45 protein-coding genes (1 of these 45 running past the window's edge) are annotated in these 57671 nt (G+C 44.5%); 22 read left to right on the top strand and 23 right to left on the bottom strand.

Annotated features, from left to right (window positions below; translation table 11 throughout):
- Positions 1-1432 carry the 3' portion of a phosphoenolpyruvate carboxylase gene (ppc, locus tag IW644_RS15270; RefSeq protein WP_269918314.1) on the top strand. The gene continues 1190 nt to the left of window position 1, outside the view, so the window shows 1432 of its 2622 coding nt (coding positions 1191-2622); the start codon falls outside the window, past its left edge; its stop codon occupies positions 1430-1432.
- Positions 1433-1528: 96 nt separating this feature from the next.
- Here ppc and katG read toward each other — a convergent pair whose 3' ends face one another.
- Both katG and mdh read right to left on the bottom strand, forming a co-directional pair.
- Positions 1529-3718 (bottom strand): catalase/peroxidase HPI, encoded by a 2190-nt coding sequence (gene katG, locus IW644_RS15265; RefSeq protein ID WP_269918313.1) that lies wholly within the window; start codon positions 3716-3718, stop codon positions 1529-1531.
- Between the two features lie 809 nt (positions 3719-4527).
- On the bottom strand, positions 4528-5466 hold the full coding sequence (gene mdh / locus IW644_RS15260; RefSeq protein WP_015068149.1) for a malate dehydrogenase: 939 nt from the start codon (positions 5464-5466) through the stop codon (positions 4528-4530).
- A 237-nt stretch (positions 5467-5703) separates the two neighbouring features.
- On the opposite strand from mdh, the gene argR reads away from it, so the two are divergent.
- Positions 5704-6168 carry a transcriptional regulator ArgR gene (gene argR / locus IW644_RS15255; RefSeq protein ID WP_179984645.1) on the top strand — a complete coding sequence of 155 codons (465 nt, stop codon included), beginning with the start codon at positions 5704-5706 and terminating at the stop codon, positions 6166-6168.
- A 78-nt stretch (positions 6169-6246) separates the two neighbouring features.
- Here the strand turns inward: argR and IW644_RS15250 are convergent, their stop codons facing one another.
- The gene (locus IW644_RS15250; RefSeq protein ID WP_269918312.1) at positions 6247-6930 is read right to left on the bottom strand and encodes a type 1 glutamine amidotransferase domain-containing protein; all 684 of its coding nucleotides are present in this window, start codon (positions 6928-6930) and stop codon (positions 6247-6249) included.
- 189 nt (positions 6931-7119) lie between these two features.
- Positions 7120-10329, bottom strand: a complete 3210-nt coding sequence (locus tag IW644_RS15245) for a TonB-dependent receptor (RefSeq protein ID WP_269918311.1) — start codon at positions 10327-10329, stop codon at positions 7120-7122.
- A gap of 384 nt (positions 10330-10713) precedes the next feature.
- Here IW644_RS15245 and IW644_RS15240 point away from each other — a divergent pair, with 384 nt between their 5' ends.
- The 5 genes from IW644_RS15240 to IW644_RS15220 all read left to right on the top strand — a co-directional run bounded on the left by IW644_RS15240 (position 10714) and on the right by IW644_RS15220 (position 15605).
- Positions 10714-11607: a PhnD/SsuA/transferrin family substrate-binding protein gene (locus IW644_RS15240; RefSeq protein ID WP_442864451.1), complete on the top strand. Its 894-nt coding sequence runs from the start codon at positions 10714-10716 to the stop codon at positions 11605-11607.
- Positions 11607-12560 (top strand): hypothetical protein, encoded by a 954-nt coding sequence (locus IW644_RS15235; protein ID WP_269918309.1) that lies wholly within the window; start codon positions 11607-11609, stop codon positions 12558-12560. Before IW644_RS15240 ends, IW644_RS15235 begins: the two co-directional genes overlap by 1 nt.
- A 188-nt stretch (positions 12561-12748) precedes the next feature.
- Positions 12749-13372: a uridine kinase gene (udk, locus tag IW644_RS15230; RefSeq protein ID WP_014950808.1), complete on the top strand. Its 624-nt coding sequence runs from the start codon at positions 12749-12751 to the stop codon at positions 13370-13372.
- A gap of 12 nt (positions 13373-13384) precedes the next feature.
- The gene (locus IW644_RS15225; RefSeq protein ID WP_179984650.1) at positions 13385-14596 is read left to right on the top strand and encodes a NupC/NupG family nucleoside CNT transporter; all 1212 of its coding nucleotides are present in this window, start codon (positions 13385-13387) and stop codon (positions 14594-14596) included.
- 169 nt (positions 14597-14765) lie between these two features.
- Positions 14766-15605 (top strand): isopenicillin N synthase family dioxygenase, encoded by an 840-nt coding sequence (locus IW644_RS15220; protein ID WP_269918308.1) that lies wholly within the window; start codon positions 14766-14768, stop codon positions 15603-15605.
- Between the two features lie 54 nt (positions 15606-15659).
- On the opposite strand, the gene IW644_RS15215 is transcribed toward IW644_RS15220, so the two are convergent.
- On the bottom strand, positions 15660-16817 hold the full coding sequence (locus IW644_RS15215; protein WP_269918307.1) for a tetratricopeptide repeat protein: 1158 nt from the start codon (positions 16815-16817) through the stop codon (positions 15660-15662).
- A gap of 55 nt (positions 16818-16872) precedes the next feature.
- Here IW644_RS15215 and IW644_RS15210 point away from each other — a divergent pair, with 55 nt between their 5' ends.
- From IW644_RS15210 to IW644_RS15200, 3 genes are all read left to right on the top strand, one after another.
- Positions 16873-17103 (top strand): fasciclin domain-containing protein, encoded by a 231-nt coding sequence (locus IW644_RS15210; protein WP_333473876.1) that lies wholly within the window; start codon positions 16873-16875, stop codon positions 17101-17103.
- A gap of 224 nt (positions 17104-17327) precedes the next feature.
- Positions 17328-17747 (top strand): MAPEG family protein, encoded by a 420-nt coding sequence (locus IW644_RS15205; RefSeq protein WP_269918306.1) that lies wholly within the window; start codon positions 17328-17330, stop codon positions 17745-17747.
- 210 nt (positions 17748-17957) lie between these two features.
- Positions 17958-18941 carry a GGDEF domain-containing response regulator gene (locus IW644_RS15200; protein WP_269918305.1) on the top strand — a complete coding sequence of 328 codons (984 nt, stop codon included), beginning with the start codon at positions 17958-17960 and terminating at the stop codon, positions 18939-18941.
- Here IW644_RS15200 and IW644_RS15195 read toward each other — a convergent pair.
- From IW644_RS15195 to IW644_RS15180, 4 genes are all read right to left on the bottom strand, one after another.
- Positions 18938-19624, bottom strand: a complete 687-nt coding sequence (locus IW644_RS15195) for a 3'-5' exonuclease (RefSeq protein ID WP_269918304.1) — start codon at positions 19622-19624, stop codon at positions 18938-18940. The genes IW644_RS15200 and IW644_RS15195 overlap by 4 nt on opposite strands.
- A gap of 5 nt (positions 19625-19629) precedes the next feature.
- The gene (locus tag IW644_RS15190) at positions 19630-21459 is read right to left on the bottom strand and encodes a putative nucleotidyltransferase substrate binding domain-containing protein (RefSeq protein ID WP_269918303.1); all 1830 of its coding nucleotides are present in this window, start codon (positions 21457-21459) and stop codon (positions 19630-19632) included.
- 98 nt (positions 21460-21557) lie between these two features.
- Positions 21558-23264 (bottom strand): sodium:solute symporter family protein, encoded by a 1707-nt coding sequence (locus IW644_RS15185; RefSeq protein WP_269918302.1) that lies wholly within the window; start codon positions 23262-23264, stop codon positions 21558-21560.
- Between the two features lie 3 nt (positions 23265-23267).
- Entirely contained in the window at positions 23268-23534 is a 267-nt protein-coding gene (locus tag IW644_RS15180; protein ID WP_039216401.1) for a DUF4212 domain-containing protein, read from the bottom strand.
- Between the two features lie 257 nt (positions 23535-23791).
- Here IW644_RS15180 and IW644_RS15175 point away from each other — a divergent pair, with 257 nt between their 5' ends.
- The 5 genes from IW644_RS15175 to IW644_RS15155 all read left to right on the top strand — a co-directional run bounded on the left by IW644_RS15175 (position 23792) and on the right by IW644_RS15155 (position 30933).
- The gene (locus tag IW644_RS15175) at positions 23792-27235 is read left to right on the top strand and encodes a PAS domain-containing hybrid sensor histidine kinase/response regulator (RefSeq protein WP_269918301.1); all 3444 of its coding nucleotides are present in this window, start codon (positions 23792-23794) and stop codon (positions 27233-27235) included.
- 215 nt (positions 27236-27450) lie between these two features.
- On the top strand, positions 27451-28356 hold the full coding sequence (gene rimK / locus IW644_RS15170; RefSeq protein ID WP_269918300.1) for a 30S ribosomal protein S6--L-glutamate ligase: 906 nt from the start codon (positions 27451-27453) through the stop codon (positions 28354-28356).
- Between the two features lie 42 nt (positions 28357-28398).
- Positions 28399-29430: a succinylglutamate desuccinylase/aspartoacylase family protein gene (locus tag IW644_RS15165; protein WP_269918299.1), complete on the top strand. Its 1032-nt coding sequence runs from the start codon at positions 28399-28401 to the stop codon at positions 29428-29430.
- A 15-nt stretch (positions 29431-29445) separates the two neighbouring features.
- Positions 29446-29880: an ATP-dependent zinc protease family protein gene (locus IW644_RS15160; RefSeq protein ID WP_269918298.1), complete on the top strand. Its 435-nt coding sequence runs from the start codon at positions 29446-29448 to the stop codon at positions 29878-29880.
- An 81-nt stretch (positions 29881-29961) separates the two neighbouring features.
- The gene (locus IW644_RS15155) at positions 29962-30933 is read left to right on the top strand and encodes an amino acid ABC transporter substrate-binding protein (RefSeq protein ID WP_269918297.1); all 972 of its coding nucleotides are present in this window, start codon (positions 29962-29964) and stop codon (positions 30931-30933) included.
- On the opposite strand, the gene IW644_RS15150 is transcribed toward IW644_RS15155, so the two are convergent.
- Together IW644_RS15150 and acs are read right to left on the bottom strand one after the other, a co-directional pair.
- Complete coding sequence (locus IW644_RS15150; RefSeq protein ID WP_269918296.1) at positions 30893-31537, bottom strand: response regulator transcription factor; 645 nt, start codon at positions 31535-31537, stop codon at positions 30893-30895. The two genes, IW644_RS15155 and IW644_RS15150, sit on opposite strands and share 41 nt — an antisense overlap.
- Before the next feature lie 17 nt (positions 31538-31554).
- Positions 31555-33501 carry an acetate--CoA ligase gene (gene acs, locus IW644_RS15145; protein ID WP_269918295.1) on the bottom strand — a complete coding sequence of 649 codons (1947 nt, stop codon included), beginning with the start codon at positions 33499-33501 and terminating at the stop codon, positions 31555-31557.
- A 256-nt stretch (positions 33502-33757) separates the two neighbouring features.
- On the opposite strand from acs, the gene IW644_RS15140 reads away from it, so the two are divergent.
- Complete coding sequence (locus tag IW644_RS15140) at positions 33758-34921, top strand: DcaP family trimeric outer membrane transporter (RefSeq protein ID WP_269918294.1); 1164 nt, start codon at positions 33758-33760, stop codon at positions 34919-34921.
- A gap of 84 nt (positions 34922-35005) precedes the next feature.
- Here the strand turns inward: IW644_RS15140 and IW644_RS15135 are convergent, their stop codons facing one another.
- The 3 genes from IW644_RS15135 to IW644_RS15125 all read right to left on the bottom strand — a co-directional run bounded on the left by IW644_RS15135 (position 35006) and on the right by IW644_RS15125 (position 38533).
- A complete protein-coding gene (locus tag IW644_RS15135; protein ID WP_269918293.1) occupies positions 35006-36175 on the bottom strand; it encodes a Na/Pi symporter in 1170 nt (389 codons plus the stop codon).
- Positions 36176-36329: 154 nt separating this feature from the next.
- Entirely contained in the window at positions 36330-37382 is a 1053-nt protein-coding gene (locus IW644_RS15130; protein ID WP_269918292.1) for an aldo/keto reductase, read from the bottom strand.
- A 92-nt stretch (positions 37383-37474) separates the two neighbouring features.
- Positions 37475-38533, bottom strand: a complete 1059-nt coding sequence (locus tag IW644_RS15125) for a chemotaxis protein (RefSeq protein WP_269918291.1) — start codon at positions 38531-38533, stop codon at positions 37475-37477.
- 285 nt (positions 38534-38818) lie between these two features.
- Between IW644_RS15125 and IW644_RS15120 the strand changes: the two genes are divergently transcribed.
- The 6 genes from IW644_RS15120 (at position 38819) to IW644_RS15095 (ending at position 47837) form a co-directional block, all read left to right on the top strand.
- Positions 38819-41296 (top strand): S8 family peptidase, encoded by a 2478-nt coding sequence (locus IW644_RS15120; protein ID WP_269918290.1) that lies wholly within the window; start codon positions 38819-38821, stop codon positions 41294-41296.
- Positions 41297-41388: 92 nt separating this feature from the next.
- Positions 41389-42234: a DUF6689 family protein gene (locus tag IW644_RS15115; RefSeq protein WP_269918289.1), complete on the top strand. Its 846-nt coding sequence runs from the start codon at positions 41389-41391 to the stop codon at positions 42232-42234.
- Positions 42235-42378: 144 nt separating this feature from the next.
- Positions 42379-43221, top strand: coding sequence for a GAF domain-containing protein (locus tag IW644_RS15110; protein WP_269918288.1), 843 nt, complete (start codon positions 42379-42381; stop codon positions 43219-43221).
- A 122-nt stretch (positions 43222-43343) separates the two neighbouring features.
- A complete protein-coding gene (locus IW644_RS15105) occupies positions 43344-46529 on the top strand; it encodes a serine/threonine-protein kinase (RefSeq protein ID WP_269918287.1) in 3186 nt (1061 codons plus the stop codon).
- Complete coding sequence (locus IW644_RS15100; protein WP_269918286.1) at positions 46522-47211, top strand: sensor histidine kinase; 690 nt, start codon at positions 46522-46524, stop codon at positions 47209-47211. The genes IW644_RS15105 and IW644_RS15100 overlap by 8 nt, the downstream gene beginning before the upstream one ends.
- Complete coding sequence (locus tag IW644_RS15095) at positions 47208-47837, top strand: response regulator (RefSeq protein ID WP_179984671.1); 630 nt, start codon at positions 47208-47210, stop codon at positions 47835-47837. The genes IW644_RS15100 and IW644_RS15095 overlap by 4 nt, the downstream gene beginning before the upstream one ends.
- A gap of 478 nt (positions 47838-48315) precedes the next feature.
- Here the strand turns inward: IW644_RS15095 and IW644_RS15090 are convergent, their stop codons facing one another.
- The 9 genes from IW644_RS15090 to IW644_RS15050 all read right to left on the bottom strand — a co-directional run.
- The gene (locus IW644_RS15090) at positions 48316-50763 is read right to left on the bottom strand and encodes a S8 family serine peptidase (RefSeq protein ID WP_269918285.1); all 2448 of its coding nucleotides are present in this window, start codon (positions 50761-50763) and stop codon (positions 48316-48318) included.
- 231 nt (positions 50764-50994) lie between these two features.
- The gene (locus IW644_RS15085) at positions 50995-51549 is read right to left on the bottom strand and encodes a hypothetical protein (RefSeq protein WP_269918284.1); all 555 of its coding nucleotides are present in this window, start codon (positions 51547-51549) and stop codon (positions 50995-50997) included.
- Positions 51550-51657: 108 nt separating this feature from the next.
- The gene (locus tag IW644_RS15080; RefSeq protein ID WP_269918283.1) at positions 51658-52275 is read right to left on the bottom strand and encodes an ankyrin repeat domain-containing protein; all 618 of its coding nucleotides are present in this window, start codon (positions 52273-52275) and stop codon (positions 51658-51660) included.
- 124 nt (positions 52276-52399) lie between these two features.
- The gene (locus IW644_RS15075) at positions 52400-54016 is read right to left on the bottom strand and encodes a catalase (protein ID WP_269918282.1); all 1617 of its coding nucleotides are present in this window, start codon (positions 54014-54016) and stop codon (positions 52400-52402) included.
- The gene (locus IW644_RS15070) at positions 54013-54189 is read right to left on the bottom strand and encodes a hypothetical protein (protein ID WP_179984675.1); all 177 of its coding nucleotides are present in this window, start codon (positions 54187-54189) and stop codon (positions 54013-54015) included. Before IW644_RS15070 ends, IW644_RS15075 begins: the two co-directional genes overlap by 4 nt.
- A gap of 266 nt (positions 54190-54455) precedes the next feature.
- Positions 54456-55808 carry an alkaline phosphatase PhoX gene (locus IW644_RS15065; protein ID WP_269918281.1) on the bottom strand — a complete coding sequence of 451 codons (1353 nt, stop codon included), beginning with the start codon at positions 55806-55808 and terminating at the stop codon, positions 54456-54458.
- Between the two features lie 159 nt (positions 55809-55967).
- Positions 55968-56441 carry an RES family NAD+ phosphorylase gene (locus IW644_RS15060; protein WP_269918280.1) on the bottom strand — a complete coding sequence of 158 codons (474 nt, stop codon included), beginning with the start codon at positions 56439-56441 and terminating at the stop codon, positions 55968-55970.
- The gene (locus tag IW644_RS15055; RefSeq protein WP_269918279.1) at positions 56441-56905 is read right to left on the bottom strand and encodes an antitoxin Xre/MbcA/ParS toxin-binding domain-containing protein; all 465 of its coding nucleotides are present in this window, start codon (positions 56903-56905) and stop codon (positions 56441-56443) included. The genes IW644_RS15060 and IW644_RS15055 overlap by 1 nt, the downstream gene beginning before the upstream one ends.
- Positions 56906-57560: 655 nt before the next feature.
- The coding region (locus tag IW644_RS15050) for a hypothetical protein (RefSeq protein ID WP_269918398.1) at positions 57561-57671 on the bottom strand (111 nt) is incomplete at its 5' end.

Below are 57671 nucleotides of genomic sequence, written 5' to 3'. Positions count from 1 at the left end.
ATTTAGCGAACTCACTCGCTATTTAGGTTTAGGCGATTACGCACAGTGGAGCGAAGCCGACAAGCAAGCATTCTTATTGCGCGAGCTTGGCTCAAAACGTCCGCTATTCCCTGCTCAATGGGATGCATCTGACGATGTAAAAGAAGTACTAGAGACCTGTAAGGTCATTGCAAAACACAGTAAGCATGGCTTTGGTATCTACATTATCTCTATGGCAAGTGAGCCATCAGATGTCATGGCGGTTCAGCTGCTTCTTCAAGAAAGCGGTGTAGATTGGCCGATGCCGGTAGCACCACTATTTGAAACGCTTGACGATTTGAACAACTCACCAGATGTAATGCGCAAACTCCTGTCTATCGACTGGTATCGCGGTTACGTGAAGGGCCGTCAGTTTGTCATGATTGGTTACTCTGACTCAGCGAAAGATGCAGGCGCATTGGCTGCTGGCTGGGCACAGTATCAGTCGCAAGAAGCATTGGTTGCCATTGCAGAAGAATTCGACGTAAGCCTAACCCTGTTTCACGGACGTGGCGGTACGATTGGTCGTGGTGGATTGCCAGCACACGCTGCTATTTACTCACAGCCTCCTGGCTCACTAGAAGGCGGTTTCCGTGTAACAGAACAGGGCGAAACTATTCGCTATAAGTTCGGTATGCCAAAACTGGCTAAACGCAGCCTAGGTATTTACGCCAGCGCCATTATTGAAGCCATGTTGTTCCCACCTCCGGCACCAAAAGAAGAGTGGCGTGAGCTTATTACCGCAATGGCAGCGCAAGGTCGTGATAACTACCGTGCGACTGTACGTCACGATGAAGAGTTTGTACCTTATTTCCGCGTGGCTACACCAGAGCAAGAGTTAGGTAAACTACCTCTAGGCAGCCGCCCTGCTAAGCGTAAACCACAAGGCGGAATTGAGAGCTTACGAGCTATCCCATGGATCTTCGCTTGGGCACAAACCCGTTTAGTGCTGCCAAGCTGGTTAGGCGTTATGCGCGCTATTGATAGCGTGAAGACCCCTGAGAACGAGAAAGTGGTTAACGAAATGTTCAGCGAATGGCCGTTCTATCGCTCTCGTCTTTCGATGCTAGACATGGTGTTCCACAAAGCTGACCCACGCATTAGTGAAGCTTATGATGAGCGCCTAGTACCTAAAGAGCTTAAGCACTTTGGTGAAGCGCTGCGTAGCGAACTTAAAGAAAGTATCTCGTCACTGCTGGCAATCACAGGCGATGACGACATTATGAAGAACGACCCGCAAGGTAAAGAGTCGATGGAGATCCGCGCAGGATACCTTCAGCCACTTCATTACCTGCAAATTGAACTTCTAGATCGTATCCGTAAAGCCGGTGACGATGCGCAGAACACTAGCCTAGAACGCGCCATGATGGTAACCATTGCAGGTATTGCAATTGGGATGCGTAACACAGGTTAAGCACTTCGCTAATCAATAAGATAAAAAAGCCCGCTTCATTAAAATGAAGCGGGCTTTTTGTTGCTTACGTGTTTTTACTTACACTTAAGATAAGTACTAACAAGTAAGGTCGAAGCGGTCTGCGTACATCACCTTTGTCCACGCTGCAACAAAGTCTTTAACAAACTTCTCTTTGCTATCATCTTGCGCGTACAGCTCAGCATACGCTCGCAACACTGAATTTGAACCAAACACTAAATCAAAACGCGTAGCGGTATACACTTCGTCACCTGATGCTCTATCGACAATGGCATAGCTGTTTTTCCCAGTCGGCTTCCACATGTATTTCATGTCGGTAAGATTTACGAAGAAATCCGTGCTCAGCGTGCCCACGTTGTCGGTGAATACACCATGCTTACTTCCGCCGTAGTTAGTGCCCAGCATACGCATACCGCCTACTAGCACAGTCATTTCTTTTGCCGTTAGGCCAAGCAACTGGGTTTTGTCTAGCATCAGCTCTTCAGGCTTAACTGCAAAGTCTTTTTGAAGGTAGTTTCTGTAACCATCTGCAATTGGCTCTAGCGGATCAAACGATTCAGCATCGGTCATGTCGTCAGTAGCATCGCCGCGTCCTGGTGAGAAAGGAACAGGTACGTTGAAGCCTGCCGCCTTAATACCTTTTTCTATGCCCACGTTACCTGCTAAAACAATGGTATCTGCTAGGCTTGCACCCGCCGCGTCAGCAAGAGGAGCAAGAACCTCTAGCACTTTATTTAAACGCTCAGGCTCATTGCCTTCCCAATCTTTCTGGGGAGCTAGACGAATACGCGCACCGTTAGCGCCACCACGTAAATCTGAGCCTCTGAAAGTACGTGCGCTATCCCACGCCGTTGCCACCATTTCGCCAACAGATAGCCCTGACTCTGCAATTTTACTCTTCAATGCTTCAACGTCATATGACGTGCTGCCTTCTGGAACAGGATCCTGCCAAATTAACGTTTCTTCTGGTACATCAGGCCCTATGTAACGAACTTTTGGTCCTAGGTCGCGGTGAGTAAGTTTAAACCATGCACGAGCGAACACTTCACTAAAATATTCGTGATCGTTATAGAATTTTTCAGAAATTTTTCTGTATTCTGGATCCATTTTCATCGCCATATCGGCGTCGGTCATAATGGGGTTATAGCGTTTCGATGGGTCTTCAACATCAACAGGCTTGTCTTCTTCTTTTATATTAATTGGCTCCCACTGCTCAGCGCCCGCTGGAGACTTTTTCAGTTCCCAATCGTAATTAAGTAACAGATGGAAATAGCCGTTATCCCATTGCGTAGGATTGGTTGTCCACGCTCCCTCAATACCACTTGATACGGTATCGCGGCCAATGCTGCGGCTCTCGTGGTTCATCCAGCCAAGACCGGCTTCTTCAATGCCTGCTGCTTCAGGGTCTGGTCCTAACGCTTCTGCGCTTCCGTTACCGTGGCATTTACCGACCGTGTGACCACCGGCTGCTAATGCAACGGTTTCTTCGTCGTTCATTGCCATACGCGCAAAAGTTTCACGTACGTGGGCTGCGGTTTTAAGTGGATCTGGCTTACCGTTAACGCCTTCAGGGTTTACGTAAATAAGGCCCATTTGTACAGCGGCCAAAGGGTTTTCCATGGTTTCAGGGCTATCAACATCGTCATAGCGTTCATCACTAGGCGCTAACCATTCTTTCTCAGCCCCCCAGTAAACGTCTTTCTCTGGGTGCCAAATATCTTCACGACCGAAGGCAAAACCATAAGTCTTAAGACCCATGCTTTCATACGCAATGGTTCCGGCAAGAACAAACAAATCAGCCCAGCTTAACTTGTTGCCATACTTCTTTTTAATTGGCCAAAGCAAACGGCGAGCTTTATCTAAGTTAACGTTATCCGGCCAAGAGTTAAGCGGTGCAAAACGTTGGTTACCTGTTGAAGCGCCTCCGCGACCGTCCGCAACGCGGTACGAGCCTGCAGCATGCCACGACATACGGATCATAAGACCGCCATAGTGCCCCCAATCTGCTGGCCACCATGGCTGAGAATCTGTCATCAAATCAGTAAGATCTTTTTTAAGGGCTTGAAAGTCTAGTTTTTTAACCTCTTCACGGTAATCGAAGTCATCTCCCATTGGGTTTGTCTTCGTATCGTGCTGATGAAGAATGTCTAAGTTTAAGGCTTCAGGCCACCAGTCCATTACTGTTGTCCCCGTGGCTGTTAAACCACCATGCATGACTGGGCATTTTTTTGCCGAATCATTCACATCACCTAACTTTGCATTACTCATATTACATCCTCTTTGCCTATTCGTTAGCGTTATACAACTCACATGTTAGTTAAGTTATAGGATTGACCTATGGAGTTACGCTGTCACGTTACCATTTGATACTAAATCAGCGTTCTTCAAGCATAGTCAAAGTTTTACGCTTTGCCATAATTCAAAGCATTAACTCACAATACGAGCACTTGCCCATATAAGACCATTTGAGGAAAACGCCACCCTTTTCGTTTGTCCTGTAATAATGAGCAAAATAGCGATAATTTGTATATTGCGATAGTTCGAAAGTAATTAATTGAATATGCATTTTCTGTTCGCCTAGGTAGCAACTTTAATAGGATAAACGCCGATTTACCTAAAGGCTGAACTCATAGTTTTGTAGCTAGGTTTTGGGTAGTTTTTGAGTAGGTATGCTGGATTACTTAGGTAGATCTGAGTTAGCGCTTCTGCAGCTGAATGAAGATAAACAGACAACAAAAATTCTAGATATATAAGGTTGTAACAGATTGCTCTTTTCAAAAGAACTTAAGTGATTAGGCTATCGGGGCGTTTGGAGTTGACGGGGCTTTGATAAGTAAGCTCTCCTGTGCCAAGAATGCCGTGGCGAATCCTACAAAGACGCAACAAAAAAGGCTGGATACGTAAGGTCGTAACAGACTGCTCTTTTAAAAAAACTTAAGTGATTAGGCTATTGGGGCGTTTGGAGTTGGCGGGACTTTGATAAGTAGGCTCTCCACCGCATGGATGCGGTGGCGAAGCCTACAGGGAAGTATTCACGGCGTGCCTACGTTCAAAGGCCCGCCAATGACACTCACCGATTAGCCGTTTACGAAGTCTACGCCTAGCTTGATGTCGCCACGTAGGCCTTCAAGCATGTCGTTTTTCGCTTTTTCTTCAAACGCGCTTAGCTCACCGTATGGCAAGATTTCTTCAACACCGTTTGCGCCAAGGCGTACTGGGTGTGCGAAGAATGCTGCGTCGTCGCTGTCGTCAGTTTGTACGTAAGTGTACTCAACAACGTTCTCACCTTGCATTGCTGCAACTAGAGACAGACAGAAACGAGCTGCTGCTTGACCCATTGAAAGGGTTGCAGAGCCGCCGCCCGCTTTCGCTTCAACAACTTCAGTACCCGCATTTTGGATACGAGTAGTTAGGCTAGATACTTCTTCGTCTGTAAACTCTACGCCTTCAACTTGTGAAAGAAGAGGAAGGATAGTTGTACCAGAGTGACCACCGATTACCGGTACGTGCACAGAAGATACGTCTACATCTTTAAGTTCAGCAACAAAAGTTTCAGCACGGATAACGTCAAGTGTCGTTACACCGAAAAGCTTGTTCTTGTCGTAAACGCCTTTAGCTTTAAGCGTTTCAGCTGCAATAGCAACAGTAGTGTTAACTGGGTTAGTGATGATACCAACACACGCGTTCGGGCAGTTATCAGCTACACCTTCGATTAGGTTTTTAACAATGCCGGCGTTGATGTTGAACAGATCAGAACGATCCATACCTGGCTTACGAGGCATACCCGCTGGAATAAGAACTACGTCTGCTCCAGTAAGTGCATCAGCTAGGTCATCTTTACCGTGACCGGTTACTTTTACCGCAGTGGGGATGTGGCTCAAATCAACGGCAACACCAGGAACAACTGGCGCAACGTCGTAAAGCGCTAAATCTGAACCTGCTGGCAATTGTGTTTTCAACAACAAAGACAGCGCCTGACCAATACCACCGGCAGCACCTAACACGGCTACTTTCATACCATTTCTCCTATGGGATTACTTCACGTATTTAAACGGAACGTCACACTAATGCAACGCGGGGGAAAACTCAATCACCGGATCGTCTTATTAACGTTATTTATGGCGATTTTCATTCGATATTCATTATCATGAATGATTATGCAAAGAAATTGCGCAAAGTCTACCTGTACGGCACAATATACGCATACTAAATACAATTCCTTACGATAACACTTAAAAAAGAAAAGAGCGCTAATGGCAAACGCAAAACAAGAGCAACTCATCAAAGCTTTTAAAGAAATCCTAAAAGCAGAAAATTATGGTTCGCAGGGCGAGATTGTTGACGCTTTAAAAGCACAAGGTTTTGACAATATCAGCCAATCCAAAATCTCTAGAATGCTAAGTAAGTTTGGTGCAGTACGAACCCGAAACGCACGAGGAGACATGGTTTACTGTTTGCCTCCTGAATTAGGTATGCCTACCGCCAAAAGCCCGCTTAAACAGTTGGTATTAGATATTGTGCACAACAATGTCATGGTTATCATTAGAACTAGCCCAGGTGCAGCACAGCTTATCGCTCGTCTACTCGATTCATTGAGTAAAAAAGACGGCGTATTAGGGACTATTGCAGGTGATGACACTATTTTCATTGCCCCTGCTGACGTGACAAGAATTGAAGAATTAAGACAACGCGTTGAAGATTTATTTGAAAATGTTTAGTTAAGGCAACTAAAAGCTGATAAACAAGAAACCGCATACAAGATGCGGTTTCCAAATAGGTTATAAGCTAAGATTATCCTAAGATAGAAGCTTAATTAATGCATCTGCTGCTGGGCGTGATGACGGTGGATTCTGCCCCGTTACCAACAAACCATCTGTAAACACTTTGACGGCGAAATCGTCAGCACTTTCGTATTTACCACCCTTTTTAACTAGCTCATCTTCAACCAGATAAGGAACAACGTCAGTGAGTTCCATTGCAGCTTCTTCGCTGTTTGAGAACCCCGTTACTTGTTTGCCATCAACTAAATATTTGCCATCTGGAGTTTTAACGTCCTTAAGCACGATTGGAGCGTGGCACACTGCACCAACAGGCTTATTCGCGGCAATTGTGTCTTCGATTAACTTAATCGAGTGCGCGTTATCAGAAAGGTCCCATAGCGGGCCATGGCCACCAGGGTAAAACACGGCGTCGAACTCATCTGCACGCACGTCTTCAAGCGGTATAGTCGAGGCGATAGCACTACGCGCTAACTCATCTTTTGTATACCTTATTGCGTCGTCTGTCATCGCATCATCTGCAAGGCTATTGGGGTCAATTGGCACTTGCCCACCCATTGGTGATGCCAGCGTAATCGTATAGCCTTGGTCTTTAAATGCATAATATGGCGCTGCGAACTCTTCTAACCACATGCCAGTTTTCTTACCCGTATCACCCATAATTTCGTGAGACGTCATTACCATAAGCATACGTTTTGTCATAAGCCCTCCTTGCGAGCATTTAAAAGTTTTCTCGTCAGTTAGTTCGTGTTGTGGGGAGACTTAGATCATAAGCAAACACTGTGATCGATTAGTGGCTTATGTGTGAGATAAATCGCAGGCATAAAAAAAGTGCCACTTCCTGTTAAGGAAAGTGGCACCTAACACTACAAACTTTTTTATACTAAGTGATTAGAAGTCGTATTTAATACCGAACTGCACTTGCCATACTGATTGGTCAAGCACTTCTAGGTTTTTGATACGTGAATCACTGTTCAGGTCAAAATATTCATATTGACCATCTACTATATTTGCAGAAACGACAGCACGCTCGTATTCGTATCGAGTACGTTCAATACGGCCCCAGTCATCATTCAATAAGTTACCAAAGTTCTCAATATCAAAGAAAACCGTCAACTTATGCTCAGGGTAAAGCGCTGGTAGTTCTTGTTGAATACGCACATCAATGATTGTTGACCAGCGAGAATTGTCGCCATTACGTTCAGCAATTCCACCCTTATACTGAGCTAGCTCTGAACTATTGATATAGTCGATGAACTCTTGCTGAGCTGCTAGGTCACCACCAAATGAAGTTGCTGCAAACAATGGATCATTGATGCCATCTGGAACGTAAAGCAGGTGTCCTGCATCATCGTTACGGCTTTCACGCGCACAACGACCACCACCAACATCTAGCACACATGCGTTGTTTTCATCGAATGTGTAGCTATAAGGCTGGCCAGAGCGACGCTCGGCAAAGATTGAAACAGTCGTTTCATAGCCGTCAATTAACTCTTTCTTCCAATTGAAGCGCATTTTCCAAAGGTGCTCGGTCTGGAAGTTAGACGTGCCAGCTTGTGGTTGTTGACGATCATAAGCAGCAAAGTCGGAGTAGTTAGATGTCGCAGTTGAAGATGTACCATAGCCGATATCTTCTACGTCAGCATAAGTATAACTTGTAAAGAAGTCGAATGAGCCATAAGAGGTATCCCAGGCTTTTGAAGCAGACAAGGCGTATAATATTGAATCACCTTCATCAATTGAGCTAGTTACGATAGCTTCAGGACCTTCGCTACAGTCATAAACACCACGACCATCAGGAGCTGTGCTAACTGGGTTTTCGCAGCGTTGATCATACCAGTAAGTAGCATTTTCAAGCTTGTTGTAAAGCACATCAGCAGAGAACAACCAACCTTCAAGTTCTTCCATCTCTGGCTCGTGAGCAACACCTAAGCTTACTTTCCAAGTTGTAGGTATATCAAAGTCATCTGCCAGCGCGTTCACATCGCCATCTGGGTCAATGTTAGCAAGTTGTTCAAGAATGTTCTGTGGAATGTACTGGCCTGTAGCAGCATCTGGTGTAGTAGGAACTTGGTATGTCTGACCAGAACCAAAGTCTTGATAATTGTCAGAAATTACGCCGTCATTTGAGTAGCTGTTTGATACCCAAACGCTTGGCGCACCACCAGAGAAGCGACCAATACCACCACGTACAGTTGTATAATCAGACGCGTACCACTGGAATGACACACGAGGAAGAATTACATCCAGCCCATCAACATCGTTGGTGTTTGAGTAGCCGTAGCGGTCCACAAAGTTTTGGTTCTCGCGGATAGAGCCTTCAGCTTCATACCAGTCATAACGGATACCAGCGTCAATCGTTAACTCAGCTGTCGCTTCCCAAGAATCTTGGAAATAAAGTGAGTTGTAGTTATAACCCCAGATAGCACGAAGGTCGTTCTCGTCATTTGTAACAGCATTATTGTAAAGAAGCGCAGAAGCTTCAGCATTTGCAAGGTCTTCTAGACTATTAAATAGATATGAACCTTCAGAGTTTTGGGCAAATAGGTTATTAACATCTACTTCTTCGCGCTCATAACCAAGCTTCATGATATGGTCGCCAGTTGTGTAGATACCAACTAGTTTAATTTGGAAGAAATCCTGATCGAGAGAGTTACCGTGACGGAAGCGGTCTGGACCAATCGTCAAGTAATTTTCATCGCCATCTACTTCACGTAGGAAAACGGCAAAGTTAGGGAACTCAGAACCATTTAGTGACTCTTGACCCGTAGCTTGCGTTGTTTTCGCTACCTTGAACTGTGTAGAGAAGTCTGAAGTCCAGTCAGAGAAGACGTGTGCAATGAAACTTTCAACCTTTTCTGAGCGGTCATACCACGCAGAAGATGCGCCAAGTACTTCGTCTTGCGCTAGGAAGTTGTTACCATTTTGCTCATTGATTGAGTTACCGTCGGTAAGCATATAAGTAAACTTAGCGCGGTGATCATCGTTGATATTCCAATCGATATTTGCAAGAACTTTCTCGTCTTGTACATCGTCTTTCTGGAAGTTGCCTATGTCAAAGCCCCAAACGTCAGAAACGATTTGAGAAACTTGAGCAACATCATCTAGCGTGATATTTGGAACTTCATTAACGGCGCCTGACCCAGCAGGCCCACGATTAAGCGGTGCTACAGATTCAAATTTATCGTAAGCAACAAAGAAAAAGAGCTTATCTTTTATTAACGGACCACCTAAAGTGGCAACAAACGTTTCTTCTTCGAAATCAAGATTGAATTCTTCATCGCCATTGTTATCGCCAGCGACTGAATCGTCAGTGTAATAGTAACCAACTGAGCCGTGGAATTCGTTCGTACCTGATTTGGTTACAGCGTTGATTGTACCACCGGTAAAACCGTTATACTCAACGTCAAACGGCGCGGTCTGGATTGACAAAGATTCAATTGCATCATAAGAAATTGGAGAGCGCTGAGTAGGGTAACCGTTAGCGTTAAGACCGAAACGGTCGTTTAATGCTACACCATCCACTGTCAAAGAGTTGAACTTATTATTCGCACCCGCAATGCTAAGCTCTTTTGAACCACCGCTTTGAACGTTTACTGATGCAAAAGGGTCAAGTTGAGCTGCATCTGTAATATCACGGTCAATTGATACTACTTGCTGAAGCGCTTGAAGACCAAGACTTGTGCTAAGTGCTTCATTACTATACCCAGTGCCTGCAGAGCTACCAGTTACAGTAATAACTTCAGTGCTACGAGACGACTCAAGTTGAATTGGAAGATCCAACGCTTGGTCTAGAGAAAGATAAACGTTTTCTACTTTCGCAGGAACGAAACCATCACCTGATATAGTGATAGTATAAGGGCCACCCACGCGAAGACCGCGCGAAGAAAAAGTACCGTTTTCATTTGTGATTGCTACTGACGAAGTACCTGTAGGTTCGTGTTTAATTGTGACTGTCGCGCCAGAAAGGTCTGAGCCCGCTTCAGTGACAACATTACCTCGAATAGACGACGTTGTTGTCTGTGCCGTGGCTGTACCAGCCAAACCTGCAGCGACAGCAACAGCGATCGCTACGCGACTTAGCTTTGCTTTAAAGTTCATGTGTGTGTTTCCCTTTTTGTTTAAAATTCTTTCTTACACGGTGTAGTGTTGAGTAAAAATACCACAATCAAGCCGTGCTTAAACCCGAATGCTACAAATTGTCGTAAACCTTCGTGTCAGTTTTATTACAGTTTTACATTTTTATTTAACACCAAGCGCCCGAAGCTATTGAGTTTGCAATTTTTTTCTTGACCATATGGTCAAGTTAATTTACTTGTTATTATTATTCTCAATGTGTGACGATTAGTTGAGTCTATTCTTGACAGATACACGACTAATAAACAGCGTTTAACAAAAATCAGGTTTACCCATAAAATACTCATAAAATTCAAAAACATAACACTTTTAAATAAACTTACCTATTGCATTAAATAACCTTAACTGATGAAATCGCTATATAAATCGTTAATTCATTTGGTCGTTTTTTTGACGAATTTCAGAATTATTGCCTCCGGAAAATGGATAATTTTTATCATCGCTGCATTTATCTGCGGCTTGATAAGCTATTTCCAAAATTCGGTTTCATACGCTGACATAGCCCCACAAACTGGTCAATATCTAAGCTGCAAAACAGGACTTACTGGGAATTTTGACATTTTTTCTGTTTACGTAACTGACGGAAAGATAGCTGAACTGGCGAAAGAAAAGTTATGCAGCAATCAAACAATTCAGCGCCAGTATGGAGAGGTCAAAATAACCATCGGGCAAGGCGATTACGATACATTCCGCTACGTAAACCACGGCGTGGTTGATTTAGCATTAGTTAAAAGTAATGTGGTCAACGCTTTCGGAGCCGACCAAATATATGGTTTAACTAAAATTGCATCTCACCCTAATTACTCTGCATTTTTTATTGCTTTGAGAGAGAGACCAGCTCTCTCTAAACAATACCTGCTGGGAAAACGTATTGGTTTACTTGATTATCCAAGTAGTCGTTCCGGCCATATCGTTCCAAAGACAGTGATGCAGGAACTGGGTTTAAGCGACAATAATGTGGACATCGTATATTTCAGTTCTCATCAAGAACTAAGGCGTGCTTTGCTTGCTGGTGATGTTGATATCATATCGTCTTATTGGGCCGCAGATGATAACGAAAGGTTTTCCAAAAATTATGCCACACCGCTTTTAGAAAGCGTAAGTGGAATGCAGTGGTTTCTAAAGATGCAAACCCAAAACACTGACCTGTTTTGTGCAATGCAGTCTGTAATTCATGACATCGCAATGTCCCACCCTAGACCTTATTACAAAACTATTACATTGGAAAAGGGGTGTAACTAATGAGTAATAAAAAGGTTCATTTAAAGTCCAAGCCCATAATTGCTTTGAATGTGGTTGCATTATTGATAGCAATGCAATGTGTAGCACTCGTATCACAGTATTTCTCCTTTCAGTCTTCAATACATCAAGCGCTTGATAACGTTGAGCGAAGAATCAGTTTAGACAGTGCCTTTTTAGATGTTGGAAATAAGACGCTTAATACGCCGGTCAATCAGTTTGCTATTCAGCGCTACATGAATAGGTTAAACGACAACCTTAAAGAAAATGATTACCCGGTTATTGTCAAAGGGATTCAAGGAATAGAAACAAGTACAGAAAGTTTCGTTCAGTATCCCAGCGAAACTTCCTCACATTTCATTAACGCAGAACAAGAAATTTTCGTTGTCTTGCGCAGCAAAACACCGTTTGGCGCCTTAACTTTCAGTTGGGCCGGTTTATTAGCATCACTAGTTATTTCACCGCTATTCTTTATTTCGAATAGAACGAAAAAGGCTCGTAGAGCGCTTGAAGAAGTAATTCCGCCTACTCCAATGCTTATTATTAATTTACAGGAAAAAACCATATCAAACGGGGTTGAAGACAAAGTAGTAACCTTACAAAACAAGCCTCTTTGTTTTTACACTGCTTTGGTTAAATACTGCATAGCCAATCCCAATCAACCATTACCGCCACATAAAGATGTTCCAAATGAGTTAATGGCGCTAGCTAATAAATGCTTCGGCCGATTGATTGAGTTAGGCCATACAAAGAGAAAACGCCCCGACTTCAACGCAAACCTAGACAAAACGTTAAGTGAAATAAGAGCCGCCCTTGATGAGTTATTCTTGTCTTACAATGAAGAAAAAGAGAAGTATTACCCGCCTCGTGCTCAGGGTGAAGGTTCACGTTCAAAGCAACACTCTTATGCATTGCCACCGATAAAAGAAGAGGATATCGAAATTATTGGTAACTAATTAAAAACTGACCACTTGGAGAACTTTTTTGTATTTTATGCGAGTTTAAAAAACAGCCCGCAATACCTTGAAAATACAATAAAGTTCTAGCAAAGACCGCGCCCAAAAGTGAGAACTTGTGAATATAACATTGATTCGCGAGGCCTAAACGCGTATCTTTGCACCAACAAAACCAGCTTTATAGTACTATGCAATCGCCACTTATTATTGCCATTTCTGGAGCTTCTGGCTCTGGGAAGTCTCTTTTTACAAAAAATTTGTTTAACGGCTTCAGTGCTCAAGGCCGCCCTGTTCAAGTGCTGCGCGAAGATCATTACTATCGCGCCCAAGATCACCTTCCCATGGAACAACGTGAGAAGAATAACTACGATCATCCAAACGCATTTGAACACGAGCTATTGAAAGCGCACTTGCAAGCATTGCGTGATGGTCAGCCTATCGACTATCCGCACTATTGCTATAAAACGCACACACGTTTACCTGAAACTGAACGCCTTAACCCAGCGCCAGTTATCATCCTTGAAGGTATCATGTTGCTTGCGCGTACCGATTTATTACCTCTATATGACGTAAAAATCTTTATCGACACCCCTCTTGATATTTGTTTGATGCGCCGAATGATGCGAGACCTGAAAGAACGCGGTCGTAGTATCGAGTCGGTGGCAAAGCAGTACGAAGAAACTGTTAAGCCTATGTATCATCAATTCATCGAACCTAGCCGCTTCACTGCCGACGTAGTAGTGACGCAAGGTGGCAAAAACCAAATTGCATTAGATGTGATCAAATCACACATTCAGCAAGCGCTTCTTTAAGGGAACATTACTATGGTAAGTTTACTGGGCATTGCAGTCCTTCTGGGTATTGCTTTCGCGTTATCATCGGCGAAACGCAGTATAAATTGGCGCACCGTTGGCGGCGCATTTGCTATTCAAGCATCAGTTGGCGCATTTGTCCTGTACTCTGAACCAGGTAAAGAGGTATTGCTAAGTGCAACCAAGTTTGTTGCTAATATTATTGCTTATAGCCAAGAAGGCATTAACTTCTTGTTCGGCCCTATTGGCGACAAATCAATTGCTTTTATTTTTGCCTTTAACGTGCTTCCCGTTATTGTCTTTTTCTCTGCACTTATCGCGGTTCTCTATCACCTCAAAGTGATGGGTGTCATCATCAAAGTAATCGGTGGATTCTTACAAAAGGCGCTGGGTACCAGTCGACCTGAGTCCATGTCATCTGCCGCTAACATCTTTGTGGGTCAAACCGAAGCCCCCTTAGTAGTTCGCCCTTTCATTCCACACATGACGAGCTCCGAGCTGTTTGCCATTATGGTAGGTGGTTTGGCGTCAATTGCTGGCTCTGTCATGGCCGGGTACGCGGGAATGGGCGTAGACCTTAAGTATTTATTGGCGGCCAGCTTTATGGCTGCGCCAGGTGGCTTACTAATGGCAAAAATTATCTTGCCTGAAACCAGTAAGCCAAACGAAGATTTACATGACGTAGACGCGGAAGATACCGGCTACGCTAATGTATTTGATGCTGCCGCCAGTGGCGCAGCGTCAGGCATGCAGCTTGCGTTAAACGTAGGTGCCATGCTACTCGCTTTCATAGCTTTAATTGCCATGTTCAACGGCCTTATCGGCTGGACGGCAGCGCTATTTGGTTATGAAAACGTTACGTTTGAAGGGATCCTGGGTTATGTACTTCAACCTCTCGCATGGGCAATCGGCGTACCATGGGAGGAAGCACAACTTGCAGGTAGCTTCATTGGTCAGAAAATGGTGGTCAACGAGTTTGTTGCCTACCTTAACTTCTTAGAAAACCAATCACAGCTATCTGAAGCATCTCAGGCCATTATCACCTTTGCACTTTGTGGTTTTGCAAACTTCTCTTCTATCGCTATTTTGATGGGTGGAATTGGTGCTATGGCACCAACACGCAGAAAAGAAATTGCGCGACTGGGGTTAAAAGCTGTTATTGCTGCAACGTTATCTAACTTAATGAGTGCCGCACTAGCGGGCTTTTACCTCTCTCTTGGTTAAATTTCATTAATTCAGACCAGTTGGTCAATATTTCACTAGACTAACTGGTCAGGTTTCTGTAAATTACGCGCAAATTCCTCGCGGGGTTGATATATGTCAATTTCTGCGACTTTTTTCTGTAGCCCGTCTACCTTTATAATGCCGCAGTCAAAATATACGGGATAAAGTTATGCAATTAGTTGCTGTTGATTACCAAGCGGAAAACGCACAAGAAGAATTCGTGAAGTCACTTCGCGAGACAGGGTTCGGTGTTTTAAAAAATCACCCTATCCAACAGTCGTTAGTTCAAGGTATTTACGACAATTGGCAGGGCTTCTTCGACAGTGAAGAGAAGAACGATTACCTGTACAACAAAGGTAAACAAGACGGTTTTTTCCCTCAGAGCGTTTCTGAGGTAGCTAAAGGCTTTACGAAAAAAGATATTAAAGAGTATTACCACTTCTATCCGTGGGGTCAGTGCCCAGAAGCGCTACATCCACAAATTTCTCAGTATTATGGGGAAGCAAACACATTAGCGAAAGAGCTATTGGGTTGGATAGAAAAGCATTCTCCTTCAGAGGTGAGTGATAAGTACAGTCAACCGCTGGGTAACATGATCAAAGATTCTGATCAAACCTTGCTACGTATACTGCACTATCCACCACTAAAAGGTGATGAAGAAGTAGATGCGATTCGCGCTGCTGCTCACGAAGATATTAATTTGATTACTATCTTACCAGCAGCTAACGAGCCTGGATTGCAAGTACAAGCTAAAGACGGTAGTTGGATCGACGTTCCTTGTGATTTCGGGAACTTGATTGTGAATATTGGCGATATGCTTCAAGAAGCATCAGGCGGATATTTCCCATCAACTACGCATAGGGTTGTAAACCCAGATGGCGCTGATATGACAAAATCTCGTATTTCACTGCCACTATTTTTACACCCTAGACCAGATGTTGTTCTTTCAGAACGTCATACTGCAGGGTCATACCTGCAAGAGCGCCTTCGTGAGCTGGGCGTTATATAAATTAAGTTCCTTTTGTAGTGTTATTCTTTTGCCGCAGCTAGTCTGCGGCTTTTTTTAGTTGCTTGCCAAGGTCGCTAATTTAGAAGAATAGCGCTGTTTTTCCTGTTGGTTTGAAGAATGCTTCACGGCCCTCTCTAAAAAGCGTTGCGCTTCGCTAACATCCCCTAACTCGTGATACGCTTTGGCCATGCCGAATAAAATCTCGTGACGCGCGTTATCAAGCTTTAGTCCTTTTCTATAGTGTTTTATCGCAGCCATGATATTCCCAGACTCAAACGCTTGCTCGCCCAATATGTAATGATAAAAAGGGTTGTTTTTACGCTTTGCCTCAACCATCTGCGTAATCTGTACTGCTTCTTCATTTCTATCTTGGTGAGTATAGAGAATAGATAAATTCTCCCAAGCTGTGAGGTTTTCATCATCCAGTGATAGTGCATGCTTGTAAGTCATCTCAGCCTGCTCATAAGCGTCAACCATTCTGTATAAAACGCCAAGGTTGACCCAGCTTTGCTGTAGCTCAGGAGTTAATGTAGCAGCGGCACGAAAGTAGCTATAAGCCCTTGTGTAGCTATTCGCAACCAACGCGTCTGCTCCTTTGTTGTTGTAGTACATAGACACTATTTTGTTTTTCGATACTGGCTTTCTGGGGAAGTAGTTGCGCAACATTTGCGGGTCAAAGTCTACGTCCGCCCATGAACCTCCAATTGATGTTACGTGGTTGACTTCAGGCATTGAGACTCGCATATTGATATGCCCATTTAGCAGGCTATACCCTTCTCTTCGTGTCCAATATTCTGGAATATCTACCTCATAGAAGGTCGCGACTAAACCCACGTGTTCAGCAAGCGCATAGGTCATAATTGAAAGGGATAAACAGTTTGCCGCGCGATTGTTAAACGTAGTGTCTGCTGTGGTATTCGCACTATTGCGATAAAGCATGCCGTAATCTGAATGGTCAAAAATAGCTTTCACTAAACCCTTAACGTTTTTCTGCAAAGTGCTTTTGTTATGCACCGCTTTTTCAGCAAAAAACTGAGCGTCTTCACCTAAGTAAAAAATTTCGTCGATGGTCTCTACGGGAAACAAATGATACGACGGAAATAGGCTATCGTTTAATAAGGTAGGCGGCGATGCTACATTTTGCTCGTCGGTAGACTGGCAGGCACTTAAAAAACAACAAAGTAGCCAAATTAAAACTAGTCGAGTATTCATATCAGGCACCTATTTTAGTTACTCGATAGTTTAAAATTATAGCAGCCAAACCGGTATTTTACATTTTATTTACATCCTGCGCATTTGGGCTTTTATCGCAAAAGACGTATCCGCGCTTTCTGATGCCACTACGGTGGAAGGAAGTAAATTTATGGTCTCTACTACTATGTATAAAGTGATGATAAACGATGCTCAGGTTATCAAGGCTGATGTGATGACTAGCAACGGTGTCATTCATGTTATTGATACGGTATTACTTCCAGAGGATGTAAAAACGTCTTTATAAGATGTGTTTCTAAGAAAAGTAAAGATCACCTGTAGTTGATCTTTGCTTTTCTTAAAATGATCACCGATCTCTCCCAATAACTTCTCCGTAAACAAAATCATATGAAACGCAGTTTTCATTGTCCTAGTACTAGCGAGCGCGTTAGTTGAACAAATAAATCAGTATCACTGTCATTAGAGCATTAAATAATTGACCTTGCTCTTTTAACCAGAAAAGGAGTTCATATGTTTACGGTTTACACATACAGTATTGCTGGACTATTAGTCATTAGCTTTACTGTTTTCGTACAAAACATAGTGGCAGCTGTAGCGCATAGAAAGCAAACTCACTACATACCCGGTAAAGTTAGCGAGGAATTAAGTCATGACAGTTTTGTATTTAGAAGCCACAGAACCTTTCATAACTCGCTTGAGAATATTCACCAATTTACGCTTCCCGCCCTGCTATGCATATTTCTTGGTGCGCAAACAGACGTACTCGCTATTTTGGTTTGGGCGTTCGCACTAAGTCGTATCATTCACATGGCGCTATACTATGCTGTTGCCACAGAAAAGAACCCTAGCCCAAGAAGCTATTTTTATATGATAGGAGCGTTTTGTACGTTTGGCGTATACGGTCTCGCGTTATTTCAGCTGTTGTTCTAGCTAGCAACACTTAAGGCTGTACAATATTCATACAGAACGGTAATCTTTTACCTCTTGAAAGTGCCCTATTCGTTAAAGTTTTTTATAGAGAAGCAGATAACAATGATGTTGAATCTAACGCTTGAATATTACACTTTTGATTAATGTTCTTTTCGAAATTCAGGCGTATTCTTACTAATTGAACACTCACACATGTGTTTAGGAGCCCCAGTGTACATTGACCAAGTCGGCGATCGGACTTTAACTGATTGCAGTGTGTTGATTGTCGACGATCAAGCTAGCAGTAGACTTATTCTAGAAACACTACTCGATGAACTAGTAGAGTGTTGTTCTGTAAGCTCAGGAAAGGAAGCCATTGAGTACTGCAAGCATAATAAGCCAGACTTAATCCTAATGGACGTCTCCATGCCGGAAATGGATGGGCACGAAACTACAGCGCAGCTTCGACAAAATCCATCCTGTGAACACATACCTATTATTTTCGTGACCTCTTCATCAACAGAAGAAGAAGAATCCCGTTGTTGGGACTCTGGTTGTGTAGACTTTGTAGTAAAGCCTGTGAATGCTTGTACGCTGCGTAATCGCATAAAGTCGCATCTTCAACATAAGCTCAGAAGTGATTTTTTAGAAACATTAATCTATATCGACAAATTAACCGGAGCCTACAACAGACATTATCTAGACGACTACCTCCCCCGTTTAGTTAAAGACAGCGAACGTAACGCTACCCCATTGTCTTTGGTTATATTTGATGTGGATCACTTTAAGCTATTCAATGATATGTATGGGCATTTGGATGGTGATAGCTGCTTATGGAAGGTTAGTAAAACGATAAACGATGCACTCCTTCGTCCTATGGACAAATTGGTGAGAATTGGTGGTGAAGAGTTTTTAGTGGTTTTACCAAATACCGATGTAGAAGGTGCGGTAGCTGTTGCCGAGCGCCTGTTAGAAACCGTTTACGACCTCAACATTCTACATAGTTCGTCTGAGTACGGGCGTATAACACTGAGTGCTGGCTTAGCAATAAAAACCGCCAACGATGATAAAACGATTGATTATGTCATGCTGGAAGCGGATAAAAACCTGTATGCCGCCAAAACTTCCGGGCGGAACCGGTTAGTGTCTCCTTCACTTGCGCCTACTAAAAAAGCAAAGATCCCTCGCTCATCACAAACGATAAAAAGTTTCTAGCTGCTGCCTAGCTGAATGTGCCCAACAGCCCCGGTATGAAGTAGACAGTCGAGCGTAGCCTCTTTTGCTACACCTAATTCTGTCAACTGGGCAAGGAAAAGCTGAAGTGTAGCTAACGCATCATCTAGCGCATTATGTTCATTAAATGCTGGAAGGTCTAAGCGTTGGCGGCACACGCCTAGCGTAGCACTATTGCCTGGCAAAACCTGATGCTGCTTATTTAGCTGATATAGCGCAAGCTGAAGGGTATCAATGTAAATCACCTCTAACTTTGGTAAAGCGCACAGCTTAAAAGCCTTGTTTAACGCCATTAAGTCCAGCCTAGCATTGTGAAAAATAAGCATGTGTTGTTGAAATAACGGTATGAGCGCACGAAGCGCCACTTCTAAATGTTCGCCTTTTTGCAAGATGTCAGGTGTTAACCCGTGAATTACAGGGCTTTGCTCTAAGTCAGCGGTGGTATTGATGACATGATAACCGCTCGTCGACAAATCTATACAGCTCCCCGTGCCGCTCACATAACCCACGGAAGTAATTTGCGTAGTTGAAGGGTTAAGCGACGTAAGCTCCAAATCAACTGCGGTAAACAATGTATTGTAAACTTGGTGTTCACGAACGCGCTGTTTCAGCTTAGTTTTACTCTTGAACGTCTGTGAGCACGCCTTTATCCATTTATTAATCATTACAATTAACTCACGCCACCTGAAAACTTCATCACCATAGCTTGATTTGTTCTTTCTATGGCTTTAAAAGCGGCTTTAAGCTGATGCTTTTCAATTGATGATAAGCTTGATATGGACACGCGATTGTCGGTAACTTTATTTTCAAGTTGATGACGCCAGCGCAGACGATTAAGGAATAGCCAAATATCGCTAAGATTCGTTGCATCCCGTTTTGAAAGTTGGGAGCGAGCAGATAACGCGTCAAGACGTGCGAGGGTGTTGGGTAAAGTCACGCCATCAGCCAGCGCGTAAATTCTTGCTATGTTGTTGATTAAAGCGACAGCACGGGTCTTTAGATCAATAACGTCTTTTTCTTTTCTTCCCTTCTCATAAACAAACTTCTGGAACATAGAAAGCGGCACCGATATTTCGTTACTATGTCTGGTAAGGGCTGCTAAAAACATATTTTGTTGCATTAAAGGAGCACGTTGTTTTTGAAGCTGCTTAAACAAACCTACATCACCTGCAGCACATCGCACATCCAAAAAGATATTGAAGTGCATAATGGCATCTTTAGTGGGCGCTTTTACCCACTGCTTAGCTTCTTCGAGTGCCTCATCAAGGGATAATCTTAGTTTAGGATTACTGGCCATAATATTGCCATCGCAAAGCTTAATGCCACACTTCGCCAACCCGTTACATACGTACTCTGCCATATTCGAAAAGTACTCGGCTTGCACTTCGGTAGGTGTTTTTGCAAGAAGTAACCCGTTGTCTTGATCGGAGCCCATAGTTTGGTCTTCTCGGGCTTGTGAACCATACACCAACCACGCAAACATCACAGGAGCTTTACCGTTAGCTTGTTGGAAAAAGCCAATTAACTTTCTGGTCATGATGTCAGTTGCTTGTGACAATATTTTCCCAGCAATGTCGTAATCACCCGCTTTTTTTGCATGGGCCGAAAAGTAATGAGGCAGTTGCCACGACAAGCGCGTAAGCTCATAAAGGTTCTCGGCCTTGCTCAATTCACCAATAATGAAGAGTACGTTTCCTCGCTGATGACGAATGATATCGCTGGCGGTTACCATGCCGAGGGGCACTAGCGTTTGGTGATCAATAACAGGCAAGTGATGAATGTTTTTTTCAGTCATTAGCGCTAGCGCGTCAAATAAGGTCCTATTTCCCATAATTTGAGCCGGGTTAGCTGTCATTATTTGGCTAATCGGAAGGTGAGTGTCTAAAGAGGCTGCCACTACTCTCGACCTTAAATCGCGGTCAGTAATAATACCAATTAGCTTCTCGTGTTCAGTTACTAGCAAAGAAGATACTTTTTGCGATGTCATTAACTGGGCCGCCTCCGTAATTGGGGTTTGAGCCTCGACGGAAACAGGGGCTTTTTCGATAACTTCTAGAAGTCCTTTGTAAAGCCACATTGAATTACTATCGGCAATGGCATGGCTTTGCAGCGAGTTATTGCTAAGGCCATCAAAAAAATGCCGTATGGTAGGTATTTCTAGTAAAGGTTCTACAGCTCGCGCATCAAAGCAATAAACCAACCCAGGGCTATCCACCGTTATGCTTAGTGGAAAGTTTCGCTTATCTATAATATTTGCGTAACCGAAATAGTCCCCTTCACTTAAATGTTGGATGGGTGCATCAGAGTCTTTCACTGAGAACTGGCCGCTTTGAATAAGAAACAGCGCGACCTTACCTTTCAGAACCTGCTCCACATTATCAGCAGTCAAATAGATTAGCTCTGTGTGTTTTACAAGCTGCAGCTTCTGCTCTTTGTCCAGCACGTCAAAAGGCGCAGACGTATTAAGAAAGTCTTCAACTTGTTTAGCCATTGCAGTCATAGAAATTGTCCAGTTCACAAAAAGAAAAAACCAACCTACTCACTTTCGCCAGTAGATTGGTTTTATTTTGTTAAAGCCTATCTTAAGGCAATACTAACTTAGTGCGCTGATGCTTCACCCGCTCCCTTAGGATAACGAATGCTCTCAACCAGCTCTTGAATTTCTTCAGGCGCTTCATCTGTTGCTTTAAACACTAAGAAAGCCACAAGGAAGTTCACCATCATCCCCAAAGTACCAATACCTTCAGGAGAGATACCAAACCACCAGTTTTCAGGCGTATTAGCAGCTGGGTTTACAAACTTGAAGTAGATAATGTAAGCCGCAGTAAACGCAATGCCTGAAATCATTCCCGCAATAGCACCTTTGTCGTTCATGCGCTTGCTAAAGATACCCATAATAATGGCTGGGAAGAAACTCGATGCCGCCAAGCCGAAGGCAAAGGCCACCACCTGCGCCACAAACCCGGGCGGATTGATACCAAAGTAACCTGCAATGACAATAGCTACCGCTGCCGCCAATCTGGCGTACATCAGCTCGGCTTTATCCGTAATATTCGGCATAAAGTTCCGCTTCAGTAAGTCGTGGGATACAGAGGTGGAAATGACTAACAGTAAGCCCGCTGAGGTAGAAAGGGCTGCTGCCACACCACCTGCCGCGACAAGCGCAATCACCCATGCTGGCAAGTTCGCAATTTCAGGGTTAGCCAACACCATAATGTCGCGGTCAACTTTCATTTCGTTGCGCTCATCACCCGAATAAAACATTTTGCCATCGCCATTTTTATCTTCAAACGCGATAAGGCCAGTCTGTTCCCAATTTTTAATCCACGACGGCGCTTCTGCATAGCTGGTGCCCGTCATCTCTGGACCATTGATGGTCTCAATCATGTTTACACGAGCGAATGCTGCTAACGACGGTGCTGTAGTATAAAGAATGGCGATAAATGCTAGGGCATAACCTGCTGATTTACGCGCATCGTGAACTTTAGGCACAGTGAAGAAGCGAACAATTACGTGTGGAAGGCCCGCAGTACCCACCATTAGTGCAAAGGTGATAAAGAATACATCGATAGTACTTTTTGTCCCCGAGGTGTATTCATTGAACCCGAGCTCGACGGATAAATTATCGAGTTTCTGCAGCATATGCACCCCCGAACCGTCTGCCAAGGTTGCACCAAAACCGGTTTGTGGAAGGATATGCCCGGTAACTATCATTGAGATAAATACCGCAGGTACTATGTACGCAAAAATCATTACGCAATATTGAGCAACCTGAGTGTAGGTAATGCCTTTCATGCCGCCAAGTACGGTGTAAAAGAACACGATAACCATACCAATAACAACGCCAGACACAATATCAACTTCTAAGAAACGGCTGAATACCACGCCTACGCCACGCATCTGACCTGCGACGTATGTGAAGCAAACAAAGATGGCACAAAATACCGCAACGGTACGTGCTGTTTGTGAGTAGTAACGATCACCAATAAAGTCAGGTACCGTAAACTTACCGAACTTACGTAGGTAAGGCGCTAAACAAAGTGCAAGTAGAACATAGCCGCCGGTCCAGCCCATAAGGTATACCGCACCGTCGTATCCCATAAATGAGATAAGACCCGCCATTGATATAAACGATGCAGCCGACATCCAGTCTGCCGCTGTAGCCATACCGTTCATGACAGGGGGCACTCCACCACCCGCTACATAGAAGTCATTCGTCGACCCAGCGCGTGCCCAAATTGCAATTGCAATATAAAGCGCGAACGACGCGCCAACGATAATAAATGTTAAAGTTTGAACGTCCATGATTTACTCCTCATCTACGCCGTAGCGTTTGTCCATGGCGTTCATCTTCGCCATATAGACAAAGATCAATGCAACAAATACGTAAATTGAGCCCTGTTGTGCAAACCAGAAGCCTAATTTAAAGCCAAAGAACTGAATTTCATTTAAGATATCGACAAACAGTATGCCGGCACCAAATGATACGATGAACCAAACGACTAAAAGCTTAGCTAGGAGCGCTAGGTTTTCACTCCAGTAGGCTTTTTTGTCCTCTTCGTTTCTAAATGCCATTGTTTCACCCTCATGTCAGGTTAACTAGTTGTTATGATTTTACAATTCCCTAACGCTCGGCTTTGTTAACGTTATTGCTGCGTTTGAAATTTTTGTACACAACAGAAACAAAGCAGCAAAAGTCAAGCATTTAGGAGGTCGGCTATTACTCTAGACCTGAGGTGTGAAATTCAAAATGAGACCATGGTCGTAGGTAGACCATGGTCGAAATGATTATAATATCAGCACAGTTGTTAAAACTAAGTTAAAGGAAGATTATGGTTTTTGGTTGGGTAACGCTTGCAGTCTTGTACCTTTTTTTGCTGTTTTCATTAGCAAGTTGGGGAGAAAAGAACTCGCCTACCGCAAGAGCACTGACCTCTCACCCTGCCATTTATTCATTAGCTCTGGCAATCTACTGTACCGCGTGGACCTTCTTTGGCATGGTGGGGCAAGCAAGCAGGGATACGTGGATTTACCTTCCGATTATGCTCGGACCTATCCTAGTCTATGCACTGGGATACAAGTTTATTTATAAACTAACGTTGGTAAGTAAAAAGCAGCATATTACGACCATTTCAGACTTCATTGCGTCACGCTATGGCAAACGCCAAACCGTGGCCCTAGTCGTTACTCTTATTGCCCTACTTGCAACTATTCCCTACATAGCGCTTCAGCTTAAGGCGGTAGGCGCCACCTTTCAATTGTTAACTCAGCAACCTAACAGCAATGGAATTATCATTGCTGCTACAGGCTTTATTGCTGCCTTCGCCATTTATTTTGGTACACGCCAAACTGATGTAACAGAATATAGGCGTGGCCTTATGCTGGCCATAGCATTTGAGTCCACAATCAAGCTTCTTGCTTTAGTGCTGGTTGCTGTTGTGGGTTATAGCGCGTGGAAGCGCACCCAGTCTGGTGCATTTTTCGAAAGTTTTACCAACGAAATTGCACTTGCTCAATTCGGTTCATTTAGCTTCATTGCACAAACCATTATGGCTGCGGCAGCCATTGTTTGCTTACCTCGCCAGTTTCACGTTGCCATTATCGATAACTTAAGCCTGGGGCACATACGCACAGCGCGTTGGCTATTCCCGCTCTACCTAGCCATTATTTCCGCGGTTATTCCCGTTATTGCTATCGCAGGTAAAGCCATTTTTGCTGGTCAAGGCATTGAACCTGACTCATATGTATTGTCTCTTGCGATGTTTTCGGAGTCTGCACTTCTTCAAGTCATCGTTTTTGTCGGTGGTTTGTCTGCGGCTACTGCTATGATCATAGTCGCTACGCTAACCCTTAGTACCATGCTTACCAACGACGTGATATTGCCACGAATTTTAGCGTTCACAGGCAACACCGACGACAAAAAAGACGTATCCAAAAAAATCCGCCTAATTAGACGGATTGTTATCGCCTTTATTTTATTGATGGCTTTTCTCTACCACCAGCAAATGACCAGCAGTCGCTCTCTACACTCCATTGGCCTTATTGCGTTTTCACTGGTTATCCAGCTGATGCCTGCCATTGTCGGCGGTCTTTACTGGAAACGCGCTCATGCCCACGGCGTTTATGCGGGGCTTATGGTCGGGCTTGTTATCTGGGTGCTTTGGTTAGTGCTTCCTATTGTAAGTGAGCAAGTCTCTCAAATGGAGCAAAACGAATTGATAAGTCAAGGGGCCATGATTAGCTTGGCCGCAAACAGCCTGGTGTACGTACTCTTTTCTCATTTTGCTCCCCAGCGCCTTATCGACAGAATGCAGGCAGAGGCGTTTGTGTCGCCTGCTATTTCAAGTAACAACACGGTTAAAGCCCAAGCGACGAACGTTACCGTGTCTGACCTCATCACTTTGCTTTCAACCTTTATGGGAACCGGTCGTTGCGACCAGCTGCTTACCCAATATCAACAACTCAACAATTGCCAGTTAAGCCACACAGATACGCCCAATGAATCATTCTTATCATTCTGTGAACGCGCCCTTGGCGGGGTTATTGGCGCCTCTAGCGCGAAAGTACTGTTAGATAGTGCGCTGCGTGGTAAGAAAATGGACTTCACTGAGGTTATTAACTTTTTCGACGATACCACACAGGCGATGCAATTTAATATGACAGCGCTGTTAACCTCCCTTGAAAACATGGACCAGGGCATTAGCGTGGTAGATAAACATTTAAATTTGGTCGCGTGGAACAAGCGCTACGCTAACCTGTACCCTTATCCTGACAACTTACTTGCTGTGGGCACGCCTATTGAAAAGCTCATCCGCTACAATGCTTCTCAAGGCGAGTTTGGTACTCACGATGTCGATGCTGAAGTAGAAAAACGCTTAGCGCACTTGCGCTCCGGCATGCCACACCGCTTTACTCGACAACGTAAAGATGGCCGGGTCATTGAAATGGTGGGTAACCCACTGCCCGGCGGCGGTTTTGTAACAAGCTTCAACGACATCACAGGGCACGTGGAAATTCAGCAAGCGCTTGAAGAATCGAATATTGACCTTGAAGCTCGTATTAAAAAGCGCACTGAAGAAGTGCACTCTATCAACGCTGAGCTTCGCCTTGAAATAGAACGACGCTCAGAGGCCGAAAAAGAACTAATAAGAGCACGGAAAGCAGCAGAAGATGCCAACGCCAGTAAAACCCGTTTCTTAGCACTTGCCAGTCATGACGTACTTCAGCCGCTTAATGCGGCTAAGCTCTACGTAAGTGCTTTGGAAGAGCAGGAACTATCTGAGCAGGCCCAAGCTATTATTCAGAAGCTTGGCCATAGCGTCAGCTCAAGTGAAACGCTCATCGGCACCTTGCTTGATATTGCTAGATTAGATCAAGGGGAAATGAAACCCGATATCGAATCAATTGATGTAAGTGCCCTACTCTCTCCGTTAGTTGATGAAATGGCAATGCGTGCCCGTGAAAAAGGGCTGGGCTTCAAAGCCATTATCCGCCCTTGTTGGGTACGAGGAGATAAAACCTATTTATACCGAATTACCCAAAACTTGTTATCAAATGCAGTGAAATATACCGAAAAAGGGCGGGTTCTTTTTACCGTCAAAGCTGTTAAAGAAGTAGTTTATTTCAAGGTTATCGATACAGGTATTGGTATCTCTAATGATAAAAAAGACAGTATATTCGGCGATTTCTTTCGCGCCAACGAAAGTAAAGAGCATGGGTTAGGTTTGGGTTTGGGCGTGGTGCGCCGCTTAAGCCTGCAGTTGAACAGTGATATTAGCGTTAACTCTAAGGTTGGCAAAGGAAGCTGCTTTGCGTTTTCTCTTGCTAAAGCCGCACCTAATCGGGCTTCTAGTGTTGCAGCAAAACCTCGTAGTACCACATTTACTGGAATGAATGTACTTTGCGTGGATGACCAAAGGGAGAACTTGGATGCCATGCAAACCCTATTACAAAAATGGGGCGTGAACGTATTTTTAGCGAATAACTGGGATGACGCACTAAAAGTTTGTGAAGTTATTCAGCCTCAAATTTTACTAATGGATTACCAGCTTAGCTTTGAGAGCGAAAAAAATGGGCTCGCGCTTATAGAAGAGATACGACACCGCCTTAATATTGTAGTACCGGCGGCGCTTATAACCGCAACACCAGATGAGAACCTAGTGACTCAGTGTAAATCTCAAGGTGTCAATTTCTTAGCCAAGCCACTAAAACCAGCAAAACTGCGCGCACTACTTCAAAGTATGACGCGCTATATAAGAGAAGCCAAAAACGTTTAGTTTGTATAAAAAGGCCAACGTGCTCTAATGCTAACGTGAATAGTCGACAAGTTCATCCATTAAAAAGAATCGACACAACAAGAATTATTCGTAAGACACACTTCAGTACTTCCTTTAGTATGCGCGCAAAATGACTTGTCTAAATTATAATCTACCGCAGTAGATAACAAGTTAGTTAACCGAGAAAATATTCACAAATTACAGGCTTTTTTATAATGCGCATTGCTATTCTTTCAAGAAATCCACGCCTTTACTCCACTTCACGCTTAGTGGAGGCTGGGCAGGCTCGCGGACATCAGGTCGATGTTATCGATACTATGCACTGCTATATGGATATCACCAGTGCGCGCCCGTCTGTTCGCTACAAAGGTGAAAAACTTCCTTATTACGACGCTGTCATTCCTCGCATTGGGGCGTCTGTTAGTTTTTACGGCACCTCTGTGGTTCGCCAGTTTGAAATGATGGGAACCTATAGCCTTAATGAGTCAGTAGCGATTAGTCGTTCTCGAGATAAACTGCGTTCTCTACAGCTTTTATCTCGCAAAGGCATTGGCATGCCTAGAACTGGCTTTGCTCATCACCCAGATAAGATTGACGATGTGATCAAAACCGTTGGCGGCGCGCCAGTGGTAATTAAGCTGCTAGAAGGTACCCAAGGTATAGGCGTAGTATTAGCAGACACCCAAAAAGCGGCAGAGTCGATCATTGAAGCATTTATGGGGCTTAATGCCAGTATCTTAGTACAGGAGTTTATTAAAGAGGCGGGCGGCTCCGATATACGCTGCTTTGTGGTTGGTGGAAAAGTCGTTGCTGCTATGAAGCGACAGGCTGCTCCTGGAGAGTTTCGTTCTAACCTTCACCGCGGTGGTCAGGCAAGTTTAGTTCGTTTAAGCCCTGCCGAGCGCAAAACGGCGGTAGATGCAGCAAAAACCATGGGACTAAACTGTTGTGGTGTAGACATTCTTCGCTCGAATAATGGCCCTGTAGTGATGGAAGTCAACTCTTCGCCGGGCTTAGAAGGTATCGAAAAAGCGACCAACAAAGATGTTGCCAGTATGGTTATAGAGTTCATCGAAAAGAGCGCAAAGCCGCACAAAACTAAAACCCGCGGTAAAGGCTAACCCCTTCAACCTACGCAGTAACGTAAATATAGGAAAACGTTAGTGGTAAATGATGTTTTAAAAATTGGGGGCGAAAGCATTGCTCCTGGCGAAACCAAAAAGATTGAGCTGGAGATGCCCCCGCTTTACACGGCGACCAACATGAGTATTCCCGTCTATGTGAAACGTGGAAAACGGCCAGGGCCGGTTATGTTTGTGAGCGCCGCTATTCATGGTGACGAATTGAATGGTATTGAGATAGTCGGTCGTCTAATCCGCTCAAAAGCGATTGAACGAATTAGAGGCACTTTAATAGCGGTACCCATGGTTAACGTATACGGCGTTTTAAACCAGTCTCGTTATTTACCCGACAGGCGTGATCTAAACCGCAGCTTTCCTGGCAGTAAAAAGGGCTCGCTTGCCGGCCGACTAGCCAATTTGTTTTTTAAGGAAGTAGTGAGTAAATGTGACGTGGGCATCGACCTTCATACAGGCGCTATTCACCGTAGTAATTTACCGCAGATTCGCGCGGATTTGGACGACCCTGAAGTGCTTGAAATGGCTAAAGCATTTGGTGTGCCTGTACTGCTAAATGCGGAATTACGTGACGGTTCGTTACGCGAGGCGGCCAGTGAAAATGGCGTTAAAATATTGCTTTATGAAGCAGGTCAAGCACTGCGCTATGACGAGTTTTCTATTCGCGCAGGCGTAAAAGGAATTATCAATACCATGCGTCATTTAGGTATGCTCAACAAAAGCCGCAGCAAAGGTCACAGTATTGAACGTTTCATTGCCAGACAAAGTGGCTGGGTGCGCGCGCCTGAAAGTGGGTTTGTCAATCATCTCGCACAGCTAGGCGATCATGTTGAAAAAGGCGACAAGCTGGCCACTATTTCAGATCCATTTGGAAATTATTTAGACAGCCTTGAAAGCCCTGCTGAAGGCGTTGTTATTGGTAAACAAAATATTCCGCTTACCCAAGAGGGTGAAGCCGTTTATCACATTGCATACTTTTCAGAGCCTGATACTGTTGCCGAACACGTAGAACTATTACAAGACAATTTATTGCCTACAGAGCAGAGCCCTGATTTATAAATTGGTAGAAACTTGATGAACAACAAAAAAATCGTTGGAGCAGTAGAACTGTGCGACTTGCCCCACCTTGCTATCTCCGACTTAACTGTGCGCGTTGATACAGGAGCGGCAACGTCTTCACTGCATGTAGACAACATCGAAGAGTTTAAGCACCAGGGTGAACTGTGGATAAAGTTTGATATCCACCCAGATATTCATAACGTCGAGCGTGTAGTTCGCAGGGAAGCACGAGTGGAAGGCAAAAAACGTGTAAAAAGCTCAACAGCTACACGTGAAAAACGCTATGTTATCATTACGCCTATCGTAATGGATGGATTCCAGTGGGATATCCAGTTAACGCTAACAGACCGCTCTGAAATGACTTACTTGATGCTACTTGGCAGAGAGGCGATGAGTGGACAGTTTATTGTAGACCCCGAACACGACTTTTTACTTACAGGAAAAGATTAGCAGCTAAAAAAGGGGTTATACTTTAGGCAACCTTTAGCAAGACACGTAGAAGGGCTGGCGCCACGTACATGAGTTGAAAATATGGATATCAAAGCTAAATCACTAAGCCGTATCATTTTGTTAATGAGTTTACTTGCGCATTTCGTTGTTCACGGGCAACAGCAGCCATCTGATGATGTAAGCGCAGACTTGCCTCATACCGTTTTAAGATTACCCAATGTCCACCCTGGAAGGGATAGCGTTTACTCTTACGCTAAGTCACTGCTAACGGAAGCTTTGCGCGTTACACAGTCGCAGTACGGTACCTTTGAACTCATTGTTAGCAACCAAGAAACGGCCCAAGAACGCCAGTTGCGAAGCTTAGAGCATAACATGCTTGACGTAACGTGGAGCGTAACGTCAACCGAGCGCGAGCGCCAGTTCCTCCCTATTCGCATTCCCATCATGGCTGGACTATTTGGTAAGCGCGCCTTGTTCGTCAAAGAAGGGGATGTGCGACTAAAAAAGATAAAAAACCTTGCAGATCTCCAAGAGTTTCGCGCGGTTTTGGGGTATGACTGGCCGGATACGAAAATTTTTAGGGCTAATGATATCCCCGTTTTAGAAACCACGTATCGCGCTTCATTTCGCATTGTTTCGGAAGGATTCGCCGACATATTTCCACGAAGTGTGATGGAAATTAACGAAGAGTTTGCCGATAAAACCTTATCTCAAGGCTTAACTATTGATGATAACCTCATCATTTCATACCCAAGCCCTATCTTTTTCTTTGTTGGCAGCGACAACCAAGCATTGGCGGGACGCATAGCACAAGGCCTATTGATGCTGTTTGAAACCGGAAAGTTTCAAGAATTACTGCTCGCACATAAGAACTTTAAAGAAGGGTTGAGCTTAATTGATGGGCGTACGATTATTGAAATCGACAACCCGCTACTGAGCGAGCAAAGCCGCTTAGCTTTAGAGAAGTTTTTACCTGAATTTGCTATGTCTGAAGCCGTGCTTAAGTACGATGCTACTGAACCGGTGGCTCCAACTCAAGCTGCGAAGCAATAAGTACCGCTTGGGTACGGTTATTAATGCCCAACTTTTTAAAGATAGCGGTAACATGCGCCTTAACGGTGGCTTCAGCAATATCTAAATTAAAGCCAATTTGTTTATTCAACAATCCATCGCGCATGTAGCAAAGCACTTTATACTGGGAAGGCGTGAGTGACGCAACCTTATCAGCGAGTTCAGAAAAGGCTTCGTTTACCTCATCTACATCTTCGCTTAAGTTTTCAGGCAACCACACGTCACCATCTAAAATAGCTTCTACTGCATTAGCTATATCCTGTGCACTGGCAGTTTTGGGAATAAAACCGAGCGCGCCTACGCTAATGATCTTTGAGATAAGCGTGGAGTCTTCTGTACCAGAAACCACGGCAACGGGCAGTTCAGGGAAAAGTTTTCGGATATGCAACAAGCCAAATAAATCATTGCTGCCTGGCATATGCAAATCAAGAAGCAATAAGTCGATATCCTCATTATTAAGAATATCGACTGTGGTGTTTAGGTCTCCCGCCTCTTTTAAAGTAAGGGCTGGAAGTGACAACGACAACGCGCCTCGTAGTGCATCGCGATACAGCGGGTGATCATCAGCGATTAGAAGGGTTATCATTGTCTATATCCTTAATTCTACTTATTTAGACGTTCCTCTATCAGTGTATCAACAACCGATGGATCCGCCAATGTAGATGTATCACCTAATTGCTCGTGCTCATTGGCCGCAATTTTACGCAGGATACGACGCATGATTTTACCAGAGCGTGTTTTAGGTAGCCCGTTCGACCACTGAATCATATCTGGAGTAGCAATAGGGCTTAACTCTTGGCGTACCCACGCTTTAAGCTCTTTAGTCAGCGCTTCATCTGCTTCAACACCTTCATTAGGCGTAACGTAAACGTAAATCCCCTGCCCTTTGATATCGTGAGGGAAACCGACTACCGCAGCTTCAGCCACTTTTGAGTGGGCAACGAGCGCACTTTCTATTTCAGCGGTACCTAAACGGTGGCCAGACACGTTTAGTACGTCGTCTACACGGCCGGTTATCCAATAAAAGCCATCTTCGTCACAACGTGCACCATCACCTGTGAAGTACACACCTTTGTAAGCACTAAAATAGGTGTTGATAAAGCGCTGATGGTCGCCATAAACCGTTCGAGCCTGGCTTGGCCAGCTATCTTTAATCACTAGATTACCTTCTGCCGCACCTTCAAGTTCATTACCGTCAGCATCAAATAGCGCTGGCTGTATGCCAAAGAACGGGCGGGTTGCCGAGCCAGGTTTCAATTCTGTCGCGCCAGGCAGAGGTAAAATCATGTGTCCGCCTGTTTCAGTCTGCCACCATGTATCGATAATAGGGCAGCGACCTTCACCAATAACACGGTGATACCATTCCCACGCCTCTGGATTAATTGGCTCACCCACTGTACCAAGCAAACGAAGTGACGATAAATCGCAACCTTCAGCAGGCACGTCACCGTGAGCCATTAACGCACGGATAGCGGTTGGCGCAGTATAAAGGCTATTTACTTTGTATTTTTCTACTACCTGCGCAATACGTTTTACGTCTGGATAAGTCGGTACACCTTCGAAGAACACTTGTGATGCAGCATTTACCATAGGGCCGTAAACCATATAGCTATGACCTGTGATCCAGCCTACATCAGCGGTACACCAATAAACGTCATCGTCTTTGTAATCGAAAGCGTATTTAAAGGTCATAGCGGAATAAAGTAGATAACCGCCTGTGGTATGAACCACACCTTTTGGCGTACCCGTAGAGCCTGATGTATAGAGAATAAATAGCGGGTCTTCCGCATTCATTACTTCAGGTTCACACTGGGCAGACATACCGTCCACAGCTTCATGCCACCATACGTCGTGCTTCTCGTTCCAGTCTACGTCGCCACCCGTTAGTTTATGTACCAACACATGTGTAATAGACGGGCAGGCATCATCGGCCAACGCTTTATCGACATTTGCTTTAAGCGGAATGCTTCTTCCTGCACGGCGCCCTTCATCGGCAGTAATAACAACCTTTGCACTACTGTCGTTAATACGATCAGCAATAGCGTTTGGTGAGAAACCACCAAAAATTACCGAGTGAACCGCACCAATACGTGCACACGCAAGCATCGCGTAGGCAGCTTCAGGCACCATAGGCATGTAAATGGCAACGCGATCACCTTTTCTGACTCCCATCTCTTTAAGTGCATTCGCTAACTTACATACTTCATAATGCACTTGTTGATATGTCACATCTTGGCTGTCTTCCGGTGAGTCGCCTTCCCAATGAAAAGCAACTTTTGTGGCATTGTTTGCCAAGTGACGGTCAATACAGTTGTAGCTAGCGTTTAACTCACCGTCTTCGAACCATTTAATAGACACATCATTTTCACCAAACATGGTGTTTTTAATTTTGGTTGGCTTTTGGTACCACTCAAGCATAGAGGCGTGCTCAGCCCAGAACGCTTCTGGTTCCTCAACTGACTGCTTATACATCTCGTCATACTGCGATGCAGTTAAATGAGTAGATTGAAGAATGTTCTCAGGCACAGGATAAGTTTTGCTGGCGGTCATAAAGATTGCCTCCAATATCAATAATGTAAAAATCTTGTTGTATGGTGAAACACTCTAGCTATTCACCCACAAAGCAAAATGAGACTTTGGTCTTAGCAGCATAAAACTAAGGTATTAATAAAAAGTTAGACTAAAAGTAGTAAGACTATAGTCTTATGCGACCATCGGCTTATTTAAATTTGAGATAATAAGTACACAATCAGCGATGTTAACGTTGAATTTACATTTATTTAACCACTTTTTTGGAACAGACACGATGAAAGCTAAAATAAAAAATACCGCTACCGCAGTAGCGCTGTGCCTGGCAGCAGCGGGCGGCACAGCACAAGCAGCAACAATCGGCGACACTAGTGTGAAATTCACGGGCTATATTAAAGTTGACGCTATGGTAAGCGACTATTCAGATGGCACAATTGCCTCGGGTAGCGTAGGTCGAGACTTTTATATACCTTCACTAACTCCCGTTGGTGGCTTTGACGAAGACCCACAGTTCGATGCACACATCAGAACATCCCGTTTCCGTTTTGCCACATCGACACCTACCGCCGAAGGTGACACTATTAACGGCGTATTCGAGTTGGATTTTGTTGTGACTAGTGGTGGTGATGAGCGTATCAGTAACTCCTATACTCCGCGAGTACGTCACGCGTACTTAACTTATAAGAATTGGTTGGTAGGCCAAACATGGACTACCTTCATGGACGTAGGTTCGTTACCAGAATCACTTGATTTTATTGGTACCACTGACGGTATCACCTTTGGCCGTCAAGTCATGGTGAGATATACCAATGGCGGGTTTCAGATTGCACTAGAAAACCCAGAATCTACAATTACACCGTTTGGTGGTGGTAGCAGGATCACAAGTGATGACAGCAGTGTTCCAGATTTGGTTGCAGCCTACACCACAAAACAAGACTGGGGTTATGTAAAAGTAGCAGGCCTAGTTAGACAACTTTCTTATGATAATGCCGTAGGCATTGACGCTGATGAGACCAGCTTTGGTGTGTCGGTAACAGGTAAATATAATTTATCGAATGGCGATGACATTCGCTTCACGTTCAATACAGGTAAAGGTTTAGGCAGATACTCTGCACTTAACGCGGTAAATGGCGCAGTGCTTACTGAAAGCGGCGACCTTGAAGCCATTGATTCAACGGGCTATGGCGTTGCTTATCGACACAAATGGAGCGAGAAAGCGCGCAGCAGCGTCATGTTTTCAGCGTTTGAAGCCGACAATGACGTAACCCTTACTGGCTTAAATACGACGGAAAGCACGTACAGCACACGTGTGAACTACTTGTACTCGCCAACGAAAGCGCTAACTGTTGGTGCTGAGTATGCGTTCGCAAAACGTGAAATTGAAGCAGGCCTTGAAGGCGACATGAACCGCTTCCAGGTTTCAGCTAAATACGCGTTTTAATTACATACTGAAACCTAATTAAGAAACGGCGCATCAGCGCCGTTTTTTTTGTTCTTAAGAGAGCGCTCTAACTTTCTTAAGCATTTACATGGTAGTAAAAATTATGCCCAAAGGCATAATAAAAAATAACCCGCCTACATAAGCTGCGCCATACATTTTTCGTTCTGCAGCAATAACCGATAGTTGGTAAGACAAATTAAGTGGAATATTGCGCAACAAGGGTAACCCGTAAATTAGCGTAACGCCCAAAACGTTATAAATAAGGTGTACCAGCGCAATTTGCAACGCGAAACCGCTGTTTATGCCAGCTACGCCTAATGCCGCAATAAGCGCCGTTATACAGGTTCCTATATTCGCGCCCAGAGTAAACGGGTAAATTTCCTTAGCTTTTAAAATGCCACTGCCCACCAACGGCACCATAAGTGACGTTGTGGTTGATGATGACTGCACTAACACAGTCATTACTGCACCTGAGGCAATGCCGGAGAGCGGCCCCTTACCAATACTGGTATGTAGGAGCGCTTTTGCCTTACCTACCATAAGCGATTTCATAATCTTACCCATGTAAGTAATAGAAAGCATGATTAAGCCTATGCCAAGAATGATTTTGGCTACCCCCGGATAAATGGAGGGTAAAAATGAAAAGCCTTGAGTAATAAGGTCGGTAATGGGTTGGGTCGTCGCTTTTATTGGGTTAAAGCCCCCTACTCCCATCGCTTCACCCGTGTGGAGCAGAGCAACTAACTGGCCGCTCAAAAACTCTAAAATTCCGAACGCCATCTCCAGCGGCAAGAATATCAACACTGATAACACGTTAAAAAAGTCATGGATTGTTGCTGCATTGAAAGCTCGTTGAAATTCCTCTTTTCTTGCAACATGCCCTAGACTAACCAAGGTGTTAGTTATGCTGGTTCCAATATTTGCTCCCATCATCATGGGTATAGCAATGGTTATTGGTAAGCCACCCGCCACCATCCCAACTATAATTGAGGTAACTGTGCTTGAAGACTGAATAAGCGCAGTACAAACCATACCAATGATCAACCCCATCACAGGGTTAGAGGCAAAGCTGAAAAGAGTTTTAGCGTGATCGCCAGTGGCAAATTTAAAGCCGCTGCCAATCATACTGACGGCAAGCAACATTACATACACTAACAAGGCTAAAAGTAGCCATTTACGCCCATTGTGTGTGTGTTCTACCACATTGTTTTGAGCAGCTTGGGTTTGAGCGGCTTGGGGGTCAATCATTGACATAATACGCACAGATTCATACTTGAAAAATTTATAGTATGACGTGCGTATTACACAAAAATGACGATAAATACTCAGGGCTAGTTGTTATTTGATATACACCAAGTATCAACTAGCCCTAGTAAAGCTCGCCATTTTAAGCTGGAAAAGATTGCGTTTAGAAGCCTAACGGATATTGTCTGAAGACCTTGTGAACTTCCTCCAACGTCTCGTTTGAGAGCGTGATATCAAACGCATCGATATTTTCCTTTAACTGAGGCATTGTTGTTGCCCCAATAATAGTAGACGATACACCAGGTACCCGCTGACACCATGCTAGCGCTAATTGCGAAGGTGTTATTCCTGCTTTTTCTGCAATTTTCACATATTCTGCTGTAGCAGCCTGTGCAGGCGCTTTATCTCTGAAAAGTCCCATGCGCTGAGCTAGCGTCCACCGGCTACCTTCTGGTCGTGCGCCGTTTTGGTATTTGCCGCTTAGCATGCCTGTCGCTAATGGTGACCAAGGCAGGTAAGCGATATTTTCTAGTTCACACATTTCAATTAAATACGGCCAGTCTTTTGCGTGCAGTAAGCTGAACTCATTTTGAATAGACACCGGAAGGGGCATATCGAGCTCTTTGCAAAGGGTGAGAAAAATGTGAATGCCCCAAGGCGTATCGTCCGACAGCCCCCAGTGTCTTATTTTGCCTTCGTCTAATGCACCCTTAATTCCCATGAGAATATCGCGCATACCCTCTATTTCTTTTTCGCGATTCGTTTTCGTGGGATCCGCGCCATCAGGCCAATGCTTTCCAAAATGTGGCGTTACCCTGTTCGGCCAATGTAGCTGGTAAACATCAATATAGTCAGTATTTAAACGCTCTAGCGAATCAGTAAGCGCGTTGCTAACTGCATCAGACGTAATTGGCCCAGCATTGCGGATATACTTCAAGCCGCTGCCAGCAACTTTGGTCATCAATATAATATCTGAGCGCTTCGCTTCATTTCGCGAGATCCAATTACCTATAATTCGCTCTGTATCGCCATAGGTTTGCGCATTAGGGGGAACGGGGTACATTTCCGCGGTATCAAAAAAGTTAACACCTTTATCAAGGGCGTAAGCTATTTGTTCATCTGCATCTTGCTGGGTGTTTTGAATACCCCATGTCATTGTTCCTAAACAGATGTCTGACACCTGTAGGTCGCTATTTCCTAAGCGGTTAAACTTCATCTTTGCTTCTACCTTGGCTTATACCTTGTTAATGCAATAGTGAGTCGGCCGCTTTAGAAAATCTACCTACTTATAGCTTTTTTAAATGAAAGCTATGAGGCTTTCTTATTGGCCAACTCGGCTTCTACGCTGGCGAGGCGTGCCTCAATATCTCTTTTCGACTCGACCATTTCATTCGCCAGCTCTGCAAGTGACTTTAACTCTGCAAATCCTAACTTTCTGGTATCAATCATTTGATACTGACGTTTGCAGCGATAAAAGAAAGTAAGAAAGTTAACAAATGCTCGATGAAATGTCGCAAAACTCTTGATCAGCACCAGAATTAACACGACAGACGTAAGCGCGGCAATACTTAAACTATAAATACGTACTTTTGCTTCTTGTTGCTCAATCATGGGTTGCAAGGCGGCATCAACACCTCTTAGCTGAGTTTCAACATTGTGAGCGCTTTGTCTAAATTCTCCACGAAGCCCTTCATTATGAGTTACGCCATAGGTAGTAAATGCATCAACTAACTGTAAAAGCGCTTCTCTATACTGAACCAAAGTACCGTTCAATAAAGCGGTACCGCCATTTTCGGCCACTAAACGCTCACTCAACGTCATCATTTGCCTTGCGTGCACGCCTTCTTGGTTTATCTGATAGTTACGCGTTGCCAGTTGAATATTAGTCAACAGTTCACTCGCTTGCGAGCCTTGAGTAAGCTGCCCTTCGTTAAGGGTATTTTCTAACTCGGTAATACGTGCTCTTAAACCATCGTTTTGCGTTAAACCGATGCGCTCTTGAAGCGATACAACCTGTCGAAACGTGCCGCTATAGGCTTCCATCGAAGATGAAAGGCTTTCCACGTCAGCCACAGGCAATCTGTACTCATTAAATAAGGGAACAAGCGTTGTTAGCCGCCCTTTAAATTCATAGCTCCGCTCAAGGAACTTGTCGTAATAAACTGTCTCGTGGCGAAGAAGAAAGTCTTTTTCATGTCGTCGCATTTGCAGCAGATCTTGCCCCATTCTTAGCAATACATCTCGCTGCTGGTGTAACCCTATAAGTTGTTGGGTGAAGTAATGCTGGCTAACAACTAATACCCCCATACCAATAACGCAAACAAGGGTCATTAAAACTAGGCGAGATTTAATAGAATCGAACTTCATGACAAGCTCCTCTTGGGAGAAGGGCGAGCATTAGCTACATAAACAAAAGCTAATAAACGCTGAAAACACATCAACATACGTCAACAATATAGATGTTTAATACGCGTTTTATTATTAAACATTTGTAGCATTTTTGAACGTTCTGCTATTTAAAAAAATCTTATAATTAGGGTGAAACCCCTATGTTCTGACCCTTCTCAAAAAGTCACTATTAAGTCGTACATTGCTGCGATGACGTAACCCGATACCAAAGCAAACCGCAGCTTTTAGAATTTGGAGAAGAATATGAAGAAGTTCGCCCTATCTACCTTAGCTGCTGCAATGCTGGCAAGTCCTTCGGCTCACACGCTAGCCGACGCTTACATTGGCTCGCAAATGGCCGATAAACTAGTGTCTCTATCCCCTACAGAATCACTAATGGCGGTTGTTACGTACGATCAGATGTCGCCTCTTGCTGAATCTCAAATTACTCAACTATTAAACTTGGGGATTACAGAAGGCATTCAATTTAAAAACCTTCCAATTATTGGTGTAGTAGCCACTAAGGCACAAATTGAAGCTATTGCACAATTTGACGGGGTACGCTCAGTATTTGCAAACCGTGAGATGAGCTTATACAACGCAGACGCGCGTGAAATAACGGGTGTTGCTGATATGCAGGGCGAAGCATTTGCATCGCGCAACAATGTTGAATTTACTGGTAAAGGGTCAACGGTTTTAGTCATTGACTCTGGTATTGATGCTTCTCACCAAGACCACTTCTTTGGCGATACCGTTGTTGATAATGTGCAAGCGATCTTGAACCCAGGCGCATTGTCTATTGTTGGCATAACGGGCCCAACGCTATCTAACCAAGTAAATACCGACTTAAACTCAGGTCACGGTACTCACGTAACAGGCACTATTGCAGGTACTGGTGCTATGTCTGACGGCAAGCACCGCGGAGCAGCACCAGATGCTGATATTATTGGTTATGGTTCAGGGGCAGCGGTATTGCTACTTGATACCATAGGCGGTTTTGATTATGCGATAAGTAAGCAGTACACCTTTGATAACCCTATCAAAGTCATCAGTAATTCATGGGGCTCAAGCGGCAAGTATGAACCACTTGGCCCTGTATCGCTGGCAAGCTATAAAGCGCACACAATGGGAATGATTAGTGTCTTCGCGGCGGGTAACAGCGGCCCTGGTGAAGACTCACACAACCCATACGCACAAATTCCTTGGGGAATTTCTGTGGGTGCAGGCGATAAGTTTGGCAAACTTGCAGATTTTTCATCTCGTGGTCTTAAAGGCGAGTCTGGTGACTTTACTATGCCCGATGGCACTGAGTGGACGTATACAAACGACGTAACCGTTGTCGCTCCAGGTGTAGATATTATCTCTACTCGCGCAGTTTTAAATGCGGCAGCTAATGGCGGTGATGGGGATATTGGTGCGATAGAGCCGCAAAATATTCCTTTCTATACCATGATCTCTGGTACCTCTATGGCAACGCCACATGTCTCAGGCATCATTGCGTTAATGTTAGAAGCCAACCCGAACCTTGATAACCTAACCATAAAGCGCTTGCTTCAAGAAACTGCTACTAATATGCCTGGTTACGAGCGCTGGGAAGTGGGTGCGGGTTATGTTAACGCGCGCTCTGCGGTAGCTGCGGCCCTTCTTGAAGACATGGATCATAAAGTTACGGTTAACAATCTAGATGGCAAAAGCTTTAAAGCAAACGCGCTAGTGACCACCAGCGACCGTGTAGAAAACTTCGATGTTTTTTACTCTCCAGTAGGTGCTCCCGAAGTCATGGAGTTTGAAGTTGGAACAGAAGAAGTACTTGTTAAAGCGTCTGCCGATAGTTTCGCAAACTTAACCAAGCTTGTTCTTGTTGCGCCAGACGGCACTGAATATCGCGGCAATCTTACAACGCCTGTGCTTACAACTACCATGCGTGTCGCTGCTCCTGCGATGCCGGGCACTTGGGGCGTATATGTCTATGGGTTGACGTCGCTGTCTGGTATCGAGGCCGACCCATTGGGTTTAACTAACGGCCCAGGCCTGCCTGAAACGTTCAACGTAACTGTATCGTTTGAAAATAGCGGCGGCTTTGAAGGTATGGATGATGTGGAAGGTCATCCTCAGCAAAACGCCATTGAATTCGCCGTTAGCGAACGCCTAATGGATGCCATCAACAGCCGTGGTTTCTCGCCTGACGCCCGTCTTAAACGTAAAGACTTTGCTCGCTATGCAGTAATGGGCGGTGCAGTAAGACAATACCGTGACCTGCTAAATGAGGAGCGCCTTAACATTGGCTCTGTTCCCGGGTTTGATAAAGCGTTTGTAGAATCGGTCATGGTTAAAGGTGGTGCACTTAAAGATAAGCTTCGTACACAAGCACCTGTTCTAAGAAGCGTAGACGGTAGCGCAGCCCCCTTTGCTAGCGTAACCAAGTTAGACATCGCTTATTCACTAGTGCAAATGTTAGGCCTTGAAGAAGCAGCACTTAGCTTCGACCCCAGTGCAGACATTGTTGTTGACTATAATGGTGAACAAATCATTCTAGAAGACCAAGAAAGCATTCCGGCTGATATGAAGGGATATGTGCAGTTAGCGCTGACGTTGTCTCTTATTAACGCTGAGTTTGGTGTAGAGCAAAGCCCATTTAGCATTACGCCAACTATTACTGCGAGCTTTGCGCCAGATACAGTAATAACTAGAGCGCATTATGCTGTACTCGCTTCACGCTTTTTCACCCAATATTTTGAATAAAATCGCAAACCACTGAAAACGGTGCCATTATACTAATTGATAATGGCACCATTATGGGTTAAATTTTAACCAACACTGAAAGAGGTCATCCTATGATGTTTACTGCGATGAAATTCAGACAACTTACTACTGTTGTTGCCACCACTGCATTACTTCTGCTTTCAACCGCGCAAGCACAGGTAGTTACTCCTGCAACCCTAACTGTCGATGACAATAAGATTCAGGCGAAGCTTGCGCTTACCAGCTTAATCGAAGTTGATTTGACCGTTGAGTTTGAAAACAGTATTGGTCTTAATGCTAACAATATTGATATTACTGCAGAGCTGCTAGACCCAGCAGATTTAACTATTACAGACCGTCTGCCTTCAGCACTAACAAGTGCCGTTTCAGGCTTCCCTGTGCTTGTTTCTATTTCGCCGAAAACAGATGCAGGGTTTGGTTTTGAAGGTTTAGCGACGGTTGAGCTGTACACCAAAGCCATTCACTACACCCCAACCATTCCGTGGCGTTTGTTTACGTCGCACGACGGCGGGCAATTTGAAGACATAACTGTACTTATGTCGTCTGGAAGTATTCGCGCGCGCGGTAGCACGGGTCAATTTTCTGATTTCATTATCTTGCTCGACAATCGTCCTTCAACTACTGTCATTAACGACAAAGTTGCCTCTTTAAGTACGACAGTTAATGATAATCGCGACAAAATAGCACCGCTGTTAGAAGCAGCTATTGATAGCGGAATAAATGACATACAGTCAGCGTTGGCGATAAACGATGACGGTGCAGCATTAACTGCGGTTGATAGCCTTATCACACTTGTTGATAGTGCTTCTGGAAGCCAGATTGCCGACGTATGGCGGTCAAGCGGCGACGTAGTTAATGTAAAAGGTTTACTTCTTACTCAACTGCAAACATTACGTTTTAGTTTAAGAACACTGTAAATAGCCCTGTTGACCTTAAATCCACACTGTTTTTCGAACAGCCACACGGGTCTAGGGTCAACTTGGCTTCGTGCCTATCCGGGTATGGTGTAGGTTGCAAGAACAATAAAAATTCAGCGGCAGTTACATTATGAGGGTGATGCTATGCCATTACAGTTTGCCTTTACAGAAAGCAACGGAAGCGTAAGTGAGCACTTGCTTTTTGAGGGCCGTGAATATCAAGTTGGGCGCGCTGATAGTGCCGACATCGTTATTCCTCACCCTCAAGTCTCTCGCTCTCATATTGTCTTGCGCGCCGCAAAACATGCTGACAACGACCACATCTGGCAATTGGACGACACCAGCTCTACAGGGTGCTTCAGCAACGTAGGTATCCCCGTAAAACACCTTACGCTAGACAAACCTCACGTATTGCAACTTGGTCCAATTCCTTGTGAATTCACGCCTGTCGCATTCAATAATGTAGTTAAACTTGATAGCCAACGTGAATGGCGTAAGCAGCAACTAAAGCGATATCAAAACCAGCTACAGCATTGTGATAACAGTACTGCACTTATTAACCTCGCCAGAGAGTGTCTAACTCAGTCGCTCGGGTGCGAGCGCGCTTCGCTCATTCTGTTTGATAAAATAAATAACTATCAGCTTGGTGTAGGTTATGAAGATTGGATGCAGGGCGATGACTTTACGGGCAGCCGCACTATCATCAATCAATGTATGCAGACAAATGCCGTTCGCGCTATAGGTAATATTGTTTGCGACAACACGCTTAATAAGCAGCACAGTATCATTAACCACGGTATTCAGGCAGCCGTTTGTGTACCCGTATGTTTGGATGAAAAGCCTATTGGTGTTTTATATGCTGACTCTGTTTTAGGGCGACGTTACTTCACTCAAACGGACATAGAATTTGCCACCTCCTTAGCAAATATGATTTCCATGCGTTTGTTATTCCACACAATAGAGCATAAACTTTCACTTATAAGCTAGAATAAAAGCAATAACGATTAAGCCAGTCGACCATTTGTTATACCTATGGTTAACAGGCCTGCGTGGCGTAAACCGTATTTGAGTTGCTTCGTCGCGTTAATTAGTGAAGTGTGGAGAAGGCTTTGAACAGGCCAGATGTATTCTCGTCGCAACAAGATTCCCTTAAAACTGAAGCCTTAGCTTTAGGGCCATCTATTGCGCCAAATTCACGCCTAGCTAACCGTTTTCTTATAGTAGAACAGTTAGGCTGTGGCGCCCAGGCTAGTGTTTATAGTGCGCTTGACGAGCTACTTGATGTGAAAGTGGCGCTGAAAGTGATAGAGGGTGGTGCTAGCGACCCGGTTAAAATGCAAACTATCCGCAATGAAGTCAATATTGCCAGACAGCTTCAACACCCCAATATCATTCGTGTACATGATGTTTTCTCTGACGGAGATACTGCATTCTTTACCATGGCTTTCATAGAAGGGGAGCCTCTTTATACGCGCCTTCAAAAGCCTATCAGCAAGACCGATTTCGATAAGTGGCAACAACAGCTTATTGAGTCCTTACTTGCATGTAAATCCATAGGTATTAAGCACGGCGATATAAAGCCAGACAATATCCTTATTGACCATAATGAAGATATTAAGCTTATCGACTTTGGCATTGGTCAAAGCGCGGCTTCGGGTATCCAAACCAGCGGGCATCAAGGCTACACAGCTCCTGAAGTTATTCAAACCGGAAAAGCAAGTGAGCACTCTGACACCTATAGCCTAGGTAAAGTGTTAGAAGACATGTTGAGCTGTGTTGAAAAAGAAGGCGTTGGCATCTCCCATTACTTGTGGTTGAAAAAGCGCAAAACCTGCATTGCTCAATTAACCCATCACTTACCGGCCAAAAGGCTTTCGCTGGAAGAAGCCCTTAGCGTTAATGCCAGAGCCCTCAGCGTTAACGGTAGTACCCTCAGCGATAATGGCAGCACTAACGTAACTAACAAAACCCTTGTTGTGTTTTCTGTAATTGCTTTACTGGTATTAGTGTTAAGTGCCAGTATTTTTTCCTTCGCTTGGTATCAAAAAAGCCATCCAAAACTAGCGACAAATAGCCCTATTCAGCTTTTGGTATTGAACGACCCTCAGTATCCGCTTTTAGAAACCATTAACACGTTACTTCGCTACCCTTTGTCTACCCACCCTAATATAGTGTTAGATAATAAAGAACACACTCAAGCTTTGGTAAGCAATTTAGCGTTATCCCCCTTTACAAGTGAAAATGATCGTACTGATTTGGCCGCTACGCTTGCAGTTAATAGCGTATTGCTTCTTGATGCTACGCCTACCAGTAATAGTGCGTACTTGCTTCACGCTAGCGTACTCAGTATGCCTGCCAATACGCCTATTTTTACGGTGTCGCACAATGTAAATGCAAACACCCTTTCAAAGGATTTGGGGGAATTTTCTAATAAATTAATCCAGCAACTATTTGATGCAGTTGAATCTCAATCCCCCCAACCACTTCCTGATTTACGTTATCTAGATGCGTTGGATAGCGCATGGCAAAAGGGTGAAACATTAAATAGTGCAGATGCTATTGATGCCATTATAGCGACAACTCCCGATTACCCCGGCGGGTGGGTAGCCGATGCCCGCAATAGGATGAATATTGGCGACTATGATGGTGCCAGACAGGCACTGGAAACCTTAACCAGCATTTCAAACTTAGCACCATATTGGCGTCTACAAAGTGAACTTCTAAGGGCCGAACTTAATGAAGATTTAGCCCTTGCAAAACAATCGATAGATGCACTGGTTTCTCAATACCCCAACCGACCAGACTTACTATCAATGCGGGCCGACATATACCAGTGGGCGGGCGAAGATGCCAAAGCGATGGCTGACTACAAAGCCGCATTAGCCCTTCGCCCTAATAACGGACAACTATGGTTTGAGCTGGCTCGTTTGCAGATTATTAACGGAGATATAGAAACAGCCACCAGCGATTCGTTAACGCGCGCACTGGTGGCATTTCGACAGGCCAAGGATACCCAAGGTGAAAGTTTAGTGCTGAATGCCTTTGGCATTGCCTACCTGCGAACGGCCGACAATGTAGCTGCGGCGCGTTATTTTGAAGATGCGCTGGCGCTGCGAGATGCGAAAACACAGCCTTCTCAGCGGGCCAAAACCTTAGCAAACTATGCTATTGCTACGTCACTCACAGGCGACTACACCACTGCTGAAGCGTCGCTAGAAGAAGCAGTAAAACTACTTCACGATTTAGGTGACTTGGCACAAGAAGCGCATGTGAACGACACCCTAGGCTTTATGTTTGAAGAACGAGGACAGTTTGCAAGAGCGTTAGATTATTACAAACGAGGCCTTGATATTCGTGTTCAAACCGATGACAAAGTACTTCAGCCCCAAAGCATGAGCAACGTGGCCTACATGCACTTTTTAATTGGTGATATTTCACTTGCAGAAATATATTGGCAGCAGGCTAAGATGTTATTTGAGAGAAATGGTGATGAATCTCACCTGCTTCGAACCCAGCAAAACCTTGCGCAACTGAGTTTAGTAAAGGGTGATAAAAACACTGCTTCAAGGCAGCTAACAACTGTTGATAAGAACCTAGGTACCCAGCATAACCAAGAAAAAATGATAAATCACCTTCTGTTCAGCTATTTAAACTTTGCAAACGGAAATTTAAATGAAGCTACACAACATGCCGCAAAGGCGAAACGGTTAGCACAGGAGTCTGAAGACAGCCGCGCAAAAACAGAAGTTTTACTCTGGGAGGGTGAAATATGCTTGTTAACTGCAAACTGGTCGTGCTTAGAGAAGCGTCTTGATTCCGTATTGCCCACCATTAGCGAAGAACGTCACGAGCAATTCGCCGTTTACCAATGGCTAACTTTAGGGTTAAAGCATCATCAAGGTAACCTTAACGATGAAAGTGACAACATCTACAAAACGCTTCTAAACAACGACAATGTACCCGCGATCACCGAAACAAAGATTTTGCTCGATATGCAGCAGCGTCTGTCTTTAGGCGCTTCGAGCAGTATTATGGAGAAGCTTAACTCTCTTATTAAACCCACTTATTATCAACAATATTTACAGTGGCTGTATATAAAAGCGTCGTTAGGTGATGAAGCATCTGTTGAAAAACTCAAGCAAAAGCTCGCGCTATACCCTTCATATTGGCGTAATCACCTATACTATCGCGCTATTCCCGGCAAAGAAGATACCGTAAATAAGTTAACAACGCAGTGGCTGTCTCAATTACCTGAAAAACAAACTGGTGACTACAGGAACGCTTATTTTGAGTGATTTAGCCAAAGAAATAGAGAACATTAAGGCACTACAGGCAACACTTCAAGCGCGACTAGACGCTGATCAGGAAGTACTTCAGCAGCTTGCAAAGCGCCTTTGGGCTCAGCAAGAGTCGGAAAAAGCTAAGCTTTCAAGAGAGTTGCACGATGGTATTGGGCAGTTGCTTACAGGCCTTACCAGACGACTGCAGGCGCTCTCATCTTCCTCGCCTGAAATTGAAGCCCTACACGGTATCGCTGAGATGGCGCTAAATGACGTGAGGCAACTGTCGCGACTTATGAGCCCCACCATTCTAGATGACCTTGGCCTTAAACCCGCACTGAACTGGCTGTGTCGGAACCTGCTTAGTGGTGAAGATATGGCGTATAACACTGACATAAATCTACCCACAGACCTCTCGAAAGACATAAGCACCCTGTTATTCAGAATTGCGCAAGAGACATTGGTGAATGCTATAAAACACAGCGAAGCAACACACCTTACACTGACGGTTTCTTACCACCATAACGTTATTCGTTTAGATATTCTTGATAATGGTGTAGGGTTTGATAGTAGAACAATAGAGCCCGGCATTGGTCTTTCAAGTATTCGCGATAGAGCCGAAGCGTTCAACGCTACGCTAGAAATAGATTCAGCTGTAGGGCAAGGCACAAGAACAACAGTAACGGTACCTGTATGACAATTCGAGTAGTGCTAGCCGACGATCATGTACTCATGCGTCAAGGCGTATCTCAAATGCTAAATGCAAACCCAGATATTGATGTGGTCGGAGAATGTGATGACGGTGTTGAGCTTATTGCAGCGGTGCTAAAACTCTCCCCCGACGTTATTTTGATGGATATTTCTATGCCGCGCATGAGCGGGCTTGTTGCCATTGATAAAATATTGTCCCAGCGCAGTGATGCAAAGATATTGGTACTGTCTATGCACAACGAAGTGGAATATATAGAGGCCATGCGCGACGCGGGCGCAAAGGGCTATATTTTAAAAGAGTCGTCTGGCGATAGCTTAGTCGATGCGATAAAAAAAGTGGCGGCCAACAAAACCTCTTTTCCCGACGAATTAACCCAGTCATCCAATGAGCAGTGTCAAAAGCACGTATCGCCGCTAAGCGTATTGACGCGAAGAGAACGAGAAGTTTTTTTCTTAGTTGCCGCAGGCAACACCAGTAAGAAGATAGCTGAGCTACTGGACATGAGCCTTAAAACCGCAGAAAACCATCGAAGTAATATTTATAAGAAGCTCAATTTAAGCAGTTCCGCAGAACTTATCAGAATGGCTGGAAAGGCAGGCTTGCTAGAGTAGCTGTACCCGCTTTTAGGTTGAAGCACGGCTTCCCTTCCCCCGCAAACTACACGAGATCTGGTTGCGACATTCAAAACCTTCAGCAGCAGGGTACGGCTGCAGAACGCCCATGGATAAATTCTAATGTTAAGCGATAAACTTTCGGCGAAACCTAAACAAAAAAGGGGCCTTGCTTCATTTGCCTCCCCCCCTCTTTAAAAATTACGCGAGGGCCGGTTGTAACATTCAAAACCCTCAGCAGCAGGGATACTGCTGTGGAGCGCCCATGGATAAATTCTAATGTTAAGCGATAAACTTTCGGCGAAACCTAAACAAAAAAGGGGCCTTGCTTCATTTGCCTCCCCCCCCCTCTTTAAAAATTACGCGAGGGCCGGTTGTAACATTCAAAACCCTCAGCAGCAGGGATGCTGCTGTGGAGCGCCCATGGATGGGTTTACCGCGTGTTTTGAGTGTTACAACCGGCCCTCAACCCTAAGGACTAAAGTTCTGCGTATTGGGTTAGGATAAACGCAGCTTCGCCTCGTGATACGCCATCTTGTGGTTTAAAGAAGGCTTTAAGTGTAGGCTGCAGGTCAAATGGACCTTGCTCTACTTTCACTTCCACCTGCATTATCCCTGCAGCTAAAGCTTGTTGAACATGGCCGCGATACTCAGGTGCAATTGCGTCTGTGTCTTCAACTTCCACCGCTTCACCCAGCACGATAGCGATAACCTTTTCAGAGTCAAAGTTGTTCGCTGCATCTTCAAGGCCTAATGCTTGAACCATTGAGTACGCCATTTCTTCTTTGCTTACTTGCATGTTGCTATCAAAGAAGTCGCCGTCAAATTGCATTACCGGTTGCGTATTCATCTCTAAATCACCTAATACAGCGCCAGTTGCTGTTGCTGAATTTACCGCGGCAGCGTTTTCTGCACTCACATCAGTGAAGTTCACTGTATTACCGTCGTTGGTTTGACGAAGGTTTGCACTAAGCGCTAGCGTATCAGCAAGCTCTACACGCGTTAACGGTGCATCTGGTGCAAAACCGCTTTCCTTTGCGTCCATTAGCTCATTCGCTACTACGTATTCAATGAATGGTTTAGCAGGGTGGTTTGCTGCATCTTCAATACCGGTATAGCCTGATGTGACTAACAAGCGAATGTTCACGTCGTTAGTACCAGGAATACCTACACCGTTTGTAACACCGAGTGGGTCAACTGATACACCACTAATGCTACCAATACCGCGGCTGTATAGTTTCCATGTACCCGGCATACCCGGTGCAGCTGTACCAACAGAAGAACCTAAAACAGGTAGGCCAATGCCAGAACCGTAGGTATTTCCTGCCGGGTCTTCTAATACGAACGCTGTTGCCGTTTCAATTGACGCGCTTGCCACCACCATAGATACGTCAGACGTTACCTCAAACTCTTCTACTGGTGACTCACCAACAGGAAGATAAGTTGTAGGTAGCGTAAAGCTATCGCCTTCAGCAACGTTAGCAAATGCGTTAAATTCGCGATTTTTCTTCACGGTATCGCCGAATACTTCTTCACCCTCAAGCACTGCAGTTACCGCAGCATAGGCGTTAACATAACCTGCACCCACTTCCCAATCGTCCATACCAGCCATTGGTGTTGCGGTTTCCTGAAGAATGCGTTTTACATCTTCCCACTGAAGGTTTGGATTTGCTTCTAGCATTAGCGCCACAATACCTGACACATGCGGCGCCGCCATTGAAGTACCGCTAGATACGGTATAAAACGGCAAGTGTTGTGGTTCAATCATTTCCGCGTCGTCAGCTGCGCTCAAACCGCCTAAGCTAGACAGTGATGCACGTGCAGATATAACGTCTACCCCAGGTGCCGTAACGGTAGGACGATCTTCCCACGTGAACACCTCGCCATCCACAACTGCCTGCCCACCTTTTCCGTCGACACCACGAGAACTAAAGTCAGCTAGCTCGCCTTGCTTGTTGCCCGCAGCCACTGTAATTACCCAAGGTGCCTTTTTAAAGTTACCGGTAATAGTTGATTCACCTGGACCTGAGTTACCTGCCGAGAACACGGTAATAATACCGTTGTCTGCCAGAGCTTTAGTCACAACGTTTGTTGGATCGTCTGGGTTAAAGTCTGTACCTACATCACCTGTGTTACCGAACGAGTTAGAGATAACACGAATGTTGTAATCGAACTGGTGTGTTAACGCGTAGTCGAAGCCACCGATGGTATCTAAAATGAATAGACCTGCGCCCGAGCCATAACCAATGATGTCTGCACCCGGTGCTACACCGGCGTGTAATCCACCGCTCTTGGCGCCGTTACCGCCTACTGTGCCAGCTACGTGTGTTCCGTGACCGCCTAGAATATCAGTGTTAGATACGTTTTCTTGGTATGTAATCGGCAAAATGCCGCTATAGCTATTTAGGTTCACCTGCGCTAGTACGTTTTGTACAACGTGATCAGGGAATGCTAAATCGCCATGTGTGCCATCAACACCCGAGTCGTTTACTACTACGCCAATGCCTTTACCTGATACTGGCATGCCGTTAATGCGAATATCGCGATCAGCCTGTAGTGCCTGTACGCCGGTAATTTGGGTAGACTCATGGTTCTCTAGTTCTAGCGGATCGTTGTTCCACACTGACACCACGTCATCGCGCTGATAAAGTGCTTCAACTTGCTGTTTGTTGGCTAACACACCAACAATAGGCACGTTACGTAGGCTAACACCGCCAGTGATACCTAACGATTCAAGTGCTGTAATTTGTTCTGTTGTGGCAGGTCCCTTACCTTCAAATGTAACAATAACTTGTTGTAGTTCTAGTGGCGAAGCAGCAAGTGCGTCGGCTAATGTTTTATCGAAAGTTTTTGCATTCACCATGCTCGCTGGTAGGGCACAAGCAATAGCAACTGATAATACTGTTTTTTTATTAAGGAACTTCATAATACACCTCTCTTTGAGTACCCCTTGAGTATTTAACATCCCAAAAGGCAAAACTATGGGGGGTTCCCCCTATTCGAAGTGATTTATAAAGCACAATAAAAACATAAAGTTAGAACGAAAAAAGCCCTCGCAAACGGAGGGCTAAAAACACCAACTATCGAGAAACATTGATAGTGTGGAGGGAACGAACGCGGTACAAGAAATAAAGCGTTTACTGCAATTGAAAAGGCTTTAGTGTTTGCGCTTCCTCATTGAGGTAAACGCGAACAAAACTAGCATTGCTGTAGCGAAGGAAGCAGGTTCACTCACTTGTGTTGAGCCATTGTTAGAGCCATCATTAGGCTCGACAGTTTTAACCAATTGAAACAAGCCGCCCGCACAGCGGTCGCCATTTTCAAAGAAAACACAAGTATCTGTTGAGCCTAGACCGGCTAAACCTGAACTAATAGTGAACTCGTATGGAACGCTTGAGTCTTCAATAAATAGTTGAAAACCTTCACCGCTTTCATCACCAAACACACCATTTTCTAAATCAACTATCGCAAACTCATCTATATCGTCTTCTAAAATATTATAAGTCGTACCATTGAACTCTAGCTGAAAGAAAAATGATAACCACGTGCTCATATCGAACTGGGTTTCGTTTTCATCAAAAGTGATTTGCCCAATTAAACTGGTTTCGTCAGCTTCGTCACCTAACACTAATCGTGTGAAATCATAGGTGATTACGCCAGCGAAAGAGGATGATGCAAAAAAGATAAAAAATGCTGCAAGTAACGTTCTCATAGTAAACCCACTTCTAGATTCTTATGGGCTTAGTATTGAACTTACTGCATTGAATACAAATAGGGAGTTCCCCCTAGTTGTATTCAATGCTATCTAATATGACGCGGTTTAATTAGCGTTTTGTTCGCGTAGTACTTTCGCTAGTTCGTAATTACCTTGCGAAAGAGCGATATCGGCAACCGAATTTCCTGCTTTATCCATGTGAGCTGGATTTGCCCCTTTGTCGATAAGCGTATTTATAATTTCTTGTCTGTCGAAAAGGCTTGCAAACATTAACGCGGTTTGCCCCTGTGCGTTTTCTTCGTCTATGTCGCAATCGGCAAAAACCAGTTGCTTAGCTACACTAACGTGACCTTTAAATATGGCCCCCATAAGTGCGGTGTTTCCGCGGTTGTCTTCTTGACATGGGTTGGCATTAGCTTCATCGATTAGAAAATTTACGGTGTCGGTGTGCCCATGGTATGCCGCAAGAATAAGTGCGGTATAGCCTTTATCATCGGCTACATTAACATCTAGACCGGCTTGATAAAATGCACCTAGCATGGCGCTATCACCATCTCGCGCTGCATCAAAATAGCGAGCTTTCAAGGTCTCCATATTAGGCCTAGTTGCACTTTGTTGAGTATTAGCCTGAGTGGTTGTTTCAGCTGCCGCACTAGTATAAAAACTGGTGAAGGTGGCAACGACGAACAGTGCTGCCGTAAGTGTTTGCTTTAAATAAGACATTGTGCCCCCTTACTGGTAAATCTAAATTTAAGTATTAAATGATTGGTTTCAGCTTTTGCGTTAGGGAAAAGCGAGAGCGAATTAACGCTGTTAAATAGCTCCCGCTGCTCTTTTGCAATTTAGCTTATTGCATAAGTGCCGTTAGGCTTTCTGCAACTTGCTTTGCTTTGGCAGCACGTGCTGCTTGTTGCTCCATCAAGTCTTTAGCAGTTTGGCGAACTTTCGACATTGGCGCTTTAGCTAGTTTAGCTACGCCCTTGCCGTAGTTCTTATCTGCGTTGTACATAAAAGCACTAATGATTACGCGAATCTCTTCTTCAGGTACCGATGCTAACGCTCCGCCTAAGTTACTAATCAGGTGCGCTTGACCTTCTTTAGTCAGGTTTCTGAAAAACTCACCCGCTTGCTTAAAGTTCTGTTCTTTATAGAACGGAATTTGTTGTGTCATACCTGCAAGCGGCTTGCTTGAATAACGAAACGCTGGGTCTTCGTTAAGATCAAGACGACGGCTTGGTTGATAGTTCACATCGCGATTAGAGCTAGTTGTACGAAGCTGACCGTGTTGCTCGTGGTTATTGATAACGGCATTTTTCGGCGCGTTAATCGGAATGCGGTACGCATTAACGCCTAAACGATAGCGCTGCGTGTCGGCATACGAGAACAAACGACCTTGAAGCATTCTGTCTTCTGATGGCTCAATACCTGGAATTAAGTTGCTTGGTGCAAATGCCGCTTGCTCAGTTTCTTCAAAGAAGTTGTCTGGTACACGGTTAAGCACTAAACGACCAATTTTCTTAGCAGGAACCAAAGATTCAGGCCAAATTTTAGTAGTATCAAGTGGGTTAAACTCGAAATCATCTAACTGTTCTGGCTCTAACTCTTGAAGATATAGATCCCAAGATGCTGTTTCACCTTTTTCACCGATACGGGTATACACATCAGTGGTGTGCGGCTGGAAGTCCATACCTTGAACTTTCATTGCTTCTTCAGCAGAGAAGTTCTTAATAGGTTGGTTTGCTTTCCAAGTAAACTTCACGTACTTGTAATTACCTTCGTCATCAACAAATTTGAATGCGTGAACACCTGAGCCGTCCATATTTAAGTAGCTTGCTGGTGTGCCGTAATCAGAGAAAAGCATGGTTAACGTATGCGTTGACTCTGGCACGTGCGAGAAGAAATCAAAAATACGCTTCGCGTCTTGCTTGTTCGTCACTGGAGATGGTTTAAATGCGTGAACCATATCAGGGAATTTAATTGCATCGCGAATAAAGAATACTGGGAAGTTGTTACCTACTAGATCCCAGTTTCCTTGTTCGGTATAAAACTTCACCGCAAAACCACGTGGGTCACGCAGCGTCTCTGGCGATAAATGTCCATGAACTACTGATGAAAAACGAACAAATACTTCTGTCTTTTTACCTTCGCCTTGAAATGGTGCGGCTATCGTCTCGTCAGATAAATCGACATAGTTTTCGTAGTAGCCGTGGATACCAACACCACGGGCGTGAACAACGCGTTCTGGAATACGCTCACGGTCGAATGCCGCTAACTTTTCAATAAGGTGAGAGTCTTGCAGTAATACTGGACCCCATGGACCCGCCGTTTGCGAGTTCTGGTTATCACCTACCGGTGCGCCATTTTGGCGAGTTAGTGTATCTGCGCTTACACCTAAAGTAAGCATACTGGCAGCAACGCCGCCTAATACGAATTTAGTTAAGGTTGATTTCATTGTGGTTCTCACAGCTGTACTCCTACATGAAGGTTGGTACGAGGTTTAGGGGCTTTCACTTCTACGCATACTTGGTCGCCGTAATAGTTATCAGCGTAATTACATTGCGTTTGAATTGGTTGATTCGTGGTGGAGGAAACACGATGGCTATTTGCCGTTGTTAGCTTTTTTAATAGTGCGCTCATTTCGCTCTCCTTGTTAAGTTGAGAGCATTATCATTAATTGAGTAAAACTATTAAAACGATATAATATGATTCAATTGATTAAATAAAGCGATTGTAAATATGCTGGCTAATCACATTATTTTATGAACGAAAGTGATAGCTATTGCGGTGGGAAAGTGAAGGTTATCTGTCTTTTTAAGACTAGTAAGTATGGTAAGGCTAAGTGTTTGAGAAAAAATGTGGCAGCGTTTTTGTCAAAACGCCGCGCATGAAATCATTTAAAAAACTTAAGCATTAAGCCAAGGGCCGGTAATTGCCAACGTTTTCGTTGGTGAGTAAATATTGACGAAAAGCGTATTGCCATCAGGCGAGAAACACGCGCCTGCTAGTTCTGTTTGCGCGTGTAATTTAGCAAAGTTGTATACTTCTCCGCTTGGCGTAACACCACGCAAATGGTTATCAACTATGTCGGTGTATTGATCTTCGCACACTAATAAATGCCCGTTCGGGCACACAGTTAAATTATCGCCAAAGTTGTACAGATTCTTGTCTTCACTTTCTAAAAACAGCTGAAGCTTGTCTTGTTTACCATCTGCAGATGGAACAAGCTTCATTACCTGACCTAGCTGCTTTTCCCCGCCATTGGTACAGCAGAAATAAAGCTCATCTTCGCCCCAGTGTATGCCTTCACCCCGAGCGAAAAGCGCAGCCCCTTTATCATACCCTTGCACGCGTAAATCATCATTAGGGCTCTCTGGGTTATCTAACGCTACCCACTCAACATCGAACCATTTAGCTACAGGCATAGCATTGCCATTCCAGTTACGTGTATCGAACTGAGACTTCCCTTTTACTACCAAAGCTTCTAACTGACCGCCAGCCGCTAAGTTGCCGTACTCGTTGGGTACAAAGCGATAAAGCAAACTATCGCCTCTGTCTTCGGTTAAATAAACAATACCGGTTTTGGGGTCGACACAAGCCGCTTCGTGGTTAAAACGCCCCATGGCTTTGAGTGGCTTTGCTTTTATTAATGAGCTCGCATTGGCAGGCACTTCAAAGATATAGCCGTGGTCGTTATTTACTACATCGCCGTTAGGGCCATGAGGACGGTCTACCGATTCTTCACACGTTAGCCACGTACCCCAGGGCGTAATGCCGCCTGAACAATTTCTTACGGTACCAGCCAAGCTAATAAACTCTTTTTCGACCTTTTGAGTGCTAAGGTTATACACCATGGTTGTGGTACCGCCGGGTAAAGCAATGCCATTAGCGTAACTGTCATAAGCTAAGTCGCTGGTATGCGCTTGGATAGACTCAGGCTGTGCACTTAAATGTTTAGGGTGTAGTTCATGATTGCGTATTAGCGCCACTTTGTCGCTACTATCATCTATAGGCAGGCAACCCATCCCATCCGCTCTATCAGGTACGTGCATACCGTCAGACATCGCATTGCCTAGACTTGAGATAACTTTATAGCTAAAGCCTTTGGGTAAATCGAGCAGCTTTTGCGGGTCGGCAACGAGCGCGCCATAACCTTCACTAATCGGCATTGACGCCAAATTCATTTTCTTACCAAAAGCACTGGTCGCTAGCCCACCAAATGCCAAAGAGCCTACTAAAAACTGGCGTCGTGTAATCATGAAAATCTCGTTAAACGTTAAACAATAAAGCCGGGCATGATAGCCATTAATTGTTACAGTATAACAACACTATAAGAAATCATTGGCAAGTGACATTCGTATTTTATAGGCAGACAGCTTAGGGAAAGCGGTTAATGGGGAAGATCTCTAGCAACTACCCTATAGTTTTTCAGCCAAACGAGGCGGGTAGTAAAAAGGTTTACAATCTACAACTTTAAAATGTCGAGCATCGATATGTTCGGGGTTCAATACAAAGTTAAATTCACCTGGACAAACACTTGATGGTACCTGTAGTACAGCAGAGGACTTATTTTGAAGCCAAGTCGTACCGAGCTGTTGGGTATGCTGCGAGTATGGCATAGCATCCCAGCCAGTAGGCATTTCGTTGACTGATAAACGTTTTATACGAACTTCTTCCGACAATAGAACTGTGGTGATAGTGAGGTCCTTTTTTAACACTTCAGATGAGTCATTAACTAATCGCTCTAACATCGCTAAAGCCCGACTGCTAGCAGTATAGACAACAGACTGCCCTGTATAGTGCCAACGACCCTCACAATAATGGCCGCCTATTCCATTGAGCGCGTTATCGCTAGAGTTGTTCTTTCTTGGTGCTATACGATAGACAAGCACTAGGCTACGAAACCGTATTCTAAGCCTAGTACAATACGCTTGATCAAGGCGCGACCACTGGCTGACTCTAATACAGAGACAGGGGCTGAATTATTGAATTGGACGTGAGGAGTGTTTAACCAAAGGTTCCAACGTTCTACGCTTTTAAAGTAAGCGATACCAAGGTTCATTAGTCGGGCCACATCAAGTGTATTTTCACTCACCTGTGGACTTAGATGTTTGTTATCCCTAGCATATCTTTCCAGCGTCTTAGGTGTAGTACGTATAAATTTAGCAAATGCTTTTCGGTCCCATCTCATTATGGATTCAAGACGCTTTATTCTATTGACTGGAAAACCTTTGCGGACTGCCTCAACTTCGTCAAACGGTGACGATAGCTTGTTTAACAGCCCACCGCTAACGATTTCAACCAAATCGACCTCGTTATCGTAAGTCCCGTCTCTCTTGTTTTCACTTACTTTCATAGCGCCTCCAATAGACATATATACCTAAATATAGAGACAAATGTCGCTACTATCAACTGAACTTGAGATCGGATCCCTTTCTCCTAATAGCTTTCGTTTTACATAGATTAAAAGAAGTGAGCATATGCCCTCGCCCCTCTCTATCACGGGGATACGGCGTCGGTGTTCTTACTTAAAAGCTAGGATGGGTCAACAAGGTGTTACTTCTTCTCCCCCTCAAACGTTTTGCTACACCAATCAAGGAGGGAGTGGAGCCCCATCAAAAACTGATCGCAGCAGGGAGGCTGCTGCGAAGCCGCCATGGATGGCTTTACGGCGTATTGCTCCCCTCCTCTTCAAGCTTTTTGCTATGCATCAAAAGGGAGTGATTGTTGTGCCTTCTGAAACCCGACACCGCAGGGATGCGGTGTCGGAGCCCCCATGGACGGGTTTACGGCGTCTTACTTCTTCTCCCCCTCAAACTTATTGCTATGCCGGTCAAGGAGGGAGTGAAGCCCCATCAAAAACTCTCAGCAGCAGGGACGCTGCTGCGAAGCCGCCATGGATGGCTTTACGGCGTGTTTTTGATGGGGCTTCACTCCCGAAGTTCCAAATCGCAGGCATAAAAAAAGCGCACCTAAGTGCGCTTTTTTTGGCTTGTGTTGCTAAGTCTAGATTAGTCTAGGATCTTAGATACAACACCAGCACCTACTGTACGACCACCTTCACGGATTGCGAAACGAAGACCTTCTTCCATCGCAATCGGAGCAATTAGCTCAACTTTGAA

Origin of the sequence: Alteromonas sp. PRIM-21 (genome assembly GCF_027563165.1) — a bacterium.
GTDB classification, from domain to species: Bacteria; Pseudomonadota; Gammaproteobacteria; order Enterobacterales; family Alteromonadaceae; genus Alteromonas; species Alteromonas macleodii_A.
This window is presented reverse-complemented; position numbering and strand designations above follow the sequence as displayed.

What these genes read in the sequence shown, in the direction of transcription:
- IW644_RS15125 (WP_269918291.1), bottom strand. Translation starts at nt 38,533, where the DNA reads ATGAAGTTCGATTCTATTAAATCTCGCCTAGTTTTAATGACCCTTGTT.
- IW644_RS15065 (WP_269918281.1), bottom strand. Translation starts at nt 55,808, where the DNA reads ATGATTACACGACGCCAGTTTTTAGTAGGCTCTTTGGCATTTGGTGGG.
- IW644_RS15195 (WP_269918304.1), bottom strand. Translation starts at nt 19,624, where the DNA reads ATGATTAATAAATGGATAAAGGCGTGCTCACAGACGTTCAAGAGTAAA.
- rimK (WP_269918300.1), top strand. Translation starts at nt 27,451, where the DNA reads ATGCGCATTGCTATTCTTTCAAGAAATCCACGCCTTTACTCCACTTCA.
- acs (WP_269918295.1), bottom strand. Translation starts at nt 33,501, where the DNA reads ATGACCGCCAGCAAAACTTATCCTGTGCCTGAGAACATTCTTCAATCT.
- IW644_RS15215 (WP_269918307.1), bottom strand. Translation starts at nt 16,817, where the DNA reads ATGAATACTCGACTAGTTTTAATTTGGCTACTTTGTTGTTTTTTAAGT.
- IW644_RS15205 (WP_269918306.1), top strand. Translation starts at nt 17,328, where the DNA reads ATGTTTACGGTTTACACATACAGTATTGCTGGACTATTAGTCATTAGC.
- argR (WP_179984645.1), top strand. Translation starts at nt 5,704, where the DNA reads ATGGCAAACGCAAAACAAGAGCAACTCATCAAAGCTTTTAAAGAAATC.
- IW644_RS15055 (WP_269918279.1), bottom strand. Translation starts at nt 56,905, where the DNA reads ATGAAAGTAAGTGAAAACAAGAGAGACGGGACTTACGATAACGAGGTC.
- IW644_RS15240 (WP_442864451.1), top strand. Translation starts at nt 10,714, where the DNA reads ATGAAATCGCTATATAAATCGTTAATTCATTTGGTCGTTTTTTTGACG.
- IW644_RS15085 (WP_269918284.1), bottom strand. Translation starts at nt 51,549, where the DNA reads ATGAGAACGTTACTTGCAGCATTTTTTATCTTTTTTGCATCATCCTCT.
- IW644_RS15135 (WP_269918293.1), bottom strand. Translation starts at nt 36,175, where the DNA reads ATGTCAATGATTGACCCCCAAGCCGCTCAAACCCAAGCTGCTCAAAAC.
- IW644_RS15175 (WP_269918301.1), top strand. Translation starts at nt 23,792, where the DNA reads ATGGTTTTTGGTTGGGTAACGCTTGCAGTCTTGTACCTTTTTTTGCTG.
- IW644_RS15155 (WP_269918297.1), top strand. Translation starts at nt 29,962, where the DNA reads ATGGATATCAAAGCTAAATCACTAAGCCGTATCATTTTGTTAATGAGT.
- IW644_RS15070 (WP_179984675.1), bottom strand. Translation starts at nt 54,189, where the DNA reads ATGAGCGCACTATTAAAAAAGCTAACAACGGCAAATAGCCATCGTGTT.
- mdh (WP_015068149.1), bottom strand. Translation starts at nt 5,466, where the DNA reads ATGAAAGTAGCCGTGTTAGGTGCTGCCGGTGGTATTGGTCAGGCGCTG.
- IW644_RS15080 (WP_269918283.1), bottom strand. Translation starts at nt 52,275, where the DNA reads ATGTCTTATTTAAAGCAAACACTTACGGCAGCACTGTTCGTCGTTGCC.
- IW644_RS15150 (WP_269918296.1), bottom strand. Translation starts at nt 31,537, where the DNA reads ATGATAACCCTTCTAATCGCTGATGATCACCCGCTGTATCGCGATGCA.
- IW644_RS15140 (WP_269918294.1), top strand. Translation starts at nt 33,758, where the DNA reads ATGAAAGCTAAAATAAAAAATACCGCTACCGCAGTAGCGCTGTGCCTG.
- IW644_RS15095 (WP_179984671.1), top strand. Translation starts at nt 47,208, where the DNA reads ATGACAATTCGAGTAGTGCTAGCCGACGATCATGTACTCATGCGTCAA.
- IW644_RS15220 (WP_269918308.1), top strand. Translation starts at nt 14,766, where the DNA reads ATGCAATTAGTTGCTGTTGATTACCAAGCGGAAAACGCACAAGAAGAA.
- udk (WP_014950808.1), top strand. Translation starts at nt 12,749, where the DNA reads ATGCAATCGCCACTTATTATTGCCATTTCTGGAGCTTCTGGCTCTGGG.
- IW644_RS15190 (WP_269918303.1), bottom strand. Translation starts at nt 21,459, where the DNA reads ATGACTGCAATGGCTAAACAAGTTGAAGACTTTCTTAATACGTCTGCG.
- IW644_RS15090 (WP_269918285.1), bottom strand. Translation starts at nt 50,763, where the DNA reads ATGAAGTTCCTTAATAAAAAAACAGTATTATCAGTTGCTATTGCTTGT.
- IW644_RS15235 (WP_269918309.1), top strand. Translation starts at nt 11,607, where the DNA reads ATGAGTAATAAAAAGGTTCATTTAAAGTCCAAGCCCATAATTGCTTTG.
- IW644_RS15160 (WP_269918298.1), top strand. Translation starts at nt 29,446, where the DNA reads ATGAACAACAAAAAAATCGTTGGAGCAGTAGAACTGTGCGACTTGCCC.
- IW644_RS15110 (WP_269918288.1), top strand. Translation starts at nt 42,379, where the DNA reads ATGCCATTACAGTTTGCCTTTACAGAAAGCAACGGAAGCGTAAGTGAG.
- IW644_RS15245 (WP_269918311.1), bottom strand. Translation starts at nt 10,329, where the DNA reads ATGAACTTTAAAGCAAAGCTAAGTCGCGTAGCGATCGCTGTTGCTGTC.
- IW644_RS15130 (WP_269918292.1), bottom strand. Translation starts at nt 37,382, where the DNA reads ATGAAGTTTAACCGCTTAGGAAATAGCGACCTACAGGTGTCAGACATC.
- IW644_RS15115 (WP_269918289.1), top strand. Translation starts at nt 41,389, where the DNA reads ATGATGTTTACTGCGATGAAATTCAGACAACTTACTACTGTTGTTGCC.
- IW644_RS15250 (WP_269918312.1), bottom strand. Translation starts at nt 6,930, where the DNA reads ATGACAAAACGTATGCTTATGGTAATGACGTCTCACGAAATTATGGGT.
- IW644_RS15185 (WP_269918302.1), bottom strand. Translation starts at nt 23,264, where the DNA reads ATGGACGTTCAAACTTTAACATTTATTATCGTTGGCGCGTCGTTCGCG.
- IW644_RS15225 (WP_179984650.1), top strand. Translation starts at nt 13,385, where the DNA reads ATGGTAAGTTTACTGGGCATTGCAGTCCTTCTGGGTATTGCTTTCGCG.
- IW644_RS15120 (WP_269918290.1), top strand. Translation starts at nt 38,819, where the DNA reads ATGAAGAAGTTCGCCCTATCTACCTTAGCTGCTGCAATGCTGGCAAGT.
- IW644_RS15180 (WP_039216401.1), bottom strand. Translation starts at nt 23,534, where the DNA reads ATGGCATTTAGAAACGAAGAGGACAAAAAAGCCTACTGGAGTGAAAAC.
- katG (WP_269918313.1), bottom strand. Translation starts at nt 3,718, where the DNA reads ATGAGTAATGCAAAGTTAGGTGATGTGAATGATTCGGCAAAAAAATGC.